The 56714-nt window shown below is 65.2% G+C and carries 49 protein-coding genes and 1 pseudogene (1 of these 50 running past the window's edge); 33 read left to right on the top strand and 17 right to left on the bottom strand.

Annotated elements, in window-relative coordinates; all coding sequences use genetic code 11:
- The 13 genes and pseudogenes from ACQ4N9_RS10840 to ACQ4N9_RS10780 form a co-directional block, all read left to right on the top strand.
- On the top strand, nucleotides 1-86 hold the final stretch of the coding sequence (locus ACQ4N9_RS10840; protein WP_223277204.1) for a hypothetical protein. It extends 253 nt beyond the left edge of the window; the window shows 86 of its 339 coding nt (coding positions 254-339); the start codon falls outside the window, past its left edge; the stop codon is at nucleotides 84-86.
- Complete coding sequence (locus tag ACQ4N9_RS10835; RefSeq protein WP_390969233.1) at nucleotides 83-1549, top strand: FAD-dependent oxidoreductase; 1467 nt, start codon at nucleotides 83-85, stop codon at nucleotides 1547-1549. The genes ACQ4N9_RS10840 and ACQ4N9_RS10835 overlap by 4 nt, the downstream gene beginning before the upstream one ends.
- A gap of 132 nt (nucleotides 1550-1681) precedes the next feature.
- Entirely contained in the window at nucleotides 1682-2299 is a 618-nt protein-coding gene (locus ACQ4N9_RS10830) for an acyltransferase (protein ID WP_390969235.1), read from the top strand.
- Nucleotides 2292-3248, top strand: coding sequence for a glycosyltransferase family 2 protein (locus tag ACQ4N9_RS10825; protein ID WP_390969237.1), 957 nt, complete (start codon nucleotides 2292-2294; stop codon nucleotides 3246-3248). Before ACQ4N9_RS10830 ends, ACQ4N9_RS10825 begins: the two co-directional genes overlap by 8 nt.
- An 8-nt stretch (nucleotides 3249-3256) precedes the next feature.
- On the top strand, nucleotides 3257-3781 hold the full coding sequence (locus ACQ4N9_RS10820) for a serine O-acetyltransferase (protein WP_390969239.1): 525 nt from the start codon (nucleotides 3257-3259) through the stop codon (nucleotides 3779-3781).
- A 37-nt stretch (nucleotides 3782-3818) separates the two neighbouring features.
- The gene (locus tag ACQ4N9_RS10815; RefSeq protein ID WP_390969241.1) at nucleotides 3819-4796 is read left to right on the top strand and encodes a glycosyltransferase family 2 protein; all 978 of its coding nucleotides are present in this window, start codon (nucleotides 3819-3821) and stop codon (nucleotides 4794-4796) included.
- Nucleotides 4797-4803: 7 nt separating this feature from the next.
- Nucleotides 4804-5703: pseudogene (locus ACQ4N9_RS10810) on the top strand (DUF535 family protein); the annotation flags it as partial.
- 390 nt (nucleotides 5704-6093) lie between these two features.
- Nucleotides 6094-7776, top strand: a complete 1683-nt coding sequence (locus ACQ4N9_RS10805) for a glycosyltransferase family 4 protein (RefSeq protein ID WP_430932833.1) — start codon at nucleotides 6094-6096, stop codon at nucleotides 7774-7776.
- A gap of 63 nt (nucleotides 7777-7839) precedes the next feature.
- Nucleotides 7840-9042: a glycosyltransferase gene (locus ACQ4N9_RS10800; protein WP_390969243.1), complete on the top strand. Its 1203-nt coding sequence runs from the start codon at nucleotides 7840-7842 to the stop codon at nucleotides 9040-9042.
- Entirely contained in the window at nucleotides 9039-10226 is a 1188-nt protein-coding gene (locus tag ACQ4N9_RS10795) for a glycosyltransferase family 2 protein (RefSeq protein ID WP_390969245.1), read from the top strand. Before ACQ4N9_RS10800 ends, ACQ4N9_RS10795 begins: the two co-directional genes overlap by 4 nt.
- Entirely contained in the window at nucleotides 10226-10999 is a 774-nt protein-coding gene (locus tag ACQ4N9_RS10790) for a WecB/TagA/CpsF family glycosyltransferase (RefSeq protein ID WP_390969247.1), read from the top strand. Before ACQ4N9_RS10795 ends, ACQ4N9_RS10790 begins: the two co-directional genes overlap by 1 nt.
- Nucleotides 11000-11404: 405 nt before the next feature.
- Nucleotides 11405-12823: an undecaprenyl-phosphate glucose phosphotransferase gene (locus tag ACQ4N9_RS10785; RefSeq protein WP_390969249.1), complete on the top strand. Its 1419-nt coding sequence runs from the start codon at nucleotides 11405-11407 to the stop codon at nucleotides 12821-12823.
- 209 nt (nucleotides 12824-13032) lie between these two features.
- Nucleotides 13033-13785, top strand: coding sequence for a hypothetical protein (locus ACQ4N9_RS10780; protein WP_390969251.1), 753 nt, complete (start codon nucleotides 13033-13035; stop codon nucleotides 13783-13785).
- Nucleotides 13786-13816: 31 nt separating this feature from the next.
- Here the strand turns inward: ACQ4N9_RS10780 and ACQ4N9_RS10775 are convergent, their stop codons facing one another.
- The 3 genes from ACQ4N9_RS10775 to ACQ4N9_RS10765 form a co-directional block, all read right to left on the bottom strand.
- On the bottom strand, nucleotides 13817-14572 hold the full coding sequence (locus tag ACQ4N9_RS10775; protein ID WP_390969253.1) for a hypothetical protein: 756 nt from the start codon (nucleotides 14570-14572) through the stop codon (nucleotides 13817-13819).
- 197 nt (nucleotides 14573-14769) lie between these two features.
- On the bottom strand, nucleotides 14770-15015 hold the full coding sequence (locus ACQ4N9_RS10770) for a hypothetical protein (protein ID WP_390969255.1): 246 nt from the start codon (nucleotides 15013-15015) through the stop codon (nucleotides 14770-14772).
- A 149-nt stretch (nucleotides 15016-15164) separates the two neighbouring features.
- Nucleotides 15165-16112: a LysR substrate-binding domain-containing protein gene (locus tag ACQ4N9_RS10765; protein WP_125463953.1), complete on the bottom strand. Its 948-nt coding sequence runs from the start codon at nucleotides 16110-16112 to the stop codon at nucleotides 15165-15167.
- Nucleotides 16113-16258: 146 nt separating this feature from the next.
- On the opposite strand from ACQ4N9_RS10765, the gene ACQ4N9_RS10760 reads away from it, so the two are divergent.
- The gene (locus ACQ4N9_RS10760; RefSeq protein ID WP_390969257.1) at nucleotides 16259-17635 is read left to right on the top strand and encodes an L-serine ammonia-lyase; all 1377 of its coding nucleotides are present in this window, start codon (nucleotides 16259-16261) and stop codon (nucleotides 17633-17635) included.
- 216 nt (nucleotides 17636-17851) lie between these two features.
- Nucleotides 17852-19159: a serine/threonine transporter gene (locus ACQ4N9_RS10755; RefSeq protein ID WP_390969259.1), complete on the top strand. Its 1308-nt coding sequence runs from the start codon at nucleotides 17852-17854 to the stop codon at nucleotides 19157-19159.
- A 76-nt stretch (nucleotides 19160-19235) separates the two neighbouring features.
- On the opposite strand, the gene ACQ4N9_RS10750 is transcribed toward ACQ4N9_RS10755, so the two are convergent.
- A complete protein-coding gene (locus tag ACQ4N9_RS10750; protein ID WP_125463956.1) occupies nucleotides 19236-19913 on the bottom strand; it encodes a DUF3313 domain-containing protein in 678 nt (225 codons plus the stop codon).
- Nucleotides 19914-20093: 180 nt separating this feature from the next.
- Here ACQ4N9_RS10750 and ACQ4N9_RS10745 point away from each other — a divergent pair, with 180 nt between their 5' ends.
- Together ACQ4N9_RS10745 and ACQ4N9_RS10740 are read left to right on the top strand one after the other, a co-directional pair.
- On the top strand, nucleotides 20094-20477 hold the full coding sequence (locus ACQ4N9_RS10745) for a type II toxin-antitoxin system RelE/ParE family toxin (protein ID WP_390969261.1): 384 nt from the start codon (nucleotides 20094-20096) through the stop codon (nucleotides 20475-20477).
- Entirely contained in the window at nucleotides 20458-20763 is a 306-nt protein-coding gene (locus ACQ4N9_RS10740; RefSeq protein WP_125858506.1) for a helix-turn-helix domain-containing protein, read from the top strand. The genes ACQ4N9_RS10745 and ACQ4N9_RS10740 overlap by 20 nt, the downstream gene beginning before the upstream one ends.
- A 10-nt stretch (nucleotides 20764-20773) precedes the next feature.
- On the opposite strand, the gene ACQ4N9_RS10735 is transcribed toward ACQ4N9_RS10740, so the two are convergent.
- The 3 genes from ACQ4N9_RS10735 to ACQ4N9_RS10725 all read right to left on the bottom strand — a co-directional run bounded on the left by ACQ4N9_RS10735 (nucleotide 20774) and on the right by ACQ4N9_RS10725 (nucleotide 24681).
- Entirely contained in the window at nucleotides 20774-22069 is a 1296-nt protein-coding gene (locus ACQ4N9_RS10735; protein WP_390969263.1) for an NAD(P)/FAD-dependent oxidoreductase, read from the bottom strand.
- Between the two features lie 13 nt (nucleotides 22070-22082).
- The gene (locus ACQ4N9_RS10730; RefSeq protein ID WP_125858508.1) at nucleotides 22083-23171 is read right to left on the bottom strand and encodes a polyamine ABC transporter substrate-binding protein; all 1089 of its coding nucleotides are present in this window, start codon (nucleotides 23169-23171) and stop codon (nucleotides 22083-22085) included.
- Nucleotides 23172-23322: 151 nt separating this feature from the next.
- On the bottom strand, nucleotides 23323-24681 hold the full coding sequence (locus tag ACQ4N9_RS10725) for a glutamine synthetase family protein (RefSeq protein WP_125463961.1): 1359 nt from the start codon (nucleotides 24679-24681) through the stop codon (nucleotides 23323-23325).
- A gap of 163 nt (nucleotides 24682-24844) precedes the next feature.
- On the opposite strand from ACQ4N9_RS10725, the gene ACQ4N9_RS10720 reads away from it, so the two are divergent.
- Both ACQ4N9_RS10720 and ACQ4N9_RS10715 read left to right on the top strand, forming a co-directional pair.
- Nucleotides 24845-25744, top strand: coding sequence for a helix-turn-helix domain-containing protein (locus tag ACQ4N9_RS10720; RefSeq protein ID WP_390969266.1), 900 nt, complete (start codon nucleotides 24845-24847; stop codon nucleotides 25742-25744).
- A 304-nt stretch (nucleotides 25745-26048) separates the two neighbouring features.
- Nucleotides 26049-27446, top strand: coding sequence for a PLP-dependent aminotransferase family protein (locus ACQ4N9_RS10715; protein WP_390969268.1), 1398 nt, complete (start codon nucleotides 26049-26051; stop codon nucleotides 27444-27446).
- Here ACQ4N9_RS10715 and panB read toward each other — a convergent pair.
- Together panB and ACQ4N9_RS10705 are read right to left on the bottom strand one after the other, a co-directional pair.
- Nucleotides 27434-28249, bottom strand: a complete 816-nt coding sequence (gene panB, locus ACQ4N9_RS10710; protein ID WP_390969270.1) for a 3-methyl-2-oxobutanoate hydroxymethyltransferase — start codon at nucleotides 28247-28249, stop codon at nucleotides 27434-27436. The genes ACQ4N9_RS10715 and panB overlap by 13 nt on opposite strands.
- Nucleotides 28250-28402: 153 nt before the next feature.
- Nucleotides 28403-29788: an aldehyde dehydrogenase family protein gene (locus ACQ4N9_RS10705; RefSeq protein ID WP_430932816.1), complete on the bottom strand. Its 1386-nt coding sequence runs from the start codon at nucleotides 29786-29788 to the stop codon at nucleotides 28403-28405.
- 106 nt (nucleotides 29789-29894) lie between these two features.
- Between ACQ4N9_RS10705 and ptrR the strand changes: the two genes are divergently transcribed.
- The 3 genes from ptrR (at nucleotide 29895) to ACQ4N9_RS10690 (ending at nucleotide 32284) form a co-directional block, all read left to right on the top strand.
- Nucleotides 29895-30773 (top strand): putrescine utilization regulator PtrR, encoded by an 879-nt coding sequence (ptrR, locus tag ACQ4N9_RS10700; RefSeq protein ID WP_125463967.1) that lies wholly within the window; start codon nucleotides 29895-29897, stop codon nucleotides 30771-30773.
- 226 nt (nucleotides 30774-30999) lie between these two features.
- Nucleotides 31000-31443: a carboxypeptidase regulatory-like domain-containing protein gene (locus ACQ4N9_RS10695; RefSeq protein ID WP_390969274.1), complete on the top strand. Its 444-nt coding sequence runs from the start codon at nucleotides 31000-31002 to the stop codon at nucleotides 31441-31443.
- 319 nt (nucleotides 31444-31762) lie between these two features.
- The gene (locus tag ACQ4N9_RS10690; protein WP_390969276.1) at nucleotides 31763-32284 is read left to right on the top strand and encodes an acyloxyacyl hydrolase; all 522 of its coding nucleotides are present in this window, start codon (nucleotides 31763-31765) and stop codon (nucleotides 32282-32284) included.
- A gap of 31 nt (nucleotides 32285-32315) precedes the next feature.
- Here the strand turns inward: ACQ4N9_RS10690 and ACQ4N9_RS10685 are convergent, their stop codons facing one another.
- The 4 genes from ACQ4N9_RS10685 to ACQ4N9_RS10670 form a co-directional block, all read right to left on the bottom strand.
- Nucleotides 32316-33206, bottom strand: a complete 891-nt coding sequence (locus ACQ4N9_RS10685; protein WP_390969278.1) for a universal stress protein — start codon at nucleotides 33204-33206, stop codon at nucleotides 32316-32318.
- Between the two features lie 274 nt (nucleotides 33207-33480).
- On the bottom strand, nucleotides 33481-34632 hold the full coding sequence (locus ACQ4N9_RS10680; protein WP_125858517.1) for an acyl-CoA dehydrogenase family protein: 1152 nt from the start codon (nucleotides 34630-34632) through the stop codon (nucleotides 33481-33483).
- 16 nt (nucleotides 34633-34648) lie between these two features.
- A complete protein-coding gene (locus ACQ4N9_RS10675) occupies nucleotides 34649-35719 on the bottom strand; it encodes an enoyl-CoA hydratase/isomerase family protein (protein ID WP_390969280.1) in 1071 nt (356 codons plus the stop codon).
- A gap of 179 nt (nucleotides 35720-35898) precedes the next feature.
- Nucleotides 35899-36690 (bottom strand): helix-turn-helix transcriptional regulator, encoded by a 792-nt coding sequence (locus ACQ4N9_RS10670; protein WP_390969282.1) that lies wholly within the window; start codon nucleotides 36688-36690, stop codon nucleotides 35899-35901.
- 198 nt (nucleotides 36691-36888) lie between these two features.
- On the opposite strand from ACQ4N9_RS10670, the gene ACQ4N9_RS10665 reads away from it, so the two are divergent.
- Entirely contained in the window at nucleotides 36889-38253 is a 1365-nt protein-coding gene (locus ACQ4N9_RS10665) for an APC family permease (RefSeq protein ID WP_390969284.1), read from the top strand.
- Nucleotides 38254-38270: 17 nt separating this feature from the next.
- Nucleotides 38271-39386 carry a P1 family peptidase gene (locus ACQ4N9_RS10660; protein WP_390969286.1) on the top strand — a complete coding sequence of 372 codons (1116 nt, stop codon included), beginning with the start codon at nucleotides 38271-38273 and terminating at the stop codon, nucleotides 39384-39386.
- A gap of 76 nt (nucleotides 39387-39462) precedes the next feature.
- Here the strand turns inward: ACQ4N9_RS10660 and ACQ4N9_RS10655 are convergent, their stop codons facing one another.
- A complete protein-coding gene (locus ACQ4N9_RS10655) occupies nucleotides 39463-40791 on the bottom strand; it encodes an MFS transporter (RefSeq protein ID WP_390969288.1) in 1329 nt (442 codons plus the stop codon).
- A gap of 163 nt (nucleotides 40792-40954) precedes the next feature.
- Here ACQ4N9_RS10655 and ACQ4N9_RS10650 point away from each other — a divergent pair, with 163 nt between their 5' ends.
- The 4 genes from ACQ4N9_RS10650 (at nucleotide 40955) to ACQ4N9_RS10635 (ending at nucleotide 45342) form a co-directional block, all read left to right on the top strand.
- Complete coding sequence (locus ACQ4N9_RS10650) at nucleotides 40955-42052, top strand: sugar diacid recognition domain-containing protein (protein ID WP_347149880.1); 1098 nt, start codon at nucleotides 40955-40957, stop codon at nucleotides 42050-42052.
- Nucleotides 42053-42084: 32 nt separating this feature from the next.
- Nucleotides 42085-43170 (top strand): metal-dependent hydrolase, encoded by a 1086-nt coding sequence (locus tag ACQ4N9_RS10645; protein ID WP_390969290.1) that lies wholly within the window; start codon nucleotides 42085-42087, stop codon nucleotides 43168-43170.
- Between the two features lie 67 nt (nucleotides 43171-43237).
- The gene (locus ACQ4N9_RS10640) at nucleotides 43238-44149 is read left to right on the top strand and encodes a LysR family transcriptional regulator (RefSeq protein WP_390969292.1); all 912 of its coding nucleotides are present in this window, start codon (nucleotides 43238-43240) and stop codon (nucleotides 44147-44149) included.
- Nucleotides 44150-44361: 212 nt separating this feature from the next.
- Nucleotides 44362-45342, top strand: a complete 981-nt coding sequence (locus ACQ4N9_RS10635) for an LLM class flavin-dependent oxidoreductase (RefSeq protein ID WP_390969294.1) — start codon at nucleotides 44362-44364, stop codon at nucleotides 45340-45342.
- Nucleotides 45343-45468: 126 nt separating this feature from the next.
- Here ACQ4N9_RS10635 and ACQ4N9_RS10630 read toward each other — a convergent pair whose 3' ends face one another.
- The 3 genes from ACQ4N9_RS10630 to ACQ4N9_RS10620 all read right to left on the bottom strand — a co-directional run bounded on the left by ACQ4N9_RS10630 (nucleotide 45469) and on the right by ACQ4N9_RS10620 (nucleotide 49860).
- Nucleotides 45469-46566 (bottom strand): alkene reductase, encoded by a 1098-nt coding sequence (locus tag ACQ4N9_RS10630; protein WP_390969296.1) that lies wholly within the window; start codon nucleotides 46564-46566, stop codon nucleotides 45469-45471.
- Nucleotides 46567-46675: 109 nt separating this feature from the next.
- Nucleotides 46676-47548, bottom strand: coding sequence for a phosphate/phosphite/phosphonate ABC transporter substrate-binding protein (locus ACQ4N9_RS10625; protein WP_390969298.1), 873 nt, complete (start codon nucleotides 47546-47548; stop codon nucleotides 46676-46678).
- Nucleotides 47536-49860, bottom strand: a complete 2325-nt coding sequence (locus tag ACQ4N9_RS10620; protein ID WP_390969299.1) for a putative bifunctional diguanylate cyclase/phosphodiesterase — start codon at nucleotides 49858-49860, stop codon at nucleotides 47536-47538. Before ACQ4N9_RS10620 ends, ACQ4N9_RS10625 begins: the two co-directional genes overlap by 13 nt.
- 679 nt (nucleotides 49861-50539) lie before the next feature.
- Between ACQ4N9_RS10620 and ACQ4N9_RS10615 the strand changes: the two genes are divergently transcribed.
- The 5 genes from ACQ4N9_RS10615 to ACQ4N9_RS10595 are packed head-to-tail and all read left to right on the top strand — an operon-like array spanning nucleotide 50540 to nucleotide 56650.
- On the top strand, nucleotides 50540-53371 hold the full coding sequence (locus ACQ4N9_RS10615; protein WP_390969301.1) for a xanthine dehydrogenase family protein molybdopterin-binding subunit: 2832 nt from the start codon (nucleotides 50540-50542) through the stop codon (nucleotides 53369-53371).
- The gene (locus tag ACQ4N9_RS10610; RefSeq protein ID WP_110992682.1) at nucleotides 53364-53903 is read left to right on the top strand and encodes a (2Fe-2S)-binding protein; all 540 of its coding nucleotides are present in this window, start codon (nucleotides 53364-53366) and stop codon (nucleotides 53901-53903) included. The genes ACQ4N9_RS10615 and ACQ4N9_RS10610 overlap by 8 nt, the downstream gene beginning before the upstream one ends.
- Before the next feature lie 2 nt (nucleotides 53904-53905).
- Entirely contained in the window at nucleotides 53906-55117 is a 1212-nt protein-coding gene (locus ACQ4N9_RS10605) for a c-type cytochrome (protein ID WP_390969303.1), read from the top strand.
- Between the two features lies 1 nt (nucleotide 55118).
- Nucleotides 55119-56090 carry an XdhC family protein gene (locus tag ACQ4N9_RS10600; RefSeq protein ID WP_390969305.1) on the top strand — a complete coding sequence of 324 codons (972 nt, stop codon included), beginning with the start codon at nucleotides 55119-55121 and terminating at the stop codon, nucleotides 56088-56090.
- A complete protein-coding gene (locus ACQ4N9_RS10595) occupies nucleotides 56087-56650 on the top strand; it encodes a nucleotidyltransferase family protein (protein ID WP_390969307.1) in 564 nt (187 codons plus the stop codon). Before ACQ4N9_RS10600 ends, ACQ4N9_RS10595 begins: the two co-directional genes overlap by 4 nt.
- Nucleotides 56651-56714: the final 64 nt, after the last annotated feature.

Here is a 56714-nt window from a genome sequence, read left to right as displayed (position 1 = left end):
CTGTCGGCAACGGTGCCCCAGGCGGGTTCGTGGTCATCAACGGCTGGGTCCTGCCTTCGGGCTATTTTCGGGACGGGCAGGCATGATCCGCGACTACCAGGCGCAGAAGACCCTGCGCGAGGATTATGACGTCTGCATCATCGGTGCCGGGCCCGCCGGCATTACGCTGGCGCTGCGCCTGGCGCAGGCTGGCTGGAAAGTGGTGCTGGCCGAGGGGGGCGGGCACGACTACTCGCCGCGTTCCCAGGCCCTGTACCAGTGCACCTCGACCGGCCTTGAGCTGTACCCCCATGAAACCCGCCTGCGCTACCTTGGCGGCACGTCCAATCACTGGGCAGGCCGTTGCCGTCCGTTCACCCCCTCCGACTTCGCGGTCCCGCCCCCAGGCGATCTCCCTGGCTGGCCCATCGCCTATGCCGAAGTGGAGCCTTACCTGGCAGCGGCCATGGAGATTGTCGACCTGCCGCAAGGCGCACAATTCCAGGCCGAGAATGCCGGGCTCAAGGGCGGTGACTTCGAACCGGACAAGTTCCTGCTCAGCCCGCCGACGCGCTTTGCGCAGAAATACGCCGCAGCGCTCAACGATACCGCCGGGCTGGACGTCTTCATCAACTGCAACTGCGTCGATCTCGAGTTCGAGCCGAGCACAGGAAGCCTGGCGGCAGCGGTGGTGTCCGACTATGACCTGCAGCGCCAGCGGCTGGTGGCCAAGCACTTCATCCTGGCGACGGGGGCACTGGAGAACGCCCGGCAACTGCTCAACAGCAAGTCCCTGCGCAAGGCCGGGGTGGTCACTCAGGATGGGCTGGTGGGGCGCTGCCTGATGGAGCACCTCAACGTCGAGATGGGCACTTTCATCCTCGAGGACGGCCAGACTGGCGAGCCGCGCCAGTACTACACCAGCGATGCCTTCGTCAGCGAATACAAGGCCGGCAAGGGCAATGTCTCGGCCACGGTGCTCGATGAAGTGCGCACCTTCGGCCGGACCGCCGAGGTCAAGCACTTCCTGGAAAACCTGCTCTGTGAGATGAACCTTGCCCACAAGGTCAGCTTCATCGCCAATTTCAGCTGCCCGGGCGAAGGGGTGCTCAGCACCATGATCGAACAGTACCCCAATGCGCAAAGCCGGCTCTCGCTGCTCGAGGAGAAGGACGAGCTAGGTGTGTCCAAGGCCAACGTCAATTGGGCGCTTACCGCAAATGACCGCCACACCATCCGGTGCATCGGCAGCGAGCTGGCCAAACAATTCGTCGACACAGGCCTTGGTTTCGTCAGGCTGAACGAGTACGTGTACGACGCCGCGATACCGCTGAAGATGGAGCCTCACGCGCACCATATGGGCACCACACGGATGGCTGCCTCGGCGCAATACGGTGTGGTCGACCGCGACTGTAAGGTATTCGGCACCGACAATCTTTATGTCGCCGGCAGCAGCATCTTCGCCACCGGTGGCGCCTCCAACCCGACCATGCCGCTGTTGCAGTTCGCCCTGCGGTTGGCGGATCACCTCGATGAAAGGCTGAAATCGGCGCGCGGGGCGCTCACCTGAGCAGTCTGCGTGGTGTCAGGGCAACAGTAGGGTGGGTAAGGGAGTGAGCGCGAGGCGGTCAGCATCAACAAGAACGAGACCGCATTCGCCTCAGGGACAGTCCAGGATCGCTTCACTTGCGAGGCTAGCAGCATGTATGGATGGATACGCAAAGCATTGGCCAACTACGCCAACTCGACCGGGCGCGCTGGCGCGACCTACAAGAAGTTCTGCAATCCGAATGCCCGCGACTGGGGCGCTTACCTGACCCGCTGGGGCCAGTTCTACTCCGTCGGCAGCAACGTTCATATCAACCCCGGGTGCAACGTCACCGACCCACGCCTGGTGCGCCTTGGCAGCAACGTCGGGTTATCGGACTGCACGCTGATCGGCCACGACGGTGTGGTTGCGCTGATCGAGATCTGTTACGGCAAACAACTCGATTCGGTCGGTTTCATCGACATCCGCGACAACTGTTTCATCGGCCACGGCGCAATCGTGATGCCGCGCGTGACCATCGGCCCGGACTCGGTGGTTGCCGCCGGCTCCGTGGTCACCAAGGATGTGCCGCCCGGTACCGTGGTCGGTGGCAATCCGGCGAAGTTCATCTGCACCACCGAGGCGTTGATCCAGCGCGTCGAGGAACGCTGCGCCGCCTACCCCTGGATAGACCTGGTCAAGCAGCGCCAGGGTGCCTACGATCCGGCATTGGAGCCGACCCTGGCCGCTGCGCGAGGCCAGTACTTCTTTGGGGATGGCAGCAATGGCTAGCAAACCTGTCGATGTGATGGTGGTCAACTTCAACACCGCCGGCTTGCTCCAGCCGATGTTCGACGCCCTGCGCCAGGCCGACGGCGACAAGCTGGCGAGTTACCTGGTGGTGGACAACGCCTCGGTCGACGATTCGGTCGAGCGCCTGGCCAAGGTCTGCCCCGAGGCCGTACTGGTCAGCAACCAGAAGAACGTCGGTTTCGGCCGGGCCAACAACCAACTGCTGGCGCACCTGAACGGTAAGTACGCATTGCTGCTCAATACCGATGCGTTCGTCGCCAGGGACTCCCTGGACAAGACCCTCGAGTACATGGACGCGCACCCGGAATGCGGGGTGCTGGGCGTACGCCTGGAGGGGCGCGACGGTGACCTGCAACCCAGTTGTCGCTACTTCCCGACCCCCTTGAACGTGTTCGTGGCACGCACCGGGCTCGGGCGCTTCTTCCCGGGGTTGAAGATGGTCGACGAGATGAACTGGGACCACGGCTCGGTGCGCGAGTGCGACTGGCTGCCCGGCTGTTTCTACTTGGTACGGCGCGAGGTGCTCGACCAGGTAGGCCTGTTCGACCCGCGCTACTTCCTTTACTACGAGGAAGTCGACCACTGCAAACGGGTCAAAGAGGCCGGCTGGAAGGTGGTGTTCTATCCCCACACCACGGTGGTGCACATCGGCGGCGAAAGCTCAAAGTCCGTCGCTGAGCTTGAGGCGGCCAGCCGCCAGATATCGGCCTACCAGATCGAAAGCGAACTGCTGTATTTCCGCAAGCACCATGGGTTGGCAGGGTTGGCCCTGCATATGGCGCTGGTGACCCTCGGCGATCTGGTGCTGGCCCTGAAGGCTTTGTTGAAGGGGCGGGGGCGGGCAGCCATCACGGCTTGCTGGCGGCATTGCCGGGCCACCTGGGCGCTGTTGTTCGACACCCGTTTTGCAAGCCAACCCACACGGTAGGTGACGCCATGTTCGAGAATATTCGTGCCGATCTGCGGGCCCATGGCGGTGACTGGGGCGCCCAGGGCTTCTGGGTGTTGCTGGTCTATCGCTTCGGGCGCTGGCGCTACGGGGTGCGCCCGGCCTTGCTGCGCAAGCCGCTGTCGCTGGTCTACAAAGTGCTGTTCAAGTGGGTGCAGATACTGACCGGCGTCGAGCTGCCCTGTGAGGTGCAGATCGGCCGCAACTTCGTCATCGACCACTTCGGCGGCATCATCATCAGCGGCTATGCGCGTTTCGGCGACGATTGCCGGATCCGCAACGGCGTGGTGGTGGGGCTGAAGAATGTCAGCGAACCGACCGCGCCGGTGTTCGGCAACAACGTCGATATCGGCGCCGGCGCCAAGGTGCTGGGCAACATCCGCATTGGCAACAACGTAGTGATCGGCTCCAACGCCGTGGTGCTGGTAGACGTGCCGGACGACTGCCTGGCGGTGGGTGTGCCTGCGACCGTCAAGGCGCGCAAGCCCGCCGAAGCAGTGCCGTGTTCATGAGGCAGGCAACACTGCCCAGCGCCAACAGGAGGGCGCCATGCTGACAGGGATTGGCGTTGTAGTGATCGGCCGTAACGAAGGCCAGCGCCTGCAGCGCTGCCTGGCGTCACTGGCCGGTTGCGCGCAGCAGGTGGTGTATGTCGACTCGGGCTCGACCGATGGCTCGCAGGCCTTGGCCCAAGGGCTGGGCGTCGAGGTGCTGGCGCTGGACATGACCCGGCCCTTTACCGCCGCACGGGCACGTAACGAAGGCTTCGCCTGCCTGCAATCTTTGTTGCCGACACTAGGCTACGTGCAGTTCGTCGACGGTGATTGCGAAGTCATGGACGGCTGGCTGCAGCAGGCCTGCGAATTTCTCGATGCACGGCCGGAAGTGGCGGTGGTGTGCGGTCGGCGCCGCGAGCGCTTCCCGCAGCATTCGGTCTACAACCTGCTGTGCGATCTGGAATGGGACACACCGGTGGGCGAGGCCCGGGCCTGTGGCGGGGATGCGTTGATGCGTGCCGAGGCGTTCAGGGCCGTGGGCGGCTTTCGCGCGGGGCTGATCGCCGGGGAAGAGCCCGAACTCTGTATTCGCCTGCGCGGTCGCGGCTGGAAGATCTGGCGCCTGCCCGCCGAAATGACCCTGCACGATGCCGCCATGACCCGTTTCAGCCAGTGGTGGCGGCGCAGCCTGCGCGCAGGCTATGCGTTCGCCGAGGGCGCCTTCCTGCATGGCGCGCCGCCTGAGCGGCATTGGCAGCGTGAGTCGCGTCGTGCCTGGCTCTGGGGGCTGGGCATACCGCTGGTGATCGTGGCTGCGTGGGCACTGCTGGGGGGCTGGGGGTTGCTGCTGTTGCTGCTCTACCCGTTGCAGGCCATGCGCCTGGCGCGCCGTGGCGGCCGCTCGGTTCGCGAGAACTGGCTGCAGGCAGTGTTCCTGGTGCTGGGGAAGTTCCCGGAGATGGTCGGGCAGGTGCGGTTTCTGTTGAACCGGCTCACGGCCGGCAAGACGGTGTTGATCGAGTACAAGTGAGAGGCCCATGGCGTTCAGATCGTTACTCAAGAGTGTGCTCACTTTGCAACCCGGCTATTCATTGCGGGCGTTGAACAACAAGTTCAAATTGCTGGTGCTGATCATCACCCAGTGGACGGACCTGCGGCCGTTCCTGCGGCACATGGAAGCTGCGCTGGGCAAGGAAGGCTTCGACAGGCTTGGTGTCGATTGCATCGGCATGGTGCAGTGGCCCTATATCAGCAAGTACTGGTCGGTGCGTGAACGCCTCGACGCCGTGGCTTCGCACTACCAGCTGGTGACGACGCAGTTCCCGACCCTGTTGCTGCTGGGCCGGGACGAGCGCCGGACACTGTGCGATCTGTCAGGCATTTCTGCCGACTGCACCCTGGTGCTGGACCGGCCGATCTGGTTCAAGCGCGAAGGCGAATTGGTGCTGAACCTGTTCCAGGGCGACCTGCGCGTGGCGTCACTGGCTTTCACCCTGCAGCGCACGGCGGCAGGCCTGTGCCTGTTCATCGGCGCGGTGCAGGGGATCCACAAAGGTATCGACAGCGAGCGCTCGCTGGCCATCTACCGTGACCTGACCAAGGACTTCGAAGGGCTGCGCCCGCGCAGCCTGCTGCTCGAGGCGCTCAAATGCCTGGCCAGGGCAGTCGGGGCTGACGGCCTGTATGCGGTGGGCGACGCCTACCGGCATCATCGGCATCCTTACTTTGGCGCCGAAAAGTCCCAGGACCTGGCCGCCAACTACGACGCCATCTGGCTGGAGCATGGCGCAGTGCCCAGCGAGCGCGAAGACTTCTTCAACCTCCCGCTGGCGGCGGCGCAACGTGCGCCAGAGGATATCGCGCCGAAGAAACGCGCCATGTACCGCAGGCGCCAGGCTTTGCTCGAGGCGTTGTTCGTGCAACTCGAAGCGGCGCTGGCGGCCGGCGCGGACCCGCTGCAGGTACATCGGCAACGGCTGGGCTATGCCCTGGTGTTGCAGGAGGCCAGTGCGCCGACAGCCGCGCATTCGTGGTTGGCAAAGGCTGCGGGGGTGTTCCGTCAGGCCCTGCGCGAGCCCCGGGCCGACCAGCGTTTCGTGGCGTATATACGCAAGGCCGGGCTGTATCCGACCCTGAGAAAGGCCTGGCGGGAGCTGTTGCGCCATGGCCCGGCGCTGCTTTGGAAACCACCCGCAGAACAGCGTCACGACCTGCCCCTGGACGCCCCGGGCGTGGCGGCCAGCACGCTGTTCCCCGGGCATGTCCTGTTGATTTGCGAGGCTGACACGGCGCAAGCGCTCGATGGCCGCCCTGCGCAACTGCGGCAAATGCTGGCCGAGCTTGGCTACACCTGCACGGTGGTGGACTGGCGTAATCCACAAGCCTGCCTGGATGCCCTGCAAACCTGCGCGGCAGTCATCCTGCACCGCTTGCCTTACTGCGCGCAGTTGTCGAAGCTGCTCGAAGAAGCCAGCCGCCTCAAGGTCACCTCTTGCTGGGATATCGACGAGCTGATCTTCGACCCGCAGGCGTATCGCCAGGGTAACGACCTGAACGGCTTGCGCGACACCGACGTGGGCAAACTGATGGCGGCCGTGGCCCTGCACCGACAGGCGCTATTGGCGTGCGAGTGCGCGATTGCATCGAGTGCGGCACTGGCGGCGGCGATGCAAGAGGCGGGGGCCCGGCAAGTCACGGTGGTCGAGAGCAGCCAGCAACTGGGCCAGGTTTTCCCGGCCCCGCCCGGCGTTCGCCCACGCAGGGTGCTATCGGCGAACATCTTCTTCGCCCCCAGGAGTTTCGGTGGCGCCACGGTTGTTGCCGAACAGATGGCTCGGCTGCTGGCGGCCACTTCGCCCTGGCAGCAATTCGTGTTCACCTCGCTACCGCCGACCGACACGCCCCCCTACAGCCTGTTCAGGTACCAGGCGCAGCAGGCTACGGTGCTTGGCATCGGCCTGCCAGACCAGCGTTCGGCCCTTGAGGACTTCGAAAACCGCGCAACCCTGCCGCTGTTCGACGCTGTGCTAGAGCGCGTCGCACCGGATCTTGTGCACCTGCATTCTATCCAGGGGCTGGGTGCGCTGCTGGCCGAAAGCTGTGCGCGGGCGGGCATACCCTTCGTGGTGACCTTGCATGATGCATGGTGGATCTGCGGGCGCCAGTTCATGATCAACGGCCAGGGGCAATACTGCGGGCAAACGCGTATTCGCGCCGATGTGTGTGCCGCCTGTGTCGAGGATGCGCCGCTGAACGCCTACCGTCAGCAGACCCTGGCCGCCACCCTGCGCAAGGCCAGCCTGCTGCTGGCGCCAAGCCGCTTCGCCCGCGACCTGTACGTGGCCAATGGCTTCGATGCGGCGAAGATCCGCATCAACCGCAACGGCATCCTCGCCCCCGGCGCGGGCTACCACAAGCAGCCGGGGGCATTGCTGCGCTTCGGTTTCGTAGGCGGCAACACCGCGATCAAGGGCATCAACCTGATCACCCAGGCTTTTGCCGGGCTACCCCGCTCGGACTACGAACTCAAGGTGGTCGACAACCTGCTGCACCTGGGTTTCCGCTCGTTCAACCGGCACAGCGTGAAGATCCCGGGCAGCGTCAGCATCATCCCCGGCTACACCCAGGACGACATCGACGCGTTCTTTTCCGGCATCGACGTGCTGCTGTTCCCGACCCAGTGGAAAGAGACCTTCGGCCTCGCCGTGCGCGAAGCGCTGGTGCGCGACGTCTGGGTGATCAGCACCGACGCGGGGGGCACGGTCGAGGACATCGTCGACGGCGTCAACGGCACCATCATCCCGTTGAGCTCCGACCCACGGTATCTGCGCGAGGCTCTGGCCGATGCGCTTGAGCACCCGGAGCGCTTTGCGCACCCACACAACGCTTTCAAGGGCAGCATCACGCTGTGCAGCGATCAGGCCCTGGAACTCCAGGGCATCTATGCGGACGTCATCGCGGGCAATGCCACGGCAGACCCTGCGCCGTCAGCCATGAAAAGCCTGAAGTAGGAGGCCGGATGCCGCCGGGGGCGGCCCAGCTCATTCATCACGCGGGTATGGACTCGGATTCCTATGCGCATTGCTTATTTCATCAATCAGTACCCCAAGGTCAGCCACAGTTTCATTCGCCGTGAAATCCTCGCGTTGGAGCGCCAGGGTTTCGAGATTCAGCGCATTGCCTTGCGTGGCTGGGATGCCGAACTGCAGGACGACGAGGATGTGCGCGAGCAGGGCAAGACCCAGTACGTACTGCAAGGCGGCGTGAAAGCGCTGCTCAAGCCCGCGCTGCAGGTGTTGCGCCACCAGCCCGGGCGCTTTTTCGCAAGCCTGTGGCTGGCCCTGCGCCTGGGCCGGCGGGCGGACCGGGCATGGCCCTACCACTTGATCTACCTGGCCGAGGCATGCCGTGTGCTGCAGTGGCTGCAGGCGTCGGGCGCGGTGCATGTGCATGCGCATTTCGGCACCAACTCGACCGAAGTGGTGATGCTGGCCCGCGCCTTGGGCGGGCCGGCCTACAGCTTTACCGTGCATGGCCCCGAGGAGTTCGACAAGCCGCAGTTCCTGCATATGGGCGAGAAGGTGCGGCGCGCCGCATTCGTCGCGGCGGTCAGCTCCTACGGGCGCAGCCAGCTGTTCCGCTGGGTGGCGCACGAGCACTGGGGCAAGGTCAAGGTGGTGCACTGTGGCCTGGAGCGCAGCTTCCATGATGTGCCCGCCGTGGCTGTACCCAGCGCGCCGCGGCTGGTGTGTGTTGGCCGGTTGTGCGAGCAGAAAGGCCAGTTGCTGTTGCTTGAGGCCGCACGGCTGCTGGCGGCGCAGGCGGTGGAGTTCGAGCTGGTGCTGGCGGGGGACGGTGAAATGCGCGAGCAGTTGGAAACCCTGATCGCCCGGCACGGCCTGCAGGCGCAGGTGCGTATCACCGGCTGGATCAGCAGCGCACAGGTACGCGAGGAGATCCTCGCCGCCCGCGCGCTGGTCTTGCCAAGCTTCGCCGAGGGCTTGCCGGTGGTGATCATGGAAGCCATGGCCTTGCGCCGCCCGGTGCTGACCACCTATGTGGCGGGTATCCCCGAGCTGGTAACCCCAGGCGAGAACGGCTGGCTGTTCCCGGCGGGGGCCGTGGAGGAACTGGCCACGGCCATGGCCGATTGCCTGGCGCAACCTGCGCAAGTGCTGCAGCGCATGGGGGAGGCGGCGTATCAGCGCGTGCTGCAACGCCATGACATCGATACCGAAGCGGCCCGGTTGGCCAGCTACTTCAAGGCATCCGCATGATCATCCTACTGAGCTGGCTGTTGGGCACCGCGACGCTGCTGATCCTGTTACCGGTGCTGGTACTGTTCGTCCAGGTGCTGCTGGGCTGCCTGCCCGCCCGGCCGCTGCCCATGGCCACCGGCAAGCGGGCACGGGTAGCGGTGCTGGTGCCGGCGCACGACGAGGCCTCGGTCATTGCTGCCACCCTCGCCAGCATCACCCCGCAACTGGCCGCAGGTGACCGCCTGCTGGTGGTGGCGGACAACTGCAGCGATGACACCGCCACGCTTGCCCGGCAGGCGGGCGCGCAAGTGGTCGAGCGCCAGGATGACCGATTGCGGGGCAAGGGCTACGCACTGGATTTCGGTGTGCGCCACCTGGCGGACGACCCACCGCAGGTGCTGATCATCATCGACGCCGACTGCCTGGCGGACGCGGGCGCTATCGAGCGGTTGACGCGTTGCTGCAGCGAGACTGCGCGGCCCGTGCAAGCCCTCTACCTGATGCATGCGCCTGCAGGTGCCGGGCTGAAGGTACAGATCGCCGAGTTTGCCTGGCGGGTGAAGAACCTGGTGCGCCCGCGCGGTTGGGCGTGGTTGGGCCTGCCTTGCCAAATGATGGGCTCGGGCATGGCGCTGCAGTGGCGCGACCTTGCATTGATCGACCTGGCCCACGGTCACCTCGTCGAAGACCTGAAGATGGGGCTGGACCTGTGTCGCAACGGCAAACCACCGCTGTTCTGCCCGCAGGCGCAGGTCTACAGCCAGTTTCCGAGCAGTGACGAAGGCCTGGCAATACAGCGCACTCGCTGGGAACACGGCCACCTCGGCGTACTGCTTGCCGACGCCCCTCGGCTGCTGCTGAGCGCGTTGACTCGGCGCAACGGGCGCCTGCTGGCCATGGCCATGGATCTGCTGGTACCGCCGCTGGCCCTGCTGGTGCTGACATTGATGGCATTGCTGGGCATTACCTGGTTGGCGTATGCGCTGTTCGGCATGTTGTTGCCGGCATTGCTGGCCACGCTGGCCATGGTCCTGCTGGGTAGCGCGGTGCTGCTGGCCTGGCTGCGCTTCTGCCGCGAGCAGATGCCCTTTTCGGTGTTGTTGTATGCGCCTTGTTACGCGGCGAAGAAAATCCCCCTGTACTTGGGGTTTCTGGTGCGACGCCAGGTGGAATGGGTACGTTCAAAACGGGATGACAGCTGATGACGGATCGTACATGGCAACGGCGCTGGGCCACTGTCGTCGACAAACTGCAGGTGGTGGCTGACGCGGCTGATGAGCAACGGCTGCTCGACGCCTTGTCGGCACCGCAAGCACCCACCGTGCTGGGTTTCGTCAATGCCCACGCCATGAACCTGATGGCGGGCAATGCTGAGTTCTACAAGGCGCTGATGGCCGCAGACGTGTTGCTGCGCGACGGTTCGGGCATGGGGCTGCTGTACCGCCGTCTGGGCCTTGCGCCAGGATTGAACATGAACGGCACCGATTTCATCCCCCGAGTGCTGGCGGCTTGCAAAGGTCGACGGGTAGCCCTGTGGGGCACCCGGGAGCCTGCCCTGGCCCAGGCGGCGCAGCACTGCGAAGCCCGCTTCGGGGTGCGGCCGGTGTCGGTGCACGATGGCTTCGCCGACGTGGAGACCTATCTGCGGCTGGCCCGCGAACTGCAACCCGAGTTGATCGTGCTGGGTATGGGCATGCCCAGGCAGGAGCTGGTTGCAGCCCGTCTGGTGGCCGTTGCCGGGCCATGCCTGATCGTGTGCGGCGGGGCAATCCTGGACTTTCTGGGGGGAGGGGTGGAGCGGGCCCCAGCCTGGGTACGACGACTGGGCATGGAGTGGCTGTACCGCTTGCTGAAGGAGCCCAGGCGTTTGTTTGGCCGTTATGTGCTGGGTAACCCCTTGTTTGTGTTGCGCACCCTGGCCAGCGGCAAGGCGCGTGGCACAGCCGGTTCAGGTGTGCCGGGCAGCGAGCCCTGACCCGTCTGAATACTGGCGCGCGCCGCAGCGATGGCGCAGTACTGCTACAGTGATATCAGTCGCCGCCAGACAGCAAAAACAATAAACAGGCGAAATGCAGCATCAGCCCCTGAATGAACGCCATCCTGGTGGCCGGACGCTCAGGCGAGCTCTTGAATCAGGGGGTCTTGCCGCATGCAGGGATCGATAATGCGCGCTCGCGTTCACGCCATCCGTGGCACCTCAATCACAGCAGTGAAATACAACCCCGGCAGGCTTGCCGGGGTGCGAGCGCTATCGCCAGTGGCCATGCCGATACCCTGGGTGGCCCGGGCAATTGCAGCCGTTGATTACGTATCGTGTTCAGCCTGATGGAAGGGTGTTCGCCACGCTCACATTGATCGCTCACATTGATGAGGCCTGACAATGGTTTTGGAACCCAGAAGCAGTCGTCCCGTACTCCAGCGCAGAAGCAACGTCAGCAACGCGGTGCAGGCGGGCCTTGACGGTATTGCGGTGACCGGTGTCGCCTGGTACCTGATCTACGAACAGTTCGGCTACATCACTTCCGACTACGTGATCATGCTGCTGTTGCTGATCGGCGCGTTGGCGGTCATCTACGACCACTACGCCATCTACCGCACCAACGTCGGCTTGACGGTCAAGGCATTCAGGCTGTTCAAGGCCTGGTCGGCGACCTTCTGCTTCCTGGTGGTGATGGCGTTTCTTACCAAACAGAGCGAATCGTATTCGCGGCTGCTGGTCGGGGAGTTGTTCGTCATCGGCTATTTCGTCCAGCTGTTCCTGCACATTGCCGTACGCGAAGTGCAGAAGCGCTTCATGGCCCATGCGTACCGCATGGAAAACGCGTTGATCATCGGCAACGGTGAACTGGCCGATTTCCTTTATCGCAAGATCAGCAACAACCCCTGGTTCGGCGAGCGGGTGGTGGGTTGTGTGTTGTTCGACGAAGCCGACGCCGCGCAGCGGGCCGAGGGGCAGCAGGGGCCGCCCGTGCTTGGGCATATCTCCAAGCTCGACGAGATCGTCGCGCAGCACGCCATCCGCACGGTATACCTGGTGACGCCACTTGGCGGCTCTGAAGTGATCAACGATATCTACTTGAAGCTGCTGGAAAAATGCATTGCCGTTAACTGGGTACCGGATATCTTTTCGCTGCGCCTGATCAACCACAGCGTTCGCGAAATCGCCGGGATTCCGGTATTGACCTTGTCCGAAACACCCTTGACCGGCATGAGCCTGTTCCTCAAAAACGTCGAGGACCGGGTGCTGGCGGCGTTGATCCTGCTGTTCATCTCGCCGGTGCTGCTGGTTGTCGCCCTGGTCATCAAGCTCGACAGCCCAGGGCCGGTGTTCTTCCGCCAGGAGCGTATGGGCTGGACCGGCGAATCGTTCCGTATCTGGAAGTTCAGGAGCATGCATGTGCACCAGCCCGAGGCCGGCGTGCTCCAGCAGGCCCAGAAGAACGACCCGCGGTTGACCCGGGTGGGCGCCTTCATCCGCCGTACCAGCCTGGATGAGCTGCCCCAGCTGTTCAACGTGCTGACCGGGGAGATGTCGCTGGTGGGCCCGCGCCCCCATGCGCTGCAGCACGACACGCAGTACTCCCAGGACATCGTCGACTACTTTGCCCGTCACAACATCAAGCCCGGTATGACTGGCCTGGCCCAAGTACGTGGCTTCAGGGGCGAAACCAAGGACATCGCGCAGATGGTCCAACGCGTCAATTCCGATATCGAGTACATCAACAACTGGTCGCTGTGGCTCGACTTCGTGATTCTGGTGCGTACGCTCAATGCGTTCACCGGCAAACACGCCTACTGAATGCAGTCGAGCTGACCGGCGGGCCGACGGCCGGTCACACATCCCGGCATGCAGCACTACACTTGCCCGGTGATGGCGACCTGCCTGCATTGGCCAGGTCGCCCCTTCAAGGATGGAAAGCCCCACCACGGCCGATCTGCAGCGCGAATCGGCCGTGTCCTGCAAGGAGACGCAGGTCGATGGTCATCAAGCGAACGAGCAAGGCTTGCGTGCCTACCCCTGCGCGTGAGCGGACGAAGCTTGCCGGTGAATTGCAGGGTGCGGTCGATGGGCTGCTGGCCAGCCCGTTGTTCGTCAGGTCGCGGCGCCTGGGCAGCCTGCTCAGCTACCTGGCCCAGCACAGCCAACAGGAAGGCGAGGGCAGCCCCAGCGAATACGATATCGGCATCGCGGTGTTTCGCCGTGACCCGGCGGTGTACTGCACTGGCGACGACCCGGTGGTGCGGGTGCAGATCGGCCGCCTGCGGCGCAAGCTGGCTACCTATTACGCCACCCTCGGGGAGCATGAAGCGCTGCGCCTCAGCGTGCCGCCCGGCGGCTACCGCCTGTGTTGCGTGCAACAGGGCAGGCCTTTGGCCGATGGCCGGCCGGCGGCGCTCTACGTGCGGCCATTCAGTTGCCTGACGGGCCTGGGCGGAGTGTTTGCCAGGGGCCTGGGTGAAGAGTTGTGCGACTTGCTGTTCCATGCGCTTGGCAGAGCCTCTGTGCATGTCCGCTTGCCGCGTGGCGCGCCGGTCGCGAGCGGCTCCTTGGGCGAGCCCACCTACTTGCTGGAGGGCAGTGTCAGGGCCGAGGCAAACCGGGTGCGGGTGGCGGTACGGGTGGTGGATGTGGGGGCAGGCAGCCTGTTCTGGTCGGCCCGCTTCGACCGGGCCGGCCCGCTGATGATCGACACCGAGCAGGAGCTGGCCGAAGCCATCTGCCGCAGCCTGGTCGTGCAGTTCACCCGCAAAGAGGGTTGAAACCGCCGGGGCGTACCCCGGCGGTGACGGCTCAGGAAGGGATGACCCACTTCTGGTTGGCATACAGGTAGGTTGCGCTGTTGCTGAAGGTCAGGTCGATCTCCTGGGCATTGGAGCGCGAGGTGCTGAACATGGTGCTGGTCTGCACGTTCTGCTCGAACCACACCAGCACGGTTTCCTTGGGCGTAAGGTTGGTGCTGCCTTGGACGATAGGGTTAGCGGCAACGTAGATCGGCGTGCTCACCTGCTTGCCATCGATACCGGTGGACAGCTGGTTGACGCCTGGGTGGATCGAGCCGTACTGGTTGATCATGGTGATGGCGGTTTCCGGGCCTCCCGTGGATACCGGGCCGAGCAGGCCGGACTGATCGAGAGTCGACTGCTGGCCAAGGCCGATATCGACCTTGTTGGTGTCCACCGTTACCTGGACGTTGGCCTGGAAGGTGTTGGTACCGAACAGTTGGTACATCGGCGTCCAGCTGAAGTTGTTGTTGCTCAGGTACTGCACATACGACTGCCAGACGACGTTGTAGGCTTCGTCGCCGACACGTTTGGCAAAGCACAGTTTGTAGCCTGCGCTTTTCAGCGAACGCAGGTCTTCGTCGGCAATCTGGATGGTCACTGACTTGGTCGCGGCGGCGGTGACGGTGCCAAGCAACCGGGCGTAATGCTCGTGGCTCAGGGCGCGGGTTTCACCGAGCAGGGCCTTGACGGCGGTTTGCACCTGTTCCTGGCGCTGCTGGGCGACGGCGAGCTGTTGTTTGCTTGCGGCATTCGAATTGCTCATGGTGTCCCTCTGTCCTTGTTGAGTGATGATTGCCGAGTTCCGGCCTGTGCCGGCGTGTCGACCAGTCCACTCTAGGCGGGGCAGGAGGGCCGGCGAAGTATCACGGTGTTACAAGGCAGCGGCGATCATGCCGCCCACTCGAATGAACAAGGGCCGCAATGCGGCCCTTGTTGCTCGTGCAGGTACGCAAGCAAGGCTCAGGCAGTACTCTTAACGTTGGCGTCGGCCCAGGTGAAGTTCCAACTGGTGCGCTTGCCCTTGGCTACGTCGATGAGCGTGTTTTCGTAGGTCGTGTGGCTGATTTCGCCGGTGAACGTCAGTTTACGTGCACTGTTGTCGCCTGTGACTTCGCCCGGCGTGCCGTTGCACTTGATCATGGCTTTCTTGAGGTCTTCTGCGGATGGCGCGCTGGCCTGATTTTTCTCGACGATTACGAAATGCATGGTTACACCTCCTGTGTGATTGAGCCTCGGCACGGCGCGGCGCGCAGGCCGAGGGGCACACTGTAGGCGCGTGGTGGGCAGGGCATTAAGTTACAAGGCAGGCGGCGAAGTAACAGGGCGTAACGCCAAGGTGGATACCCCGGTTAGCCTTACGCCCCAGGCAGTGACAGCGGGTGCAACGCCCTGAACCCCTGCGCCTCTTCCACCAGCCAGTCATGCACTGCCCGGGCGCCGGGTTGGGTCAACCCGCCAGGCGGGTAGTGCAGCACGTAGCGCTTGTGGTTGGCGATCGGTACGCCGAACGGCACGATCAGCGCACCGCGCTCAAGTTCATCGTTGAGCAGGGTGCGTCGGGCGATGGCCACGCCGACACCGGCAATCGCCGCCTCGATGGTCAGGTGGTTGCGATTGAAGGTGTGACCACGACGCACGTCCAGCCCGCCGGCGCCGATACCGTCCAGATAAAACTCCCATTCGGCATATTCCGAGCTGCCGCGCCAGGCGGTGATGTCGTGCAGCAGCGGATAGTGCACAAGGTCCGTCGGCCCGTGCAGCGGCGGGCGGCCGCGCAGCAGTGCAGGGGAGCAGACCGGGAAGATCTGTTCATCCAGCAACGGGGTCGACAGCATGCCCGGGTAGCTGCCGTCGTTGAGGTCGATGGCCAGGTCGAAGTCATCCGGGTGCAGGGCCTGGTTGCTGTCCTCGGCCACCAGGCGCAGCTCGATGTCGGGGTAGCGCTGCTGGAAGCGCGGCAGGCGCGGCGTGAGCCATTTGGCCAGGAACGACGGGATCGAGCGCAGGCGCAAGGTGCCGCGGATCTCGCCGGCATCCAGGCGCAGCAGCTCGGCCTCGATGCTGCCGTAGGCCTCGGCTACGGTCTGCGCCAGGCGCTGCCCCTCGGCCGACAGCTCGACGCCACGGGCGCGCCGCAGGAACAGGCGATAGCCCAGGCGCTCTTCCAGTTGGCGCATCTGCTGGCTGACGGCGCCGGGGGTGATGTGCAGCTCTTCGGCACAGCGGGTGAATGACAGGTGCCGCGCCGCGCAGGCAAACACATGTAGCCACACGTACACCTGGCCGTTGAGTGGACCTTTCATTGTTTAGTCCTGCTAAAGGCTTGTGTAGGAAGTTTCGTTGGTCATGCCGACCTGGGCGCGTCAGTATCGCCCAACTTTGTAATACCGTTCAATTTTTCCAGAGATCCGTGGTGTGCGTTGTACGGCTGCCACGGTCAGGCATTAGCATGGCTATCAGTGTTTTCGACCTTTTCAAGATTGGCATCGGCCCATCGAGCTCCCACACCGTCGGCCCCATGCGCGCCGCGGCAACCTTCGCCCTGGCCCTGCGTGAGCGCGGCCTGCTGGCCCAGGTGAGCCGGGTCGAGGTCCGTCTGTACGGCTCGCTGTCGGCCACCGGGGTTGGCCATGCCACCGACCGTGCCTGCCTGTTGGGCCTGATGGGCCAATGGCCGGACCGCATCGACCCGCACAGCATCGAGCCACGCATCGACCAGTTGATGCAGGAGCAGTGCCTGATGCTCGATGCCAGCCATCCGATCGAGTTCCAGTACAGCCGTGACATGCGCCTGCTCGACGAGAGCCTGGCCTATCACCCCAACGCCATGACTTTGGAAAGTTTCGGCGCCCAGGGCAGCCTGTTCAGCCAGACCTACTATTCGGTGGGTGGCGGCTTCATCGTCGAGCAAAGCGAAATCGACGCACCCCAGGTTGGCGTCGCCGAGGTCGAGCTGCCTTACGAGTTCTCCAGCGCAGAAGAGCTGCTGGCGCTGTGCAAGCAACATGGGCTGAGTGTCAGCCAGCTGATGCTGGCCAATGAGCGCGCCTGGCGCTCCGAAAGCGAGATACGCGAAGGCCTGCTGAACATCTGGGCCGCCATGCGCGAGTGCGTGGTCAACGGCCTGCGCAATGAAGGCATCCTGCCCGGCGGGCTCAAGGTCAAACGCCGCGCCGCGCGCCTGCACCGCAGCCTGCAGGAGCTGGGCAAGCCCAACGTGATCGGTTCGACCCTCAGCGCCATGGAGTGGGTCAACCTGTTCGCCCTGGCGGTCAACGAAGAGAACGCCGCTGGCGGACGCATGGTCACCGCGCCCACCAACGGTGCGGCGGGGATCATCCCGGCGGTGCTGCACTACTACATGAAGTTCAACCCCGGCGCCTGCGACGATGACGTGGTGACCTTCCTGCTGGCGGCGGCAGCGGTGGGCATCCTGTGCAAGAAGAACGCCTCGATTTCCGGCGCCGAAGTGGGCTGCCAGGGCGAGGTCGGTTCGGCCTGTTCGATGGCTGCCGCCGGCTTGGCCGAAGTATTGGGCGCCACGCCGCCCCAGCTGGAAAATGCCGCCGAGATTGCCCTGGAACATAACCTCGGGCTGACCTGCGACCCGGTCGGTGGCCTGGTCCAGGTACCGTGCATCGAGCGCAACGCCATTGCGGCGGTCAAGGCGATCAATGCCGTGCAGATGGCCTTGCGTGGCGACGGTGAACATTTCATTTCCCTCGACCAGGTGATCCGCACCATGCGCGATACCGGTGCCGACATGCACGCCAACTACAAGGAAACCTCACGCGGCGGCCTGGCCGTGGCGTTCGTCGAGTGCTGACACAACTCTTGTAGGAGCGGCCTTGTGCCGCGAAAGGGCTGCGCAGCAGCCCCGGCGATTTTTGTTGCTTTGCTGAAATCCTGGGGCCGCTTCGCGACCCTTTCGCGGCACAAGGCCGCTCCTACAGAAGCCATGCAACCCATGAGGCCGGCAAGCCGGCCCCCAAACTGCAACACCCGCTGTACCTGCGACAAAAACAACTACAAGGCGATACCCATGACTGATGTACAAAGCACCACGACCCTTCGTGCGGATTCGGCTGCCTCGGCTACGGCCTCAGGCTCGACCACCTGGAACCGCCACGACACCACCTGGGCCCTGGGCCTGTATGGCACCGCCATTGGTGCCGGCACCCTGTTCCTGCCGATCAACGCTGGTGTCGGCGGCTTCTGGCCGCTGCTGATCCTGGCGCTGCTGGCGTTCCCCATGACTTTCTTCGCCCATCGTGCGCTGACCCGCTTCGTGCTGTCCGGGCGCAAGGGCGGTAGTGAAGACATCACCGAGGTGGTGGAAGAGCACTTCGGCGTTGGCGCCGGCAAGCTGATCACCCTGCTGTATTTCTTCGCCATCTTCCCGATCCTGCTGGTGTACAGCGTGGCGCTGACCAACACCCTCACCAGCTTCTTCGAACACCAGCTGCACCTGAACGCGCCGCCCCGTGCACTGCTGGCGCTGCTGCTGATTTGCGGCCTGATGATCATCGTGCGCTGCGGCCAGCAACTCATCGTCAAGGCCATGAGCTTGCTGGTCTACCCCTTCGTCGCTTCGCTGCTGTTGCTGGCGCTGAGCCTGATCCCCAACTGGAACGGCGCGTTCTTCGCCCAGGCCAATGAAGGCCTCAGTGCCTCGAACCTGATGCTCACCCTGTGGTTGGCGATCCCGGTCATGGTGTTCTCGTTCAACCACTCACCGATCATCTCGGCCTTTGCCGTCGACCAGAAACATCGCTACGGCGTTGACGCCGACCGCAAGAGCGGCCGCACCCTGGCCACTGCCCACGTGATGATGGTGCTGACGGTGATGTTCTTCTGCTTCAGCTGCGTGCTGGCCCTGAGCCCTGAGAACCTGGCTGAGGCCAAGGCGCAGAACATCTCGATCCTGTCGTACCTGGCCAACCACTTCCAGACCCCGGTGATCGCCTTCGTTGCGCCGCTGATCGCGCTGGTGGCGATCACCAAATCGTTCCTGGGCCACTACATCGGCGCCAGCGAAGGCTTCCAGGGCATGATCGTCAAGAGCCTGCGCGGGCGTGGCAAAACCTGGCCGGCCAAACGCCTGGAACGTGCCACGGCGCTGTTCATGGTGGTGACCTGCTGGGCGGTGGCCACACTCAACCCGAGCATCCTTGGCCTGATCGAAGGCCTGGGTGGCCCGGTGATCGCCTGCCTGCTGTTCCTGATGCCGATGTACGCGGTGCACAAGGTGCCGGCGCTGCGTCAGTACTCGGGCAAGCTGTCGAATGTGTTCGTCGTGTTGATCGGCTTGATCACGCTGTCGGCGATCGTCTACAGCTTCGTCGCCTGATTTTCCCTCGCCAGATGCAACAAGGCCGCTGTCCCTGCCGGGCAGCGGCCTTGTTGCATCTGGCGAGGGCAGCGGGCTACTTGGTCTTGTGCTGCAGCGCCACGAAACTACGACGCATGTCGCTGGCCCAGCCATCGAGTACCGGCTTGACGTCGGCCAGGGTGAGTTTCTGCGTGTCGTTTTCCAGCTCCTTGCCACTGCCTTTGCGCACCACCTGGGCCAGCACTTTCTGGCTGGCGCCATCGAGGAAGGCCGCCTCTACCGCGATGTCCACATCCTGGTCACGCCCACCGGCGGCAGTGTTGACCGCTGCTGCCACCAGGGCGATGGGGATGACTTCGTAGGGCTTGAGGCCTTCGTTGCTGGTGGCCACGGCAGTGATCGCCGGGCGCACCACGATGGTGTTAGGCCCAGGCTCCTTGACCAGCGTCAGCACACTGCCCAGCTCGCGGCGCATGGCTTCGTTGAAGTAGCGGGTGATCTCCTGCAGGGTCTGCGCCGAGATCACGTTGGTCGGTTGTGGTTTGGGGTAGAACTGGCTCGGCTCGATGAACACCTTGGTGTACTGGCTGGCTTTCAGGTTCGGGTCGACCCAGCGCATCACCGGCGCGCCAGAGACGCTTTCGGCCGGTTTCAGGCGGCTGTAGTCCTTGAGAAAGCCGGAGTAATCCTTGGGGTCGACGCGGTTGCTGGAGCAGGCAACCAGGGCAAGCAGGGCTGCGCACAACAGGGTGCTGCGAGACAGTTGCATCATGATGGCGGTGTCCATGAGTGAATTGGCCAGAACAACGCTAGCAGGTGCTTGGCGGAAGGCCAGCATCCCGCTCGATTCTCATAGCCGTTTCGGACATCCATGCCCGAACCAGCCGACTTTTCATTGAATACGAAAGCTGGAGAAGTATGCCCTTTACGGGTATGGTTTGGAGCGTTGGATATGGATGTCTATAAAAGAAGGGCGTTCGCTCGCTGGCAACTCAGCGAGAACCTCCCGGATTGTGTGCTGTGCAAGGCTGTCGAGGAAATGCAGTGCGGCCTGGTGGATGCCAGCCTCGGCGGGCTGTTGTTCAAAAAGCGCGTCACCGGACAGGGTGCCGGAAAGCGAGGCAGCTACCGCACGTTGCTGTCAGCCCGCATCGGCAGCCGCTATGTGTTTTTGCATGGCTTCAAAAAGAACGACCAGGTGAATGTAACGCCTGACGAGCAGAAAGCGTTGCAGTTCTCCGGCAAGGTATTCCTGGATTTATCACCGCAGGCGTTGGCCAAGGCCCTGGGCTGCGGTGTACTGATGGAGGTCCACTGTGACCAGCAAACTCATTGAATCATTGCGTGATGACCTGTGTGCCCTGGAACGGGCGGGCGCGGTCGGTAAAGTCACGCTGCGCGATTTCGAAGCAATTTGCCCGGCGCCCGTGCGGGCATTCACCGCCCAGGACATCAAGCAACTGCGTGAAGCCCTCAATTTCAGCCAGCCGGTGTTCGCCCTGCACCTGCATACCAGCGCTTCCACGGTGCGCAAGTGGGAGCAGGGCGAAACACGTCCGGCGGGGCCTGCGTTGAAACTGCTCAATGTCATCGCTGACAAAGGCCTGCAAGCCATCCTTTGAGCAAAACCCGTCAGCCCAATGCCTCGCGCAACCGGTACCACAACATCCCCAGCGCCAGCAGCGGCGAGCGCAATGCCTTGCCGCCGGGGAAAGTCAGGTGGGGCACCGAGCTGAACACGTCGAACCCGTAACTGGCCTGGGTGGCGATGGCCTCGGCCAGCAGTTTCGCGGTCCAGTGCGTAGTGTTCAGGCCGTGCCCGGAATAGCCCTGGGCATAGAACACATTGGGGTGCTGGCTGAGCCTGCCAACCTGCGGGAAGCGGTTGGCGGTGATACCGATCATGCCGCCCCATTGGTAATCCAGGCGCACATCGGCCAACTGCGGGAACACCTTGAGCACCTTGGGCCGCATGTAGGCGCCGATGTCCTTCGGGTCGCGCCCGGAGTAGTGGCAGGCGCCGCCGAACAGCAGGCGGTTGTCGGCAGTGAGGCGGTAATAGTCCAGGCCCACTTTCTGGTCGCACAGCGCCATGTTCTGCGGGATCAGCGCCCGGGCAACGTGCTCGGGCAGCGGTTCGCTGGCCACTACATAGCTGCCGGCAGGCAACACTTTGCCGCTCAGGCGCGGTTCCAGTTCGTCGAGGTGGGCGTTGCAGCCCAGCACCAGGCTCTGGGCGCGGACCTTGCCGCGCGCGGTGTGCAGGGTCACGGTGCTGCCATGTTCGATGCGCAGTACCGGGCTCTGCTCGAAGATCCTCACGCCCTGGCCATGGGCGGCGCGGGCTTCGCCCTGGACCAGGTCGAGCGGGTGCAGGTGGCCCGAGCCCATGTCCACCAAGCCACCGGCGTACTGGTCGCTGGCGACGATTTCGTGCATGCGCTCGGCGCCAATCAGCCGGGTTTGGTGGCGGTAGCCGAGGTCGGCAAGTTCGCGCTGCTCGTCTGCGAAGGCGGCGAACTGCGCCGGGGTGTTGGCCAGCTCGCAGAAGCCCCAGCGCAGGTCGCAGTCAATGCCGTACTGCTCGATGCGCCGCGCCACCAGCGCCACCGAGTCGATGCCGGCCTGCTTGAGGTAACGCACGCCGTCCTGGCCGACGTGCCGGGCAAAGCCCGAAACGTCATGGCCGATGCCGCGGATCAGCTGGCCGCCGTTGCGCCCGCTGGCGCCCCAGCCGATGCGCCGGGCCTCCAGCAGGATCACCGTGAGCCCGCGCTCGGCCAGCTCCAGGGCGGCGTTGACCCCGGTCAGGCCGCCGCCGACCACGCACACGTCGGCTTGCAGGTCCTGGTCGAGCACAGGGTAGGGGGCTGCCTTGCGCGCCGTGGCGGCGTAGTAGGAAGCGGTGTGTTCAGTCATGTGAGGCATGGGTGTGCTCGACTCAGCGGTTGGACTTGATCTTGCTCCAGGAGCGGGTCATCTGCCGCAGGATCGGCGGGCTTGGCATGGTGGAGACATACAGTTTGTCCAGCACCTCCTGGGGCGGGTAGATCTCGGGGTTGTTCACCAGTGCCGGATCCATGTCGGCCTTGGCATCCGGGTTGGCGTTGGCGTAGCCGACCGTGGCGCTGACCTTGGCGATCACCTTGGGATCGAGCAGGTAGTTGATGAACGCCAGGGCTTGTTCGGGGTTCTTGGCATCCTTGGGGATGGCCAGCAGGTCGAACCACAGGTTGCTGCCTTCCTTGGGGATGCTGTAGGCGACCTTGACGCCGTTGCCGGCTTCCTCGGCGCGGTGGGCGGCCTGGAACACATCGCCGGAGTAACCGAAGGCCACGCAGACATCGCCGTTGGCCAGGTCGGATACGTACTTGGAGGAGTGGAAGTAGGTGATGTAGGGGCGCAGCTCCAGCAGGCGTGCCTCGGCCTTTTTATAGTCGTCGGCCTTCTCGCTGCGCGGGTTCATGCCCATGTAGTTGAGGATGGCCGGGAACAGTTCGTCGGGCGAATCCATGAACGCCACGCCGCACTGCTTGAGCTTCTTCAGGTTCTCTGGCTCGAACAGCACGGCCCAGGAGTCGATCCTGTCGATGCCCAGCACCGCCTTCACTTTATCGACGTTGTAGCCAATGCCGTTGGTGCCCCACAGGTAAGGCACGGCGTACTGGTTGCCCGGGTCGTTCTGCTCAAGCTGCTTGAGCAGTTTTGGGTCCAGGTGCTGCCAGTTCGGCAGCTTGCTGCGGTCCAGCGGCAGGAACGCGCCGGCCTGGGCCTGGCGGGCGAGGAAATGGTTGGACGGCACTACCACGTCGTAGCCGGTGCGCCCGGCCAGCAGCTTGCCTTCCAGGGTTTCGTTGGAGTCGAACACGTCATAGACCACCTTGATCCCGCTGCTGGCCTGAAAGTCCGCCAGGGTGGTATCACCGATGTAATCGGTCCAGTTGTACACGCTCACCGTCGGCTGGGCCTGGACGGCAGCGCCGAACAGCAGGGCAAAGGTTGCGGGGATCAGGGCTTGCGGATGACGCATGTCGACACCTCGTTGGTATTGTTCTTCGAATTCGGTGGTGTAGGGGCTGCTGCGCAGCCCATCGCCGGCAAGCCGGCTCCCACAATGGAAACGCAATCGCTGTGGGAGCTGGCTTGCCAGCGAAAAGGGGCGCGTAGCGCCCCGGGGCGGATTACACGCTCAGCAACAGGAACTCACGCTCCCACGAACTGATCACCCGCTTGAAGTTCTCGTGCTCGGCGCGCTTGACCGCCACGTAGCCCTGGACGAACTGCTGGCCCAGGTACTGCTGCACCACTTCACAATCTTCCATGTGCTGCAACGCGTCCTCGATGGTGATCGGCAGGCGCAGGTTGCGCCTTTCGTAAGCGCGGCCCTGCACCGGCGCACTCGGCTCGAGCTTCTCGACCATGCCGATATAGCCGCACAGCAGGCTCGCGGCGATGGCCAGGTACGGGTTGGCATCGGCACCCGGCAGGCGGTTTTCCACGCGCATCGCCTCTGGGCTGGAGGTTGGTACGCGCAGCCCGGCGGTGCGGTTTTCTTCACCCCACTCGACGTTCACCGGCGCCGAGGTGTCGGGCAGGAAGCGGCGGAACGAGTTGACGTTGGGCGCGAACATCGGCAGCAGCTTGGGGATGTATTTCTGCAGGCCGCCGATATGGTGCAGGAACAGTTCGCTCATGCTGCCGTCTTCGTTGGCGAAGATCGGCTTGCCGGTGGCGATGTCGACCACGCTCTGGTGCAGGTGCATGGCGCTGCCCGGCTCGTCGGTGATCGGCTTGGCCATGAAGGTGGCGGTGACGTTGTGCTTGAGCGCTGCCTCGCGCATGGTGCGTTTGAACACGGTGATCTGGTCGGCCAGGTCCAGTGCGTCGCCATGGCGGAAGTTGATCTCCATCTGCGCCGGGCCGTCTTCATGGATCAGCGTGTCCAGGTCCAGGCCTTGCAGTTCGCACCAGTCGTAGACGTCCTCGAACAGCGGGTCGAATTCGTTGGCGGCGTCGATGGAGAACGACTGCCGGCCACTTTCGGCGCGGCCCGAGCGGCCCAGCGGTACTTGCAGTGGCAGGTCCGGGTCTTCACAGCGTTGCGTGAGGTAGAACTCCATCTCTGGCGCAACGATTGGTTGCCAGCCCTTGTCGGCGTAAAGCTTGAGCACCTTCTTCAGCACGTTGCGCGGCGACAGCTCGATGGGATTGCCCTGCTTGTCGAAGGTGTCGTGGATCACGATCGCGGTGGGTTCGATGGCCCACGGGATCTGGTACACCGCGGTGGGGTCGGGGCGGCAGACCATGTCGATGTCGGCGGCGTCGAGCAGGCTGTAGTAGATGTCATCGTCGACGTAGTCGCCGGTCACGGTCTGCAGCAGCACGCTCTCGGGCAGGCGCATGCCGCGCTCGTGGAGGAACTTGGCGGTGGGGGCGATCTTGCCGCGGGCGATGCCGGTCAGGTCGCTGATCACGCATTCGACTTCGGTGATCCGGTGTTCTTTCAGCCAGGTGGACAGCTGATCGAAGGGGGCGTTCATACAAACCTCTTGGTTGGGTAGTTGTGGTGGGAAGCATGGCGTTCATCGCGTAGGGCACTTCCCACAGGTGACGCTGAGGACTATCTTGGGCGCAGCCCCCTGGGCTGATCTATCCACTTTCTTCGCTAATGAATGCACCAAAAGAGTGCAACTAGGACAGCGCGTGACAACGCCAATCGCCTTGCAGGTTCAGGATTTCCGCACCACCGATGTGACTGAACAGACCCGCGCCACCCCCGGCTGGCAGCAGCAGTACCGGCAGATGTCCCCCGGGCATTTCAACGGCCAGCTGCGCTGGCTGGGGCTTGAGGGCGTGGAGGTTTACGAGGAGCGCCTGAACACCCGTGTCGAACAGTTCTTCCGTGCCCCCAGCGGTGCCTTGGCGTTCTGTTTCGACCGCAGCGAGAACAGCCTGTACCTGCTCAACGAGGACAGCCGCAACATCTGGATCACCCCGGAGAACTACCAGGAGGTGGCGGTGGTGTTCGAGCAGCCGTTCCTGGCCAGCCACGGGTTGGATGTGGAGCGCTTGCGCGGGTTGTTCATGGTGCCGCTGAGCTGTCAGCAGAATGCCTTGTTCGGCAACTGGCTGAGCGCCACGCTGACCCGCCTGGGCCAGGCCGATTGCCCGCTGGAGGGCAGGGCGCTGGCGGAGCAGTTGCTGGAGGACTGCCTGTTCATTCTCGACAACGCCGGGCAGCGTCTACAAGGCGATGCCCTGGGCCGGCGCGACGAGGAACGGGCGATCATGCGGCGGGTCAGTGAATGGGCGGCCGATTGCCCCGACGAGACCCTCAACCTGGTGCAGTTGGCCAAGGTTGCCGGGGTTTCCGTGCGTCAGTTGCAGCAGGCGTTCAAGGGCTTTACCAACCTGCCGCCAGCGCACTGGTTGCGCCTTCGCAGGCTCAACGGGGCGCGGCGTGACTTGTTGGCGGGTGATGTGACCGTGGCCGAGGTGGCCATGCGCTGGTCGTTCTGGCACCTGGGGCGATTCTCCGAAAGCTATCGGCAGTTGTTTCGCGAATTGCCGAGCGAAACGCTAAAGCGCGCGCGCGGCGCCTAGCGCCTGGAGCTGTAGGAGCGGCTTTAGCCGCGAACACCGGCGAAGCCGGTGCCATGCACGGTGTCGTCTGCTTCGCGGCTAAAGCCGCTCCCACAGGGGGCGCGCATTCCCCAGGATTGCACAGACCCTGTGGGAGCGGGTTTACCCGCGAAGATGACACCTCGGTGCCCGGCACGGGCTATGCCCGTGTTCGCGGGCGAACTGCCGCTCCCACAGGGGGGCTGTCCTGTGCCGCAGCCAGATGATCTTCCACGAGGGTAAAAAACTGCTAGGGTGCCCACCGCAGCCCTCGTCCAGGTCAGGTATGGATACCGAACAAGCCCCGCGTTTCACCTACCAGAAAGTCCACCGCTACCTCAGCCGCTGGCTCGACGCCCGTGCGCCGGGGCAGGCGCACCGGCTGCCATCGCTGCGCGAGGTCGCCCGGCAATTGCAGGTGTCGCTGTCCAGCTGCAAGCAAGGCTTCGCCCTGCTCGAGTCCCAGGGCCGCATCCAGGCGCGGCCCAAGGTCGGCTATTTCAGCGTCGTCCAGGCGTCCACGGTACCGCTGCCAGCCACGGCCAACCTGCTCGATCGGGTCTTCGCCAGCGCCCGGCAGCCGGGGATGCTGGCCTTGAGCAGCGATGCCCCGGCCATGCTGGGAGCCCTCGATGGCCCGCTGCTGTTGCTCGAGCGCGAGCTGCAGCGCCGCACACCAGCGGCTGAACTGCCGCCGTTCCAGCCGCTGGGCGAGCCGCAGCTGCGGGCGGCGCTGGCACGCGATTACAGCCAGGCCGCATCCGAGCCGTGGCAGGCCGACCAGGTGTTCATCGGCCCGGACCTGCGCAGCGTGTTCGATCTCGCCCTGCAAGCGTTGATCCCGGCAGGTTCTGTGGCGCTGGTCGAGTCGCCGTGCTCCTGGTTGATACTGGGCCGGCTGCGTGCGGCGGGCCTGCAGGTCATCGAGGCGCCGCTGGATGGAGAGGGCCGGATGGACCTCGATGCCGTGGCCCAGATGCTGGAGATCACGCCCGTGCGCGTGGCTGTGTTGTCATCCCGGGTCAACACCCCACAGGGCAACGCGATGCCGGCAGCCGACAAACGCCGCCTGTGCGACTTGCTGGCCCGGCGTCGGGTATGGCTGTTCGAGAACGACAGCTACGGAGGCTTGTGCGCCGACCTTCCGGCGTACCGGGTACACGCCGACCCGCAGCGGCTGCTGGTGTTCGCCAGCTTCGACAAATGCATCGGCGCCGAGGCCCCATTCGCCTACCTGTTATGCCGCAGCGCGACGGCGCCCCTGGCCGAAGCGTTCTTCGCCCGTGGCTTTCGCCTGCCAACCTATCGCCAGCGGGCCATCGCCGGGCTGTACGGCTCCGCACGCATCGACCGACAGCGGACGTTGCTGGGTCGACAACTCGCCGCCAGCGCGGGGCGTATGGCCGCGCTATTGAAGCAACATGCCGGTGACTGCCTGCAAGGCGCCATACCCCAGGCCGGAGCCACATTCTGGCTGCGCGCCACGCGCCCGGTGGACATGGACGCGGTGTGCGAAAAACTGCTGGCCGAGGGCATTGTCACCGCCCCCGGCTCGCTGTTCAGCCAGGCCGGCCATTGGCGCGACCACCTGCGCCTGAGCGTTACCGTCGATTGGCGCCAGGATATCGAAGGCGCACTGGTACGCCTGGCCCAGGCCGTTCGCCAGGCGCCTCAACTGCCGTAGCAATGCGCAAGCTCGGGGAATTCGCCTTGGCGCACTTCGTTGGCGTAGCGCGCGCAGGCCACCCGGATCACCGCAGCCAGGTCGGCGTACTGCTTGACGAAGCGCGGCTTGCGTGGCCCGCCCAGGCCCAGCAGGTCTTCGGTGACCAGGATCTGCCCGTCGCAGGCGAGGGAGGCGCCAATGCCGATGCACGGCTGTGCGCTCTGTTCGCTAATCCGCCGTGCCAGCGGCTCGGCCACACCTTCGAGCAAAAGGCCAAAGGCGCCAGCGGCGAAATTGGCGCGGGCGTCTTCGATGATCGTTGCTGCGCTGGTCTCGGTCAGCCCCTGGGCCTTGTAGCCGCCCATGACATTGACGAACTGCGGCATCAAGCCAACGTGGGCCATCACCGGGATCCCACGCTCTACCAGGAACGCCACGGTCGGCGCCAGGACAAGGTTGCTCTCCAGTTTCACCGCGTCGCACCCGGTCTCGGCCAGCACTTGGGCGCAGTTGCGAAAGGCCTGCTCAGGTGAGGCCTGATAGCTGCCAAAGGGCATGTCGGCGATCACGCAGGCGTGCTCGGTGCTGTTCATCACGGCGCGGGTGTGGCTGATGGTCTCCTCCAGGCGCATGGCCAGGGTGGAGCAGCGGCCGTAGGCGACCATGGCGGTCGAGTCGCCGACCAGGATGAAATCCACCAAGGGATCGATAAGGCGGGCGATAGGCGCGCTGTAGGCGGTCAGGGCGACGATCTTCTGTCGGCCTTTCATGGCGGCCAGGTCGGGGACGGTCAAGCGGCGGGTGGGGATATGCGTGCTCATCGGTTACCTCCGGGGTGGTCGGGAGGTCATCGATTATTCACCCGATGCAGGGTGATTCAAGGCACAGGATCGGGCGATTTTGCAGCCCAGATGGTATTCGGCAAGGCCGGCCCCCTACAGGAGCCTGCCTTGCCGGCGAACAGCGTGGTCAGGTCAGTTGCGATCCAGCCACACGGTCTGGGCATTGGTGAACTCACGCACACCAAAGTGCGACAGCTCGCGGCCGAAACCACTCTTCTTCACGCCACCGAAGGCCACACGGGGGTCGGAAGCGCAGTAGCCGTTGATGAACACGCCGCCGGTGTCCAGCGCAGTGGTCATGCGCTCGGCCAGGGCGTAGTCGGCGGTGTAGATGGTCGCGGCCAGGCCGAAGTCGCTGTCGTTGGCCAGTTCCACCGCATGGTCGGCGTCACGGGCAGTGATGATTGCCGCTACCGGGCCGAACAGCTCCTGCTTGAACGCGGTCATGTCCGGGGTGACGTTGGCGAACACGGTCGGTGCGTAGAAGTTGGCCGCGCCTTCGACCTTGTGGCCGCCCAGCAGCAGGGTGGCGCCTTCAGCCAGCGTGGCCTGCACTTGGCCGTCGAGCTCGTCGCGCAGGTCATAACGGGCCATTGGGCCGATATAGGTGTCGTCCTGGAGCGGGTTGCCTACCTTGAGCGCACGGGTGGCCTCGACGAACTTGGCGGTGAATGCCTCGACGATGCTTTCTTCGACGATCAGGCGCTTGGCCGCGGCGCAGACCTGGCCGGTGTTCTGGTAGCGACCGATCACGGCAGCCTTCACGGCGGCGTCCAGATCGGCGTCGGCCAGCACGATGAACGGGTCCGAGCCGCCCAGCTCCAGCACGCACTTCTTCAGCGCGGCACCGGCCTGTGCACCGATGGCCATGCCGGCGCGCACGCTGCCGGTGAGGGTGATGGCGGCGATGCGCGGGTCGTTGATGGCGCGGGTCACGCCCTCAGGGGTGACGTTGAGCACTTCGAACACGCCTTCAGGCAGGCCGGCGCGCTTGAACAGGTCGGCCAGCAGGTAGGCGCTGCCCATTACGTTGGGGGCGTGCTTGAGCACGTAGGTGTTGCCGGCCAGCAGGGCGGGCACGGCGCCACGCAGTACCTGCCAGATCGGGAAGTTCCACGGCATCACGGCGAGGATCGGGCCCAGTGGGCGGTATTCGATGCGGGCTTTCTCGATCTGGGTCGGTTCGGCGGCGAGCATGGCCGGGCCGTGTTCGGCGTACCACTGGCACAGGCCGACGCACTTGGCGACTTCGCCACGGGCCTGGCTGATCGGCTTGCCGATTTCGCGGGTGATCATCTGGGCGAAGGCTTCGGCGTTGGCCTGCAGGGCGTTGGCCAGGGCGATCAGATATTCGCTGCGCTGACCCAGCGACACCTTGCGCCACTGGTTGTAGCCAACCTTGGCGCGTTGCAGCGCCGCTTCCAGTGCGGCGTCGGTGTCGAAGGCATAGTGGCCGATCTGCTCGCCGGTGTAGGGGTCGACGGAGATGGCGTGGGTCAGGCGGCTGATCTCGCTCATGGCAGGACTCTCATTGTTTTGAAGGGGTGAGCCCAGACTAGTGGTGGCGCGCTTTAATGAAAACTGAATAATAATGAGCGAAACATTCACGTTTGGAGAATGACCTGTGGACCTGGTGCAACTGGAGATCTTCAAGGCGGTGGCCGAGCACGGCAGCATCAGCGCTGCCGCCCAGCACATCCACCGGGTGCCGTCGAACCTGACCACCCGTATCAAGCAGCTCGAAGAAGACCTCGGCGTCGAGCTGTTCATCCGCGAGAAGAGCCGCCTGCGCCTGTCGCCGGCCGGCTGGAACTTCCTCGAATACACTCGGCGCATCCTCGACCTGGTGCACGAAGCGCGGCTGACCGTGGCGGGGGAGGACCCGCAAGGCACCTTCGCCCTGGGCTCGCTGGAGAGTACCGCGGCGGTGCGCATCCCGGCGTTGCTGGCGGCCTACAACCAGCGCTATCCCAAAGTGGACCTCGACCTGTCCACCGGCCCGTCGGGGACCATGCTCGAAGGCGTGCTGTCCGGGCGCCTGGTAGCCGCCTTCGTCGATGGCCCGGTGCTGCACCCCACGCTGGAAGGCATGCCGGTGTTCGAGGAGGAGATGATGGTCATCGCACCGCTGCACCATGCGCCGGTCACCCGCGCCCGCGACGTCAACGGTGCGAGCATCTACGCATTCCGCGCCAACTGCTCGTACCGCCATCATTTCGAGAGCTGGTTCGTTCACGACCAGGCCGTGCCGGGCAAGATCCACGAAATGGAGTCCTACCACGGCATGCTCGCCTGCGTCAGCGCAGGTGCAGGCCTGGCGATGATGCCGCGCAGCATGCTCGACAACATGCCCGGTTGCAGCACGGTCAGCGCCTGGCCGATGGCCGAGGACTTCCGTTACCTCAAGACCTGGCTGGTGTGGCGCCGGGGCACGGTGTCGCGCAGCCTGAGCATGTTCATCAAATTGCTCGAGGAGCGCCGGGCCGAGTCGCTGGCGGGTTGAGTGCATGGCTCACACGTTAATTACCTGGCGCGATCACTGTGGGAGCGGGTTCACCCGCGAACACGGGCATAGCCCGTGCCAGACACCGAGGTGTCATCTTCGCGGGTAAATCGCAGCGGCGAACCGCCGCTCCCATACCCAGACTAACGGTCTGAAACCACGCGAACGCGCGCTGCAGCCAGGCATCAAAACTGTGTAGACCATCCCTCCAAGGGAGGAATGCACCATGCGTACTCATCACTACGGGCTTTGCGCGGCATTGCTGGTAAGCCTGGCCATGCCCTGGACCTTGGCTGCCGCCGCCGACCTCAACGCCCCCATCGACCCACAAGCCGTGCAACTGCAGCCGCAGGAGCAAAACGGTATCCGCTACCTGCAGGGCGGCATTGGCCAGGACGAGGCCAACGCCTTGCGCCGTACCCCCGGCTACGACCTGCACATCACCCTGTCCACCGGTGCCGAAGGCAAGTTCCAGAGCGGCGCCGCGCTGGACATCCAGTCTGCCCAAGGCAAGTCGGTGCTGGCCTTGCAGGACGTCGGGCCACTGATCTTCGTGCAACTGCCACCTGGGCACTACCGGGTGACTGGCAATGCCGACGGCCAAAGCGTGCAGCAGCAGGTCAATGTTGACGGCAAGTCGCCGGCACGGGTGGACCTGAACTGGCGTTGAGCGGTAAAGAGTACAAATGTGCCCATGGCCGTGGAGAGACGCTGATAAACCTCTTGAGTCCCTCCACGCCTCGCCAGCGGCGGTTGCTGGGCGAGCATGAAGAGTCGATCCATGACTGAACATGGCGCTGGCCAGTAGTGGCAAAGTACTTCCAACCTGTGGCGTGTTCAGACAATAATCAAGAAAACTATTACCACTTGTGACCTGGTTGGATGCACCAGCTCACAGGTGCATAACGAGGGGCCCAAGCCCCCATTCGCCGCAGGCCTGCGCAGGTCAGGCCGGGCCTGTTCGTGAAGACCCTCAGGAGTAGTCATTGATGAGCACCCGTCTTGCCAGTTCCCTGGCCGCTTTCGTGCTGGCGTTCGCTGGCGCCAACCTGGCCCAGGCCGCACAGCTGTCCGGCGCAGTCGGCGCCACCAGCCAGGGCGACATGACCTACCGTCTCGGAGCGTCGTTCGACTGGGACAAGCGTTGGCTGGAAAGCAGTGCAGGCCACCTGACGGGTTATTGGGATGCGGCCTACACCTACTGGGAAGGTGGCGACTACAGCGGCGCCCACTCGCTGTCACTCAGCCCGGTGTTCGTCTATGAGTTCAGCGGCTTCACCTATACCCCGTTCATCGAGGCCGGCATCGGCCTGGCGGCGTTCTCCAAGACTGAGGTCGGCGACCAGCGCCTGGGCTCTGCGGTCAACTTCGAAGATCGCATCGGCTTTGGCCTGAAACTGCCGGCTGATCAGAAGATCGGCATCCGCGCCATGCATTACTCCAATGCCGGCATCAAGCAGCCCAACGACGGCATCGAGTCGTACTCGCTGTTCTACAGCAAGGGCTTCTGAGCCACCGCGGGGCAAGCCAATTTGCCCCCGGTCAGCGCACCGCCTTGATCGCCAGCACGTTGCACAGCGGGTGCTCCAGCAGGTGCGACGTCGTCCCGCCGAGGAAGGTGTGCAGCGCATCATGCCGGTGAGTGCCCATGACGATCACGTCGATGCGGCTGTGGCTGACGTACTGGGCGATTGCCTTGATCGCCGGCCCTTCGAGGAAATGCCTGCGCTCCAGGGCGATCTCATAGTGATCGCCCAGGCGGTTGAACGCCGCACGCTGGGCGGCGCGTACGCTGCCCTCGAAGCCGGGCATGGTCACGGTGCCGGCGCCGAAGTCGGCGATATGGGTTTTTGTCGCGTCGCACACGTGCAGCAGGTGCAGCTCGGCGTTGCACTGCAGGGCCAGGGCGTGGGCGCTGCGGAACACCTGGTCGTCCAGGTGCTCGCCGGCGCCGTGCAGGTTGAGGTCGACCGCTGCGGCGATCTGGCGGGGCAGGGGCAGGCGGACATCGCTGACCAGGTGCACGGCCACCGGGCTGTCCTTGAGCAGTTGCCAGTCCAGTGGCGTGACCAGCAGGCGTTTGAGCACCGGTTCGTGCTGCACGTCCTTGACCAGCAGGTCGCAGCCCAGGCGTTCGATCTGTTCCATGGCGCTGCCCAGCGGGTCGCGGGTCAGCAGCAGTTCGGTCGACACATCCAGCCCGTTGTCGGACAGTTGCTCCTTCGCATCCGCCAGCCATTGCCGGTTATCGGCGAGCAGCCGTTCGCGCTCGCGGCCATCGCTCATCAGCCCGAAGGTATCGACGTCGTCGACGAATACATTGATATCCAGCAGGGCCCCGCTGGACTCGGCCAGTGCCGCGGCCCGTTGCAGGGCAGGGCTGTAGCGCATCTGCGGGCCGAGCATGACGAACAAACGCTTGAACTGGCTCATCGCACACCTCCACGTGTGGCAGCCCCCCGTTCAGGTTTGGCCCGGACCGTGCGCTGCGGTGCGGGTGTAGTGCGTTTAGTCTAGCCGTTGTGTTGATGAGCAGGTGGGAGCAACTGCCTGGCACTGTTTGTATCGGCCTTATCGCCGGCAAGCCGGCTCCCACAGTGACAGCGATGAACTCAAGGAATGCGCTGTACCTGTGGGAGCCGGCTTGCCGGCGATGAGGCCAGAACAAGCAACACAAGGCAGAGACTTCAACCTGGATGCAATGGCATCAAATCGGGTAGTGCTTCAACTCCCGCGCAATCAGCATGCGCTGGATCTCGCTAGACCCTTCGTAGATCTGGGTAATCCGCGCATCGCGGTAGTACTTCTCTACCGGGTAGTCCTCCAGGTAGCCGTACCCACCATGCACCTGGATCGCCATCGAGCACACCCGCTCAGCCATTTCCGAGGCGAACAACTTGGCCTGGGAGGCCTCCGACAAACACGGCTTGCCGGCCGTGCGCAGCCGCGCGGCATGCAGGATCAGCAGGCGCGCAGCGTTGATCTGCACCTGCATGTCGGCCAGCAGGTTGGCAATGCTCTGGTGCTCGTTGATCGGCTTGCCGAACTGGATGCGGTCGCGGGAATACAACAGCGCCGCCTCGAACGCCGCACGGGCGATGCCCAGGGCCTGGGCGGCGATGCCGATGCGCCCGCCTTCGAGGTTGGACAGGGCGATTGCCAGCCCCTTGCCACGCTCACCCAGCAGGTTGGCGGCAGGGATACGGCAGTTGTCCAGGGTGACCGCGCAGGTGTCGGAGGCGCGGATCCCCATCTTGTGTTCGCTGCGGTCGACCTTGAACCCTGGGTTGTCGGTGGGTACCAGGAACGCCGACAGGCCTTTCTTGCCCAGCTCCGGGTCGGTCACCGCGAACACGATGGCCAACTTGGCGCGGCGGGCGTTGCTGACGAACTGCTTGGCGCCGTTGATCACCCACTGGCCATCGACCAGCTCGGCGCGGGTGCGCAGGTTGTGGGCTTCGGAACCCGCCTGGGGTTCGGTCAGGCAGAAGCAGCCGATCACTTCACCGCTGGCCAGCTTCGGCAGCCAGGCCTGTTGTTGCTCAGGGTTGCCGTAGGCCAGCAGCGGGCCGCAGCCCACCGAGTTGTGAATGCTCATCAGCGCCCCGATGGCGCCGTCACCGGCCGAGATTTCCTCCACCGCCAGGGCATAGGCGACATAGTCGGTGTAGCTGCCGCCGAACTGTTCCGGGGCGACCATGCCGAGCAGGCCCAGCTCGCCCATCTTGCGCACCACTTCGTCATCGATCCAGCCGGCCTTTTCCCAGGCCTGGGCGTGGGGCGCGATCTCGCCACGGGCGAAATCCCGCGCCATGTCGCGGATCATGATCTGTTCTTCGCTCAGTTCCAGGTCTTGCATCTGCGTACCCCCGGCCTTACAGGCCTTCGAAGAATTGGTCGACCCGCTGGGTATTGAGCGCCGCCAGGGTCGGCGGGTTCCAGCGCGGTTGCTTGTCCTTGTCGATGATCAGGGCGCGCACGCCCTCGATGAGGTCGCCGTGGTCGAACCACTGGCGGTCGATGTGCAGCTCCATGGCGAAGCAGTCTTCCAGCGCCAGGTGGCGGCCACGGCGCAACAGCTCCAGGGTCACGGCCATGGCCAGCGGCGAGCGGGTCTGTAGCAGGTCGGCGGTGTCCAGCGCCCATTGGTGGCTGTCACCGATGCTCACCGCGCGCAGCTGCTCGAGGATGCTGGGCAGGTCAGGCAGGGCGAAGAAGTGGTCGATCACCGGGCGCAGCCTGGCCAGCGGCGCATCGCCCAGGGTCTGGGTGCCAAGCCGCGCGAGCAGGCCTTGCAGGTCCTTGAGCGGGTGGTCGCCGAATGCCAGGCGGTCGAGCCCCTCATCCAGGGCGGCCAGTTTGTCGCTGTCCAGGTACCAGTCGGCGAGGCCGCAGTACAAGGCGTCGGCGGCCTTTATCTGGGTGCCGCTGACGCCCAGGTAGATACCCAGCTCGCCGGGCACGCGCGGCAGGAAGTAGCTGCCACCGACATCGGGGAAGTAGCCGATGCCCACTTCGGGCATCCCCAGGCGGCTGCGCTCGGTGACGATACGCAGGTCGCAGCCCTGGGCCAGGCCCATGCCACCGCCCAGGGTGAAGCCGTCCATCAGCACCATGACCGGCTTGCGGTAGCGGTGGATGCACAGGTCGAGGGCGTATTCCTCTTCGAAGAAGTCCAGGTGCAGGCGCTGGCCGGCCTTGTAGCTGTCATGCAGCGAGCGGATGTCGCCACCGGCGCAGAAGCCCTTCGGCCCTTCGCCGCGCAGCACCACGGCCTGCACGTCGGCGTCCTGGGCCCAGCGATGCAGGTGTTTTTGCAGGCTGCGGACCATGTCGAGGGTGAGGGCATTGAGGCCGGCGGGGCGGTTGAGGGTGAGGTGGCCGATATGGTTACGGACCTCGGCCAGTACATGATCCGTTGCCGAGGTGTGAGCGTGCGCGGTCATCGCGTTCTCCCTGCTTTGTTATTGATTTTCCAAGTGAAGCCTGGAATGCGCGGGCGGGTCGCAGGATCCTGTCATGCGAATTTGCCTTGCACAATTGGCAAATCTGCAGGCTTAGGCTGCATTTTTGCCTTGGGTGTGCGCCTTCTGGCCGGGCTGGTTTCACTTTAACCCGTTGGCCTTCAAGGATCCTGCGGATCATGCCCCAGCGATTGCAGGAACAACGAAAACAACTCCGACTGCGAGGAAATATCCAGCTTGGCGTACAGGTGCCGCCGATGCACCTTGACCGTCTCCGGCGAGATCGCCAGCCGTTCGGCCATGGCCTTTGACGAATACCCCCGCAACACCAGCCGAGCAATCTCCAGCTCGCGCTCCGACAGCACCTTGGCACCGAACAGGCTCATGGCATCGCGCACCTGGCTGGCCATTGCCGGGGCCGGGCGCTGGCTTTGCTGTTGCCAGTGCTGGCCGAGCAGCGCCAGCACCCACGGGCAGACCATCACCAGCACGCCATGCTGCGCCGCCGCGAAGCGCTGGCGGCTGCCCAGCGACAGCGACAGGGCGCCGCTGTCGCCCAGTTGCACGATGAACTGCATTTCGTCTTCCAGCACATGGTCGTGGAAGTAGGTGAGGTAGTACTCGCTTTGGCGGAACTGGTCCGGCGCCACTTCTTCCAGGCGGTGCAGGCCAGCGCCGATGCCTTCCTGGCAGGCCTGGTAGAAGGGGTCGAGCTGGTACAGCCCGCTCAGGTACAGGGCCATGGCCTCGGGGTTGCCCTCGCCGCGGGCATCGAAGATCTCCAGCGCCCGCGGCAGGCCGGCGCGCGGGTAGAACATCGCCAGGGCATTGTCGAACGGCACCCAGTGCTGCAACAGCAGCATCAACTGGCGCCAGAAGCGCGGCTGGCCGAGCTGCTCGAGGGTGCGGGCCAGGCCCGCGTGGGCGCTGGCTTCGGTGAACAGGTTGTGCATGCGAGGGCTCTTGTGGGAGCGGGTTCACCCGCGAAAAGGGCCACGCAGTCTTGGAATTTTTCTGTCATCCAGTCAAGGGGCGTACCCCCATAGGGTAATTGGCGCCCACCGCCCACCCGCCTACAGTCCAGCCAGGTCCAGCGGCCGCACGACCCCGGTTTTGCCCTCACTACCAATAACAATCAGAGGAAAAACGCCATGAGCTCCAGCGAAGTGCACGCGAGCGCACTCAAGCAGCGCCTGGGTATGCCCGATGTGGTCGCCATCACCGTTTCGGCAGTCACCCCAGCCAGTTCCGTGTTCGTCATCGCCCCGTTCGCCATCCAGCAGGCCGGCAGCGGCGCGTTCCTGTCCTTTCTCATGGCGGCGCTGCTGGCCCTGATGTTCGCCTGGTGCTACGCCGAGCTGGGTCGCGCCCACAGCACCGCCGGCGGTGAGTACGTGTACGCCAAGCGGGTGTTCGGCGGGCTGGCGGGCTATGCCACCTTCCTCACCGTGCTGGCCTCGATGCTGTTCATCCCACCGGTGCTGGCGGCCGGCGCCGCCACCTACCTCAATAACGCCCTGGGCACAGGCTTCGATACCCAGAGCGTGGCCCTGGTGATTGTGGTCGCCAGCTATGCCCTGGGCATTCTCAATATTCGCCTCAATGCCTGGATCACCGGGCTTTTCCTGATCTGCGAGGTGGCCGCGTTGCTGGTGATCGTCGCCCTGGGTTTTGGCAATGCCAGCCAACCGGCGGCCAGCCTGCTGCAGCCGCAGGTGCTGGAGCAGGGCGCCCTGGTGGCGGCCCCCTGGGCGCTGGTGCTGGGCGCGGTAGGCATGGCGCTGTTCGCCTTCAACGGCTACGGCGGCGCGGTGCTGCTGGCCGAAGACATGAAGGACGGCGGGCGCACCGTGCACCGGGCGGTGCTGTGGTCGCTGGTCGTGGTGGTGGCCATCGAAGTCATCCCGCTGGCTGCACTGCTAATCGGTGCGCCGTCGCTTGACGCGATGCTGGCCAGCGGCGACCCGATCGGCTACCTGCTGACCACCCATGGCAACCAAACCCTGGCACGGCTGGTCAGCGCCGGGATCTTCCTGTCGGTGTTCAATGCCATCGTCGCCATCGTCATCCAGGTTGGCCGGGTGGTGTACAGCAGCGGCCGCGATGCCATCTGGACACCGGCCCTCAACCGCGCCTTCACCGTGATCCACCCGCGCTGGGAATCGCCGTGGCTGGCCACGTTGTTCCTGGCCATCCCCTCGGCCCTGCTGAGCCTGTCCGGCAGCCTCGAAGAGCTGACCTCGTTCACCGTGCTGTTGCTGCTGCTGATCTACCTGGTGGTGGCCGCCTGCGCCCTGTGCAGCCGGGTGCTGCGTCGCGACCGCGAACACCCGTACCGCATGCCGCTGTGGCCCTTGCCGGCGCTGCTGGCCGTGAGCGGCGCCGGCTGGCTGCTGGTGACCCTGCTGCAACAGGCCTCGCTGCGCGACCTGCTGATCCTGCTCGGGCTGCTGGCGGTGTCGGTCATCCTCTACAGCACCCACGGCCGGCTCAGCCCGACCTTCCAGAAATTGTGAGCATCCAAGGAGTAAACATGCGTGCGCGTCAATTGGGCATTACCCTCGGCCACGGCACCCCGGGCCCGTTCAATGCCATTACCGATGTGCCGGGCGTGCGGGTTGGCCACAGCACCCTGCTGGACGAACAACGCCCGGCGCCGATCCGCACCGGGGTGACCGTGATCGAGCCGCGCCCCGGTGCCGCGCGTCTGGAACCGTGCTTTGCCGGCTGTCATGTGCTTAACGGCAATGGCGATGCCACCGGCCTTGAGTGGATCCGCGAGGCGGGCCTTTTGACCACGCCGATCGCCATTACCAACACCCACAGCGTTGGCGTGGTGCGCGATGCACTGATCGCTGCCGAGCGTGAGCGTTTGGCGGATGACGCCGTGTACTGGTGCATGCCGGTGGTGATGGAAACCTACGACGGGCTGCTCAACGATATCTGGGGCCAGCACGTGACTCCGTTGCAGGTGCGCCAGGCGTTGGACAACGCCGCACCCGGCGCGGTTACCGAAGGCCCGGTGGGCGGCGGCACCGGGATGATCTGCCACGAGTTCAAGGGCGGTATCGGCACCGCCTCGCGGCAGTTGCCAGCGCAGCAGGGCGGCTGGACGGTCGGGGCGTTGGTGCAGGCCAACCACGGCCAGCGCCAGGAGTTGCGCATCGATGGCTACCCAGTGGGGCGCCAGCTTGGGCACCTGCCGTCGCCCTTCGCCGAGCGTGAACAGGGCACGCCGGGAATGGGCTCGATCGTGGTGGTGATCGCCACCGATGCGCCGTTGCTGCCGCACCAATGCCAGCGCCTGGCGCAACGGGCGTCGATCGGGATTGCCCGCACCGGTGGCGGTACCGAGGACTCCAGTGGCGATATCTTCCTGGCGTTCTCCACCGGTAATCAGGGCCTGCCGCCAGCTGACTACGGGCGCAAGGAGCTGGCCCAATGCACGCAGGTGCGCATGCTCAACAACGACCATATCTCGGCGCTGTTCATGGCGGCGGCGGAGGCGGTGGAGGAGGCGATTGTCAATGCGCTGCTGGCAGGAAGGGCGATGGTCGGCAAGGGCGGGGCGGTGGTGCCGGGGCTCGATGGCGACACACTGCTGACTGCCCTGCATGAGGCAGGGTGGAAAGCGCAGGCCCGGCATTGAAAGCATCGCGGGGCAAGCCCGCTCCCACGCTGGAGTCCTGGAGCGTGGGAGCGGGCTTGCCCCGCGATCGGGTTTGCTAGCGAGCGCGGGCGAACGCGGGATTACCCGAGCGCGAAACCCGCAGCGCCACCAGGCTACCCAGTACGATCAAGCCTGCCAGGGCATACAGCGCCGCATCGGTCGACCCGGTCTGGTCCTTGATGAACCCGACCAGGTACGGGCTGAGGAAGCCCGCCATCTGCCCGACCGAGTTGATCACCGCCAACCCCGCCACGGCGGTACCGGCGCTAAGCAGCGCGGTCGGCATCGGCCAGAACATCGGCAGGCCGGTCAGCGCACCCATGGTGGCGATCGACAGGCCGAGGATGGCGATGGTCGGCTGAGCGGCGAAGTTGACCGCGATCAGCAGGCCCAGGGCGCCCATCAGCATCGGCACGACCAAATGCCAGCGCCGCTCGTTACGCAGGTCTGCCGAGCGGCCCACCAGAATCATGAACACCCCGGCCAGCAGGTACGGAATGGCGCTCAGCCAGCCGATCAGCAGCGGGTTGTCGAAGCCCATGTTCTTGATGATCGACGGCAGCCAGAAGTTGATGGCATACACGCCGCTCTGGATGCAGAAGTAGACGAAGCCGAAGGTCCAGATCAACGGGTTGGTCAGCACGGCGAGCACGCCGTCACCGCTGGTGGCCGGTTTGCTCGCCGCATCGGCCGCCAGGTCTGCCTCGATCAGCTGGCGCTGCGCCGGGCTCAGCCAAGGCGCTTTCTGGTAGCCATCGCTAAGCAGCACGATGGCCAGCGCACCCAGTGCCACGGTCGGCAGGCCCTGGATCAGGAACATCCACTGCCAACCGGCCAGGCCACCCTGGCCTGCCGCGAAGTGCTGCAGGATCCAGCCGGAGAACGGCCCGCCCAGCAGGCCGGACACCGGGATCGCCGACATGAACAGGGCCATGATCCGGCCGCGGCGCGCCGCCGGGAACCAGCGCGAAAGGTACAGCACCACGCCGGGGAAGAAGCCCGCCTCGGCGGCGCCGGTGAGCAGGCGCAAGGTATAGAACTCGGTGGGGGTGGTGACGAACAGCAGGCAGGTACTCAGGCTGCCCCAGGCGATCATCATCAGCGCGATCCAGCGCCGCGGGCCGAAGCGGTTGAGCGCCAGGTTGCTGGGCAGGCCGCATAGCACGTAGCCGATGAAGAAGATACCGGCGCCAAGGCCGTACACGGTTTCGCTGAATTTGAGCGCGTCGAGCATCTGCAGCTTGGCGAAGCCGACGTTGACGCGGTCCAGGTAGTTGAACAGGTAGCAGATGAAAATGAACGGAATCAGCCGCAGGGTGATGCGCCGGTACAGCGCGTTGCGGGTGACGTCGTTGCCTTGGTCAGGGGCGGGGCTGTGTGCCATGATCGGGTTCTCTTTTGTTATGGTTGTCACCGCGTCGCCTGTTTCGGCGCTCGCCCTGACGAGTCTCGGGGAGTGTAGCGCCACTGTCTTTGTGCTTTTGCACAGCCCCAGCCACAGCCTGCTGTGCCGCCGACCAACCCCAGGCAACCCTAAGGACCTGCACATGTTCGAACTGGACCACGACCTGGCCCAGGACATCGTCGACCGGGCGATGGCCATCCTGCCGTGCAACGTCAACGTGATGGACAGCCAGGGGCTGATCCTCGGCAGCGGCGAGCCGGAACGCATCAACACCCGCCACGAAGGCGCCCAGCTGGTACTGGCCAACGGGCGGATCGTCGAGCTCGACGTAGAAGCGGCGAAGTGCCTGAAGGGTGTGCAGCCCGGGGTCAACCTGCCGCTGATGCTCGATGACCGGCTGATCGGCGTGCTCGGCCTGACCGGCGACCCGCAGCAACTGCGCACCTACGCCGAGCTGGTGCGCATGACCGCCGAAATGCTCCTGGCCCAGCGCCATTTGCAGGTGGAGCAGCAATGGCGCCGCCAGCGTTGCGACGACCTGCTGGCCCTGCTGCTCGGCGGCAGCGGCGAATCCCCCCGGCTGGTCGATGAGGCCCAGCAGCTCGGGCTCAAACCCAACCTGCCACGCATTCCCTGCCTGTTCGAATTGCAGGCCGGCCCCCCGGCCGAAGCCTTGTCGGCCTGGCTGATGAGCCGCTATCCCGACAGCTGGTGTGTAAGCCCCGCCCGCCAATCGCTGCTATGGTGCCGCCCGGCCAACGTGGCGCTGGACGAGCCGCGCTTGCTGGAGCGCCTGCAACGTCATGGCTGGGTGGTCGAGCGCCTGGCCCTGGGCAGCCCGGCGCAAAGCCTGGAGCAGCTGCGCCGCGGCTACCGGCGGGTGCGCGACCTGCTGGCCTACGGGCGCGAAGTGCTGCCAGGCGAGCGCCTGCTGTCGCTGGCCCGCTACCGCCTGCCGGCGCTGCTCTGGCGCCACCGCAACGACGATGCCCTGGACGAGCTGCTCGAACCCTTGCTGCGCGTGCGCGCCAAGGATGCCAGCGGCCAGCTGCTGGCCACGCTGCGCGCCTGGTGCGCCCATGACGGGCAGAGCCAGGCCTGCGCCGATGCCTTAGGCATTCACCGCAACAGCCTGCGCTACCGGCTGGAGCGCATCGCCGAGCTGGGCGAAGTCGATCCGCTGCGCCTGGAAGGCATGCTCAGCCTGTACCTGGGCTTGCAGCTGTTACCCGCAGACTGAGTGCTGCACCGTGTTTTTCATGGAGATATGCATTGGATTCACTGACGCAAGCCGTACTCGGCGCCGCCCTGCAAGGCGCTGTGCTGGGCCGTATTCAAGGTCGCCGTTCACTGTTTTACGGCGCCGCCCTGGCCACCTTGCCAGACCTCGACGTGCTGATCCGCTACGCCGACCCGGTGTCGCAGATGACCTTCCACCGCGGCTTTTCCCATTCGCTGTTCGTCCTTACCGGGCTTGCGCTGTTGATGGCCTGGACGGTCGCCTGGCTGGGGCAGCGCTACTGGCCGCACAAGGGCTACCGCTGGCCGCGATTGTTCCTGGCGTTCTGGCTGGTGCTGATCACCCACCCGATCCTCGATGCGTTCACGGTGTATGGCACCCAGTTGCTCTGGCCCTTGCAGCCCACGCCGCAAAGCTGGGCAGCGGTGTTCATCATCGACCCGGTGTACACCGTACCGTTGTTGCTGGCGGTGCTGTACGCAGCGTTCAAGGGCCTGCAGGGCAGGGCGGTCGGCGTGCTGTCCCTGGCGTTGGCGTTCAGCACGGTTTACCTGGGCTTTGGCCTGGCCGGGCGCATGGCCGCCGAGCAGCGCTTCAGCCAGGCATTGGCGCAGCAGGGCATCGTTGCCAGCGAGGTACGCGCGGTGCCGATGGCGTTCAACAGCCTGGTCTGGCGGGTGTTGGCGAAAACCCCGGATGGCGATTACTACGAAGGCGTAAGTAGCCTGTTCGACCGTGAGCCGCCCGAGATGCTGCGCCAGCCGCGCAACCTCGAGGCCGGCAAGGTGCTGACAAGCGTGCCGCTGCACGAGCGCCTGCGCTGGTTCACTGGCGACTGGCTGCGTTACGACGTGGTCGGCGACGCGCTGGTGGTCACCGACCTGCGCATGGGCGTGCCGGGCAACTACAGTTTCCGCTTCCAGATGGCCCAGCGTGACGCTGCCGGCCAATGGCAGGTGATTCAGCCCCGGGGCTGGATCGGCGGCGGTGCGGCCTCGCTGTTCGATGGCGCCAAGCTGAGCCTGATCTGGCGGCGCATCCTCGACCAGCAGCCACCCTTGCCGCTGGCGGCCTGGGCCAGCCAGTCGCTGGGGCATGCCGCCGAGGCCGGGCGCTGAGGGCGGCGGCCTTGCAATCTGCGGTTGCGCACCCATTTAGCTGGCTTGTCTTGTTCGGGAATACAGCATGGAACCCAACCGCTTCGGCGATATCGCTGCCTTCGTCAGCGCCGTGAAGGCCGGCAGTTTCACCGCTGCCGCCGCCAGCCTGGGCCTGACTCGTTCGGCAGTGGGCAAGAGCATCGCCCGGCTGGAAGCCCGCATGGCGGTGCGGCTGCTCAACCGCACCACGCGCAAGCTGAGCCTGACCGACGAAGGGCTGGTGGCCTTCGAGCGCTGGCGGCAGATCCTCGACGACCTCGATGAAGTCGAGTCGACCATGGCCCAGCGCCGGGGCCAGCCCACCGGCACCTTGCGCCTGACTGCGCCGTTGTCGTTCGGCCAGCGCCATGTGCTGCCGATCCTCGACCGCTACCTCAAGCTGTGGCCCGAGCTGCGCGCCGATATCCGCTTTACCGACCGCTTCGTCGACCTGGTCGAGGAGGGCGTCGACGTGGCGGTGCGCATCGGCGCGCCGAAAGAGGACTCGCAATTGCTGACCCGCACCGTGGCCTGGCAGCAGTTCGTCACCTGTGCCTCGCCCGACTACCTGCAGCGCCACGGCACGCCGCAGGTGCCGGCTGATTTGTACGGGCATGACAAGATCGCCTTCCTGGCCGGTGAAAAGTCCAGCCCGTGGCGTTTTCGCACCGACGCCGGGCTGCACCTGTGCGAGGAGCCGGGGCGGCTGAACATCGACAGCTCCGAGGCGATGCTCGATGGCGCGCGAGCGGGGTTCGGGCTGATTCACCTGCCGACTTACATCACCGGCGATGACCTGCGCGCCGGGACGCTGGTCGAAGTGCTGCACGACTATCGCCCGCCGGCCGACCCGATCCGCATCGTCTACCCCAGCAAGCGGCATCTTTCGCCACGGGTGCGCGGCTTCATCGATCTGCTGGTCGAAAGCTGGCAGCCCGGGGTGCCCTGGGAGACCTGATCTGGGCCACTGGCCTCATCGCTGGCAAGCCAGCTCCCACAACAAGGATCATTGTTTCCCTGTGGGAGCTGGCTTGCCAGCGATGAGGCCCCTCAAGCAAACCCTGCCTTTTGGGGAATTCAAGGCCCCAGTCCCGGGCCGGCCACCGGGTTTATCTCCCCGCACCCACCCCGGACACTCTGCTGTCACGCAAAATCCCTCAGGAGCCCCCCATGACAGCCCTGTCCGTACTGGACCTGGTCATGATCGGCGAAGGCAAGACCTACGCCGACGCGATCGAAGAAACCCGCCAGCTTGCCCGCCACGTCGAACAGCACGGCTACCGCCGCTACTGGATCGCCGAACACCACGACATGCCCGGCATCGGTTCTGCCGCCACGTCGCTTGTGATCAACGAAGTCGCCAACGCCACCCGGCAGATCCGCGTCGGCGCTGGCGGCATCATGCTGCCCAACCATGCGCCGCTGGTGGTGGCCGAGCAGTTCGGCACCCTCGACACCTTGCACCCCGGGCGCATTGACCTGGGCCTGGGCCGCGCCCCCGGTACCTCCGGCCCGACCGTACGCGCCTTGCGCGGCGCGGCGCCCGAGCGCGACTTTGAAACCGACATCGGCGAGCTGCGCGACTACCTCGCCGACAACGGCCAGCGCCCGGTGCGCGGCGTGCCCGGGCAGCATGACGTGCCGATCTGGATCCTCGGCTCCAGCCTGTTCGGCGCCGATCTTGCGGCCAGGCTCGGTTTGCCCTACGCCTTCGCTTCGCATTTCGCGCCGCGCTACCTGCTGCAGGCCGTCGCCCATTACCGCGCCAATTTCAAACCCTCGGCGCAACTGGCCAGGCCCTATGTGATGGTGGGGGTGAACATCTTCGCTGCCGGCAGCGATGCCGAAGCCGACTACCTGGCCAGTTCGCACCGCCAGTGGATGCTCGACCTGCATGTGGGCCGTTACGGGCTGTTGCCCAAACCTCAAGAGGGGTATGTCGAAGGCCTGCCTGGCCATGAGCGGGCCGTGCTGGAGCAGGTGATGGCCTGCACCATCGCCGGTGGGCCGCAGCGGGTGAGGGAAGGCTTGCGCTCGCTGATCGAACAGACCGGGGCGGATGAACTGATGATCGATTGCCGGATCCATGATCCGCTGGCGCGGCAGCGCTCGCATGCTCTGGCAGCCAGTGCACTGGCGTCATTGGCCTGAGGCTGAGGCCGGCGGTCCAGCTGGAAATCTGGTTGGCCGCATCGCGGGGCAAGCCCGCTCCCACAATGTTTGGATTGCCCCAAACTTCGTGGGAGCGGGCTTGCCCCGCGATGAGGCCCGAACAGTCTATGCCTGGCGCAGGAACGGATAATCCGTATACCCTTCAGCCCCATTGGCATAGTCGAACTGCGCCCGATGCGCGTTCAGCGGCGCCTGCTGCTGCAGCCGTTCGACCAGATCCGGGTTGGCAATGAACGCCCGGCCAAAGGCCACCGCATCGATCAAGCCGCGCGCGAGCAAGTCTTCGGCCTTCTCGGCGGTGTAGGCGCCCGCAGCGACGATCACCCCGGGATAGGCAGCGCGAATCGCCTCTCGGAACTCATCGCGCAGCGGCTTGCCACCGGTCCAGTCCGGCTCGGACAGGTGCAGGTAGGCCAGGTTGCGCTTGGCCAGTTCGCCGATCAGGTACAGGCCGGCGGCCTCCTGGTCTTCACCGTTGTCGATGCCATTGAATCCGCCCAGCGGGAAGACGCGGATACCCACGCGCTCGGCGCTCCAACGGGCAATCGCGGCATCGACCGCTTCGAGCACGATGCGCGCACGGTTTTCCACGCAGCCGCCGTAACGGTCGTCGCGGGTGTTGGCGCTGGGGGTCAGGAACTGGTGCAGCAGGTAACCGTGGGCCGCATGCAGCTCGATGAAATCGAAGCCGGCTTCGCGGGCGTTGGCCGCCGCCTGGCCAAAGTCGGCGACGATGCCGGCGATCTCGGCTTCGCTCAGAGCGCGCGGGGTCGAGGTGTCGACACGGATGAGGTGGCTGTTCTCGTCGCGCAGCGTGGTGCGCGCATTGGCCGGTAAGGCAGAAGGCGCCACCGGTGCTGCGCCACCCGGCTGCAGCGAGGTGTGCGAGACGCGCCCGGTGTGCCACACCTGCACCGCGCTGTGCCCGCCGCGTTGGTGGATGGCCTGGTTGACCTGGCGCCAGCCGGCGATCTGCTCGGCGGTGTGGATGCCGGGCGAACCGGAATAGCCCTTGGCCTGGAACGAGATCTGCGTGGCTTCGCTGATGATCAGCCCAGCGCTGGCACGCTGGCCGTAGTACTCGGCCATCATCGCGGTCGGCACGTCGCCCGGCTCCAGGCTGCGCAGGCGGGTGAGAGGGGCCATGAAGACCCGGTTGGGCAGGGTCAGAGGGCCGAGTTTGAGAGGTTCGAACAGTTTCATTGAGGGCTCCATCGCAAGTGCTAGACGATGGCGCGCACGATACCGAGGTGATTGGGGAAAGGGGCTCCCGATACCCCCGCGTAACGCTCCCCAATGCATCGCAAAGGCATCAAGGATGCAATGTCGGCGCCATCATTCGCTCAAGCCCCGCGTAATCCTTGTGCCCCACCGGCACCAGCCCGGTGGCGTCCTGGGACGCCACGAACCCGGCCAGTGCCTTGGGGTCATCGAGCATCGCCCGGCGCAGGCGTTGCTTCAGCGCCGGGCACAGGTTGGCGCTGAACACGTAGGGGTCGTAGCGGATTGGCGCCGAGCGCCACAGCACGCGCAGCTTTGCCGGGTCGACAGCGTGGCTGGCCAGGTAGGCGTCGGCCCGCTCGCTGGCGACAAAGGCGGCATCGACCCGCCCTTCGAGCAGCGCATCGAGTGCCTTGTCATGGTTGCCGGCGTACACCAGCGCCGCGAAGTAACGCGGCAGCGGGGTGCTGACCAGGGCGGCGAACTCGACGCTGGGCACCAGGCTGCCCGAAGTGCTGGCCGGGTCACTCAGCGCAACCCGCGTGCCGCGCACGGCGTTGAGGCTGGTCGGGCCGTCGGCGCGGGTCAGCAGCAGCGCCTGGTAATGGTTGCCCGCCGGGGTGTAGGTGCCAGCGGCGAGGGTGTAGGTGGCGAACGGCTCGATGCGCCGGTCACGCTGGCGGGCGAGGATATAGGACGCCGGGCCCAGCCGGGCGATGTCGGCGCCGCCGGACACGATGGCATCCACCACGCTTTCATAGGAGGCGCTGATCACCAGCTCCACCGGCACGCCGGCGGCCTTGCTCAGGCGCTCGACCAGCGGCTGGTGCTCGCGGGTCATGGCTTCGACGTTTTTGATCGGGATCACCGCCAGGCGCAGGCTGTGGGGCGTGCAGTTGGCCAGCGCGGGGCCTGCCAGCAACTGCGCCAGCGCCAGGGCGCCGAGGGATTTCAGTACACGCATGCCTTGTCCTCGTTGCCGATGAAGGGGGGGTATTCGTGCAACTGGGCCGGCGACAGCGGCCGGCTGAAATGGTAGCCCTGGGCGATGTCGCAGCCGGCGAGCTTCAGGCACACCACCTGCTCGCGGGTCTCGACGCCCTCGGCCACCACTTCCAGGCCCAGGCGCTTGGCCAGGATGATGGTCGAAGACACGATCGGGCTGTCGTCGTAGCTGTTGCACAGCGGCGCGATCAGCGAGCGGTCGATCTTCAGCCTGGACAGCGGCAGTGCCTGCAGATGGGCAAACCCTGCATAGCCGCGGCCGAAGTCGTCCAGGCTGATACCGATGCCGGCGGCGCGCAGGCGGTGCAGGTGCTCCACCGCAGTGCCCTGGGGTTCGAGCACGGTGGTTTCGGTGATCTCCAGCTCCAGGCGCTGGGGGGCGATGCCGTAGTAATCGAGCTCGGCCAACAGCCGAGCGCTGAAGTCGCCCTGGCGCAGTTGCAGCGCCGACACATTGACCGCCAAGTGCGCGGTCTGATCGCGGGCAGCCCAGCGTGCCAGCTCCTCGCAGGCCAGGCGCAGGACCTCCCAGCCCAGTTCGACGATGAACCCGCTGCGCTCGGCCAGGCCGATGAAACGGTCGGGGTAGAGCAGGCCGAACTGCGGATGGTCCCAGCGCACCAGCGCTTCGTAGCCCAGCACCTGCAAGGTGTCGAGGCGGATCTGCGGCTGAAAGTGCAGGACGAACTGACGTTCGCTCAGGGCGCTGCCAAAAGCCTGCTCGAGGGTGAACGCCTGGATGTCGGAGAGGTTCAGCGACGGGTCGAAGAAGCGGTACTGGGCACGCCCGGCCTGCTTGGCCGAGTACATGGCGGCGTCGGCGCAGCGGATCAGCGCGTCGATGTCCTGGCCGTCGCGGGGGCAGATGCTCACGCCCACGCTGGGGCTGGTGTTGACCTCCTGGCCGTCGAGGGCGTAGGTGGCCGAGAGTTTCTCCACCAGGGCACGCACCCAGCCGTCGATCTGCTCCTCGCTGCGCTCGCCGGCCAGCAGCACCACGAACTCGTCGCCGCCAAAGCGCGAGGCCTCGTCGCCCGGCTCCAGCAGGCGCTGGATACGCCCGGCCACGGCCTGTAGCAGCAGGTCGCCGATCTTGTGCCCGAGGGAGTCGTTGATCGACTTGAAGCGGTCCATGTCGATGAACAGGATGGCCAGCAACCGGCGCTTGCCGCGCTGGCGGGTGAGCGCCTGGGCGGCCACCTCGACGAACTGGCGGCGATTGTGCAGGCCGCTCAAGTGGTCGGTGGCGGCGGCATGGCTGCTGCGCCGGTGCTCGTCTTCGAGGCGGCCGATCAGTTGCTGGTTGACCTGCTGCGCGTACTCGAGCTCGGCGAAGGCCTCCTGACGTTTGTGCAGCAGGCGCAGGCCCCAGGCCAGGCTGGTGAGGATCAGCAGGGTCATGCTCAGGTTCAGCCAGAACTGGCGATTGGTGGTGCGGCTGGCGGGGGCGAGGATTTCGTCCTGGCGCTGGCTGACCATCACGCTGAAACCGCGCTCGGGCATGCGCCGGTACAGGCTCTGGAAGGCGCCGTCGAGGCTGTACTGGGTGAGCTGGCCGGCGTCTTCGCCGCTGCCCGGCAGCCCGGGTACCAAGGTCTGGCCGGCCACCACCACGCCGCTGCTGTCGATGCGCAGGCGCTCCTGGCCGTCGTCCTGCAGCAGGCGCACCAGGCCGCTGCGGCCCAGGTCGATGTGCTGGAACAGTACCGCCAGGTAGCCGATGTCCAGCTGTACCACGAGGATGTTGTCGATCTCGCGGCCCGGCAGGTCGGTCAGCGGCAGCAGGAACGGCAGGCGCCAGTTGGGCAGGGTACTGTTGCCCGCCGGCAGGGCGCGGGGCAGGAAGGCTTTGAAACCGTACTGCCCGACATGGCGCTTGAGCTGGTCGAGCCAGGCCTCGGGCAGTTGCTCGGGCTCGTCGGCATGGCTGGAGGAGAGCAGTCGGCCATGGCGGTCGTACAGGCTCATGCGCTTGAACACCGGGTCTTCGGCCAGCAGCCGGGCCAGGCTCAGGTTGCCCTGGCGCAGGCGCTTCATGTCGTCCTGGGTAACGCGGCCCACGGCCTGGGCGCGGTCCACCAGCTGGCGCAGGTTTTCGCCGACGATGCTTGCCAGATTAAGGTGTTCGGCAGCTTTTGCCGACAGCGCATCCTGGCGCGTGGCGGCCTTCTGGTTGATGTGCAGCCCCCAGAGGAAGGTCAGGGTGACGGCGCACAGCATCAACAGCAGCAGCGGCAACAGCCCTGCGGATGAGAGAGAACGGCGGATCACTGCTGGTTTTCCCCTGCCCTGGGTGAGCGCTGAAAAATACGACAGAAAGATGACAGGGTAATGACTGGTGGCACATTGCCTCATTTGCCTCCACCGAAAAACCGCGTCGTACCAACAAGGCGGACAGTGATGACCCCACAGCAGAGACTGGCCCGAAACAGATGTGGGAGCTGGCTTGCCAGCGATGCGCCGCGCGGGCGGCGCTCGATCTCATAGGCGCTACAAAAACACCGGCAGGCACCTGGTGGCCATTACCCGATTCTGATTACCCAGGGGGAGCCGTGAGGCGCCCAAGGGCCTGTCTTGAAATCGCATGTGGACTATCAGGTGCATGGCGATAGAGGTGCAGCGCTCTCAAGATCGAGCGCCGCCCGCGCGGCGCATCGCTGGCAAGCCAGCTCCCACATCTGTTTCGGGCCAGTTATGCCTGTGAAGGTACCGCTGCTCGCCTTGGTGCATGTCTCAAGTCATGTGAGGCGCCAGTCACAACTGCATGGTCATCACTGTCCGCCTCGCAGTTGAATCGCATCGCGGCACAAGGCGGCTCCTACACTCCAGTGGATGTAACAAGAGTTGTATCTTGACTTGATAGTCAATTTTTGTGATCGTGCGCGCCCTTCGCGCTTCACAAGCACCAGAACAAAGCATGGGCAGCGCCTGACTGCCCAGAGGATCAACCATGTCCAACCGTGAAATTTCCCGGCGTTCGTTCCTGCAAGGCGGGCTGATCGCCGGTGTCGGCGTGACCATGGCGCCGCTTGGCAGCCAGGCCTTCGCCGCCCTGATGGAAGACCGCGTCACCACTTCGCCACAAAAGTGGATGAACCACGACGGCAAGGCGCGTTTCCGTAACGACGCGCTGTCCAAGGTGTGCGGCAATAAGGTATTCGCCCGTGACATCCGCGCCAAGGACATGCCCGGCTGGCCGCAGCAGCAGGGCCACGCCATGCTGCTCAAGGCCACCAAGGCCGACCGCATCTACGCAGGCTACGACCTGTCGCTGCTGGGTGCCGAGCTGCAGCCGGACCGCATCGTCACCGCCGACGACCTGAAGAAGGACGGTATCGCCTGGCCCGAAGCCCACTCGCCAGACCCGCTGCTGCCGCCCGGCCAGGTGCCGATGTTCATCGGCCACCCGGTGGCGATCCTGATCTGGAACGACTTCGAACGCTTCCGCAAGGCCAAGCTCAAGCTGCAGTTCAACGACCAGGCGATCCGCTACGGCGCCCAGGCCCCGCTGTACCAGCGCGACCCTTACGGCAGCTTCCGCTTCGTGCGTGTGGGCGGCAACACGCCGTTCGACGAGGACGAATACTCGAGCCTGAAGAACACCATGCTGTTCCCCACCATCCTCGCCCGCAAACCGGTGTGGACCGCCGAGCCCAAGCAGCACGGCAACCTCACCGAGCAGGGGATGTTCTACGCCCAGCGCATCGATGAGCAGCTCAAGCAGCCGCCGGAAAACTGGCTGCTGTTCGACGAGCGCTACAAGACCCCGTCGATCGAGCCGGCGGCGCTGGAGCCGGACAACGGCAACGGCTGGTACGACCCGGCCACCGGCACCCTGCATTTCGTCGTGGCCACCCAGTGCCCGTTCGAAGTGGCGCAGGAATGCGTGCACATGATCAAGCCGTCGCGCTTCGGCCTGAAGAACCTGAACATGCACCCCGGCTACACCGTGGGCTACGGCTCCAAGGACAACAACATCTTCGTGTTCTACGCCGCCGTCGCTGCCTTGTACGGCGCGGGCGTGCCGATCCGCCTGGCCAACGACCGCTACGAGCAGTTCCAGAGCGGCATCAAGCGCCACCCGTTCGACATCCGCTACCAACTGGCGGTGGACAAGAACGACCTGAGCTTCAAGATCTTCCGCGCCGACATGAGCGTCGACGGCGGCGGGCGCATCAACTACAGCCCGTCGGTGGCGGCAGTGGGTGCCACCGCGGCGCAGTCGATCTACTACATGCCGCAGAACGACCTGTCCGTCACCGCCTACCACTCCCGTGGTGTGGAGGCCGGCTCCATGCGCGGCTACGGCACCCTGCAGAGCATGGCCGCCACCGAGATGATGGTCGACGAGATCGCCGACCGCCTGGGTGTCGATGCCATCGAGCTGCGGCGCAAGAACGCGCTCAAGTCGGGCATGAAGAACACCCAGGGTGCGGTCCCGGCCGGGGCCCTGCGCCTGCACGAGATCCTCGACAAGGCCAGCGCCCATGAGTGGTGGAAAAACCGCCATGAGCGCAAGCGAGCCATGGACGCCAAGGACCACGACAACTGGTATGGCGTGGGCTTTGCCATCACCCAGAAAGACTTTGGCACCGGCTCCGAAGCGCCGATGGCGGCGGTGGAGTTCACGGCCGACGGCCAGATCACCCTGCGCCATATCGGTACCGAGCTGGGCACCGGCATGTCGACCTCGCAGGCCCTGGTGGTCAGCGACTTCCTTGGCCGCGTTGCCGACCAGGTGCAGACCGCCCAGACCGAATGGCCAGAGCTGCAACTGAGCACCAGCGGCAACCCCTACTTGATCAGCCAGGCCGAGCAGGACGCCGCGCTGCGCAACCCGCGCTGGGTCGGCAAGCTGGCTTCGCCGTCGTCGGCGACCAACTCGGCGTTCTACTTCAGCCACGCCACCCGCGAAGCAGCCCGCGTGCTGTTCAACCACGGCCTGTGGCCGGCGGCCATGGCCCTGTGGCGCCAGGGCCCTTATGGCGGCCAGGCCAACCCCCTGGTGGTGCGCCGCGAGAACGCGGTGTGGGTCAACGGTGAGCTGACCGGCAACGGCCTGGCACCGATTCCGTTCGCCACGCTGGCCAAGAAGGCCCATGAAATGGGCCTGGTCACCGGTGTTAGCGTGCACGGCTTCAACCGTTGGAGCTGGGCCGAGGCCGACTTCGTCATCGACGGCGTGCGCGAGCGCCTGCCGCTCGATGCCCTGGCGGTCAAGTACGGCGACGGCGCGGTGAACGCCAAGAAGGCGCAGATGAACAGCGCCGGCTTCCACCTGCTCGACCGGCAGAACGCCGTGTACCCGGCCACCCAGCTGAACAACGCCATGGTCACCTACTACAGCCCGGTGGCGACCATCGTCGAAGTGAAGGTGAACAAGGGCAGTGGCGAAGTGAGCGTGCTCAACCACCACAGCTGGGTCGAGTGCGGCCGGGTGCTGGTGCCCGAGCTGGTCAAGGGCCAGCTCGAAGGCGGCATCGCCATGGGCATCGGCCACGCCTTGCTGGAAGAAATGCCGTTGTACGAGGGTGGCCCGGGTGAGGGCGACTGGAACTTCAACCGCTACCGCCTGCCGATGGCCAAGCATGTGGCGGTCTGGAAGCAGACCTCGGAGATTTTGCCGCCGTTGTCGCCCACCGACCCGTCCAAGGGCATCGCCGAAGTGGTGATGATTCCGGTGGTCGGCGCCATCGGCAACGCCGTGGCCCATGCCATCGGCAAGCGTGTCCGCGACCTGCCCATCACCCCCGCCCGCGTCAAGGAGGCCCTCAATGGCTGACCGCAAGCTGCAACTGACCCTCAACGGTCAACCTGTCGTCACCGAAGTGGTCCCCGATGACCTGGCGATGCTCGACTACCTGCACGAATACCAGAACCTCACAGGCTCGCGCCTGGGCTGCGGCCAGGGCATCTGCCATGCCTGCGTGGTGATCGTCGACAACCCCGACGGCACCAGCGAGGAAGTGCGCACCTGCATCACCGGCGCGCATTACTTCGAGGGCAAGAAGGTGCGCACCATCGAAGGCCACGCCAAGCGTGACGAGGCCGGCAACCTCACCGAGCTGAACCCGATCCAGCAGAAGTTCGTCGACCGCTTCGCCTTCCAGTGCAGCTACTGCGCCCCGGGCTTCGTCAACGCCGCCACCGTGCTGGTGGAGAAGGCCCAGCGCAAGCCGCTGAAAAAGAGCGAGCTGGAAGACGCCATCGAAGCCAGCCTCGGCCACCATGTGTGCCGCTGCACCGGCTACGTGCGCTACTACGAGGCCACCCGCGATGTGCTGGGCGACCTCGGCCTGGTCAAGGAGGGCTGAGCATGATCCGTGTTTTCAATGGCCTGGCCCTGGCTGTCGGCCTGGTGCTGGCGTGCGGCGCGCAGGCGGCGGATGAGCAACTGGTCAAGCGCGGCGAATACCTCGCCCGCGCGGCCGACTGCATGGCCTGCCACACGGCCGAAGGCGGCGCGCCCTATGCCGGCGGCCTGCCGATCCATTCGCCGTTCGGTACCATCTACGGCACCAACATCACCCCGGACAAGCAGTACGGCATCGGCAACTACAGCACCGACGAATTCTTCGCCGCCCTGACCGAGGGCAAGCGCAAGGATGGCGCCAACCTGTACCCGGCCATGCCCTACACCTCGTACCACCTGGTCAAGCGTGAGGACTCGGACGCCATCCACGCGTACCTGATGACCGTGGCGCCGATCAACCGCCCGGCACCGGAAACCAGCCTGAGCTTCCCGTTCAACGTGCGCACCGGCCTGATGGGCTGGAACATGCTCTATGGCAAGAGCGTGCAACTGGAAGAGGGCAAGGGCAACAGCGAAGCCTGGAAGCGCGGCCAGTACATGGTCGAAGTGCTCGGCCACTGTGGCGAATGCCATACCCCGCGCAATCCGATTGGCGCGCTGCAGCAGGACCAGCGCCTGACCGGCGGCCTGCTGCTGGGCTACCTGGCGCCGAGCCTGCTGGCCAAGGACCTGGCCGAACGCGGCTGGAACCAGGCGGACCTGGCCACCTTCCTCAAGCACGGCATGAGTGCCCAGGGCAGCATGTTCAACGAGATGTACCCGGTGGTGCACCACAGCACCCAGCACCTGGAAGACAGCGACCTGTCGGCCATGGCCACCTACCTGCTGGGTGACCAGCCGCCGGCGGCCAAGGTGATACAGGCGGTGGCCCATGAAACGATGGGCGAAAGCGCCAAGCGCGGTCGCCAGCAGTACCTTAACGTCTGCGCCGGTTGTCACGGCGTCGATGGCGAGGGCAAGCCGCACATCGCCGTGGCCATGCAGGGCAACACGGTGCTGCGCCAGGCCGACTCGCGCAACCTGGTCAAGGCCATCGTCGACGGTATCCGCGAACAGCAGTTCACCGGCTTCGAGCGCATGCAGCCGATGCCGGGCTTCGCCGACAAGCTCGACGACCAGCAGCTGACCGACATGGTCAACTACCTGCGTGAAGCCTGGGGCGGTTTGCCGGGCGACCTGAGCACCCAACAGCTGGCCCAGCTGAAGGCGGACTGACGTGCAGCATCTCGACCTGCAGGTGGTGCAACAGGCGGCGCAGTGGTCGCGTGACGGCTTGCGCGTATGGCTGTGCACCGTGCTCTGCACCTATGGCTCGGCACCCCGTGCGCCGGGCTCGCTGCTGGCCGTGAGCGAGGGCGGGCACTGGGTGGGGTCGCTGTCCGGCGGTTGCGTCGAGGAGGACTTCCTCGAACGCGTTGCCGCCGGCGAGTTCGTCGATGCCGTCAGCGTGGTGCGCTATGGCGACGGCAGCGACACGCGCTCGAACATCCGCCTGCCCTGTGGCGGCATCCTCGATGTGCTGGTCGAGCACCTGCCGGGCGATTGCGACACCCAGGCTCACCTGGCGCAACTGGAGTCGGCGTTGCTGGGCCGGCGCCGCTTGTTGCGCGAGGTGAACCTGCGCAGCGGTGCGCGGCAACTGCACGACGATCTAAGCCAGGGGCCGCGGGTGGAGCAGGGCGAAGCCAGCGTGCGCCTTCGCGTTGGCGCCGCCCAGCGCCTGCTGCTGGCGGGGTATTCGAGCGTTGCGCACTTCTGCGCCGAGTTCGGCAAGGGCCTGGGCTTCGAGGTCGTGCTGTGCGATCCGCGTGACGAGGTGATGGACAACGTGGTGCTCGACGGGATAGAAATCCGCCGGGAACTGCCCTCGCTGTTCATCGCCAACGGTGGCTGCCACCGCGATACGGCGGTGGTGGCGCTCACCCACGACCCGAAGATCGACGACCTGGCCATGCTCGAAGCCGTACAGACCGAAGCTTTCTATATAGGCGTGATGGGCTCACGCGCCACCTCGGAAAAACGCCGTGAACGCCTGCGCCGCATCGGCGGGCTCGGCGATGCCGAGATGGCCCGTATCCACGCACCCATCGGCCTCAACCTGGGCAGCAAGACCCCGGCGGAAATCGCCCTGGCGGTGCTCGCCGATATCCTGCGTACCCGCAGCGGCATTGGCCGCGAGGCCCTGTGACGGTCGTCGCGCTGGTACTGGCGGCGGGGCAGGGCTCGCGCTTTGGCGCCGACAAGCGCCGCGCCGTGCTCGCTGATGGACGCAGCTTGTTGCAGCACAGCGTCGAGCGGGCCCTGGCGGTGTTCGATGAGGTGCGGGTGGTACTGCGCGAAGGAGAGCGTGCCGACATGCTGGGGTTGCCTGGCGCTTGTTGCATCGTCCCTAGCCCCGATGCGGGGTTGGGCATGGGGCACAGCCTGGCGGCCGGTGCTGCTTCGTTGAGTGACTGCGATGCTCAGGCGGTGGCCATCGTGCTGGGGGACATGCCCTGGATCTTGCCGCAAACCTACCGTCGCCTGGTCGAGGCGGCGGATCCGGCAGCCATAGTGGTGCCGCGCTACCAGGGCCAGAACGGCCATCCGGTGCTGTTCGGCCGCGATTATTGGCCTGAGCTGGCCGCGCTGTGCGGTGATGAAGGGGCGCGCTCGGTGCTGCAACGGCACCGTGATCGCGTAAGGGTGTTGGACGTGGACGACGGTGGGGTGTTGCGCGACGTCGATACACCTGCCGCGCTCGACTAGACTGCTTCGGGTCGTTCAAGACCTATCGCGGGGGAAGACCGCTCCCCCACCACAAGCTTTTCCC

This window comes from Pseudomonas sp. ES1, assembly GCF_050586605.1.
GTDB lineage: Bacteria > Pseudomonadota > Gammaproteobacteria > Pseudomonadales > Pseudomonadaceae > Aquipseudomonas > Aquipseudomonas sichuanensis.
Note: the sequence above shows the minus strand (reverse complement) of the source record. Positions and strands in the feature narration are given on the sequence as shown.

Bases quoted from the DNA above. Each gene is read 5' to 3' on its own strand.
- ACQ4N9_RS10835 (WP_390969233.1), top strand. From the start codon at position 83: ATGATCCGCGACTACCAGGCGCAGAAGACCCTGCGCGAGGATTATGAC.
- ACQ4N9_RS10830 (WP_390969235.1), top strand. From the start codon at position 1,682: ATGTATGGATGGATACGCAAAGCATTGGCCAACTACGCCAACTCGACC.
- ACQ4N9_RS10825 (WP_390969237.1), top strand. From the start codon at position 2,292: ATGGCTAGCAAACCTGTCGATGTGATGGTGGTCAACTTCAACACCGCC.
- ACQ4N9_RS10820 (WP_390969239.1), top strand. From the start codon at position 3,257: ATGTTCGAGAATATTCGTGCCGATCTGCGGGCCCATGGCGGTGACTGG.
- ACQ4N9_RS10815 (WP_390969241.1), top strand. From the start codon at position 3,819: ATGCTGACAGGGATTGGCGTTGTAGTGATCGGCCGTAACGAAGGCCAG.
- ACQ4N9_RS10805 (WP_430932833.1), top strand. From the start codon at position 6,094: ATGCTGGCCGAGCTTGGCTACACCTGCACGGTGGTGGACTGGCGTAAT.
- ACQ4N9_RS10800 (WP_390969243.1), top strand. From the start codon at position 7,840: ATGCGCATTGCTTATTTCATCAATCAGTACCCCAAGGTCAGCCACAGT.
- ACQ4N9_RS10795 (WP_390969245.1), top strand. From the start codon at position 9,039: ATGATCATCCTACTGAGCTGGCTGTTGGGCACCGCGACGCTGCTGATC.
- ACQ4N9_RS10790 (WP_390969247.1), top strand. From the start codon at position 10,226: ATGACGGATCGTACATGGCAACGGCGCTGGGCCACTGTCGTCGACAAA.
- ACQ4N9_RS10785 (WP_390969249.1), top strand. From the start codon at position 11,405: ATGGTTTTGGAACCCAGAAGCAGTCGTCCCGTACTCCAGCGCAGAAGC.
- ACQ4N9_RS10775 (WP_390969253.1), bottom strand. From the start codon at position 14,572: ATGAGCAATTCGAATGCCGCAAGCAAACAACAGCTCGCCGTCGCCCAG.
- ACQ4N9_RS10770 (WP_390969255.1), bottom strand. From the start codon at position 15,015: ATGCATTTCGTAATCGTCGAGAAAAATCAGGCCAGCGCGCCATCCGCA.
- ACQ4N9_RS10765 (WP_125463953.1), bottom strand. From the start codon at position 16,112: ATGAAAGGTCCACTCAACGGCCAGGTGTACGTGTGGCTACATGTGTTT.
- ACQ4N9_RS10760 (WP_390969257.1), top strand. From the start codon at position 16,259: ATGGCTATCAGTGTTTTCGACCTTTTCAAGATTGGCATCGGCCCATCG.
- ACQ4N9_RS10755 (WP_390969259.1), top strand. From the start codon at position 17,852: ATGACTGATGTACAAAGCACCACGACCCTTCGTGCGGATTCGGCTGCC.
- ACQ4N9_RS10750 (WP_125463956.1), bottom strand. From the start codon at position 19,913: ATGATGCAACTGTCTCGCAGCACCCTGTTGTGCGCAGCCCTGCTTGCC.
- ACQ4N9_RS10745 (WP_390969261.1), top strand. From the start codon at position 20,094: ATGGATGTCTATAAAAGAAGGGCGTTCGCTCGCTGGCAACTCAGCGAG.
- ACQ4N9_RS10735 (WP_390969263.1), bottom strand. From the start codon at position 22,069: ATGCCTCACATGACTGAACACACCGCTTCCTACTACGCCGCCACGGCG.
- ACQ4N9_RS10730 (WP_125858508.1), bottom strand. From the start codon at position 23,171: ATGCGTCATCCGCAAGCCCTGATCCCCGCAACCTTTGCCCTGCTGTTC.
- ACQ4N9_RS10725 (WP_125463961.1), bottom strand. From the start codon at position 24,681: ATGAACGCCCCCTTCGATCAGCTGTCCACCTGGCTGAAAGAACACCGG.
- ACQ4N9_RS10715 (WP_390969268.1), top strand. From the start codon at position 26,049: ATGGATACCGAACAAGCCCCGCGTTTCACCTACCAGAAAGTCCACCGC.
- panB (WP_390969270.1), bottom strand. From the start codon at position 28,249: ATGAGCACGCATATCCCCACCCGCCGCTTGACCGTCCCCGACCTGGCC.
- ACQ4N9_RS10705 (WP_430932816.1), bottom strand. From the start codon at position 29,788: ATGAGCGAGATCAGCCGCCTGACCCACGCCATCTCCGTCGACCCCTAC.
- ACQ4N9_RS10695 (WP_390969274.1), top strand. From the start codon at position 31,000: ATGCGTACTCATCACTACGGGCTTTGCGCGGCATTGCTGGTAAGCCTG.
- ACQ4N9_RS10690 (WP_390969276.1), top strand. From the start codon at position 31,763: ATGAGCACCCGTCTTGCCAGTTCCCTGGCCGCTTTCGTGCTGGCGTTC.
- ACQ4N9_RS10685 (WP_390969278.1), bottom strand. From the start codon at position 33,206: ATGAGCCAGTTCAAGCGTTTGTTCGTCATGCTCGGCCCGCAGATGCGC.
- ACQ4N9_RS10680 (WP_125858517.1), bottom strand. From the start codon at position 34,632: ATGCAAGACCTGGAACTGAGCGAAGAACAGATCATGATCCGCGACATG.
- ACQ4N9_RS10675 (WP_390969280.1), bottom strand. From the start codon at position 35,719: ATGACCGCGCACGCTCACACCTCGGCAACGGATCATGTACTGGCCGAG.
- ACQ4N9_RS10670 (WP_390969282.1), bottom strand. From the start codon at position 36,690: ATGCACAACCTGTTCACCGAAGCCAGCGCCCACGCGGGCCTGGCCCGC.
- ACQ4N9_RS10665 (WP_390969284.1), top strand. From the start codon at position 36,889: ATGAGCTCCAGCGAAGTGCACGCGAGCGCACTCAAGCAGCGCCTGGGT.
- ACQ4N9_RS10660 (WP_390969286.1), top strand. From the start codon at position 38,271: ATGCGTGCGCGTCAATTGGGCATTACCCTCGGCCACGGCACCCCGGGC.
- ACQ4N9_RS10655 (WP_390969288.1), bottom strand. From the start codon at position 40,791: ATGGCACACAGCCCCGCCCCTGACCAAGGCAACGACGTCACCCGCAAC.
- ACQ4N9_RS10650 (WP_347149880.1), top strand. From the start codon at position 40,955: ATGTTCGAACTGGACCACGACCTGGCCCAGGACATCGTCGACCGGGCG.
- ACQ4N9_RS10640 (WP_390969292.1), top strand. From the start codon at position 43,238: ATGGAACCCAACCGCTTCGGCGATATCGCTGCCTTCGTCAGCGCCGTG.
- ACQ4N9_RS10635 (WP_390969294.1), top strand. From the start codon at position 44,362: ATGACAGCCCTGTCCGTACTGGACCTGGTCATGATCGGCGAAGGCAAG.
- ACQ4N9_RS10630 (WP_390969296.1), bottom strand. From the start codon at position 46,566: ATGAAACTGTTCGAACCTCTCAAACTCGGCCCTCTGACCCTGCCCAAC.
- ACQ4N9_RS10625 (WP_390969298.1), bottom strand. From the start codon at position 47,548: ATGCGTGTACTGAAATCCCTCGGCGCCCTGGCGCTGGCGCAGTTGCTG.
- ACQ4N9_RS10615 (WP_390969301.1), top strand. From the start codon at position 50,540: ATGTCCAACCGTGAAATTTCCCGGCGTTCGTTCCTGCAAGGCGGGCTG.
- ACQ4N9_RS10610 (WP_110992682.1), top strand. From the start codon at position 53,364: ATGGCTGACCGCAAGCTGCAACTGACCCTCAACGGTCAACCTGTCGTC.
- ACQ4N9_RS10605 (WP_390969303.1), top strand. From the start codon at position 53,906: ATGATCCGTGTTTTCAATGGCCTGGCCCTGGCTGTCGGCCTGGTGCTG.